The sequence below is a fragment of the Bradyrhizobium sp. AUGA SZCCT0160 genome, assembly GCF_018130105.1.
Lineage (GTDB): Bacteria > Pseudomonadota > Alphaproteobacteria > Rhizobiales > Xanthobacteraceae > Bradyrhizobium.
In genome coordinates this window covers 111,776-166,747 of sequence record NZ_JAFCMD010000015.1, presented here as the reverse complement: position 1 = coordinate 166,747, position 54,972 = coordinate 111,776, and the positions used below count along the sequence as shown (strand labels likewise).

Sequence of the window (54,972 nt, the reverse complement as noted above, 5' to 3'; positions counted from 1 at the left end):
TGGTATGCCAGAGATTTCACCACGAGGGCAGGCCGGCAAACGCAGGGGGTAGCGGCTGATTTTGCAGGGTTTCCCACTCGCTGCCCGCCTGATACACGGTCGCGATGCCCCTCAAGGTCGCCACCTTCTATCAGTTCGCCGCGCTGCCGGATTTCCGGGAACTGCGCGAGCCCCTGCGCGCGTTCTGCGCGGGCCTTGGGCTGAAAGGCAGCGTGCTGCTGGCGCATGAGGGCATCAACGGCACGATCGCCGGCGAACCTGCCGCTATCGACGCTCTGGTCGAGGAGTTGCAAGCAGGCGCCCTGCTCGGCGGCCGGCTCGACAATCTCGAACTCAAATTCTCCCAAGCCGCCACGATGCCATTTGCGCGGCTGAAGATCCGGCTCAAGAAGGAAATCGTCACGCTGGGCGACGCGATTGCCGACCCGACCCGGCAGGTCGGCACCTATGTGGAGCCGGCCGACTGGAACGCGCTGATATCAGCGCCCGATACCCTCGTGATCGACACCCGCAACGCCTTCGAGGTCGCGATGGGGACGTTCGAAGGCGCGCTCGATCCCGGCATCAGGAGTTTTGGGCAGTTCAAGGATTTTGCCGCGCGGCAGCTGGATCCCGCCAAGCACCGCAGGATCGCGATGTTCTGCACCGGCGGCATTCGCTGCGAAAAGGCCAGCGCCTATTTGCTGGCGCAAGGATTTAGCGAAGTCTATCACCTCAAGGGCGGCATTCTTCGTTACCTGGAAGGCGTGCCGAAAGAACAAAGCCGCTGGCGCGGCGAATGCTTCGTGTTCGACGAGCGCGTAGCGCTTGGGCATGGCTTGCAGGAACGGCAGATCAGCGAGGGCTCTCATGAGTGAAGCCAATGCATTTGGCGAGCGCATCGACGCGCTGGAGATGCGGCTGACGTTTCAAGACGTAACCATCGAGACGCTGAACCAGACCATTACCGAACAGTGGAAGCAGATCGACGCCCTGACGCGCCAACTCGCGGAGCTGAAGGAGCGGCTGCAGGACGCCGAAAGCAACATCACCGGTCCGGTCAACGAACGGCCGCCGCATTATTGAGACAACAAATGGAAACGGCCCCCGCCAGGGAGGCCGTTTCGTCAAACTCAACGCTGGTCAATAAAAACCAACGCTGCTTAATACCGTTCGCGCTCGATGATGACCTTGCGGTCGGGGTCGTAATCGCGCTTGCGCTTGATCACGACGGTCTCGTCGCGATCACGGTACTCACGCTCGCGGATCACCTCACGGTCGCGATAGCGGTCACGGTCGACGCGGCCGACGGTGACGCCAGCGCCTCCCGGTCCAACGCCGACACCGACGCCGACATCCTGCGCACTCACCGGCTGAACGAAGGAAATTCCGGCTACCGCGACGGCAGCCATTACAAGATGCTTGATCATCGCATGTTCCTCTCTGTGGATTTATCTCTGTGAGTTATCTGGGAGCAATTCGGGGTGATATGAATCGTTCCGGCGCAATCACGCACGCTGCAATTGCACTACGCGTGCATGCCAAACCAGATCGCGAGCGCGATCATGGCAGCCACGATCGCGGCCCAGACCACCGGCGCGGCTTGCTTCGAACTGCCGCTACGCGGCGAGTTGTTGGCGGCGTGGTTGAATTCAGTCTTCATCACATCACCCGCCAATAAGTGCTAGCGGAAAACCGCGAGTACCTTGTCCCACAGCGTTTCGTTGGCGCGATCGCCGTCATGTTTCGACGGCGCCGGTTGCGCGGCGCTGGCGGGGTCGGAGGCGGGGAAACTGCCCTCCAGCCCGGCATCGAGCTTTTCGTGCATTTCCCGATCGGCCAACAGCGCCTCACGGGGGTCATCGGCGTGCTTGTCATGCGCCGCGGGATTGAATTTCTCAGCCATGTCGTCCTCCATGGGAATACAACATCGGCGATTGGCCGCAGTTCCGCTTTGCTCATGCCGAAAAAACGTTCCAGCAAGCGGAACTTGCGCCGGATTCCGTCATATGCCGGGTGCAGCGGTTGCGATACAGGGAAATCCCGAGATTGCGCTGATATGTCCGCCCCTGAAGAGCCGCTCCCCGCCCCTTTGCTCCAAATGCCAGATGAGAATGATACCGAGTTCCGCTCGCCAGACTCCGCGAATGTGGGAGTGTCGGCGCTGCGGCCATAAGAACCCGCTTCAGAAAGCCACTAGCTTTCAGCCTGGCCGCCGCTTCCTGCGACGCCACCGAAAAACAGCGCGGACAGCTGCTTCATGACGACCCGAGCATGATCGTTGTCCAGCTCCAACTTCGCGCAAAGCAACCCTTTGACGGGAGGCAGCGGCGGCAAATAGTATTCCTTTGCGTAAACCAGGTCTGGCGGAATCATGCGTCTGGGAATTGCGGTAATGCCGATGCCCGCCCTTAGCGCCGCCAGCTTCGCATGAAAATCGGGGCTATTGAAAACAATCCTGTAGGAAAGCCCCTGCTTCACCATCGTCCGTATCATCCAATCGTCACCGGGCCATGTCAGCAGCGGGATCGGCGCACCGGGACTGAGCACAAAGTCTTTCGAACGTACCCAGAGCATCGGATCTTCGCATTCATTGATGACCAGCTCTTCGACCTCGGCCTTGATCGCCTCATTCTCATAAATGCAGGCCATGTCGATATAGCCGTCGGTCAATCCCTTCCCGATCGCCGTCGAATGATCCGTGTGGATCATGATGTTGGCCATTGATTGCTGCGTTTGATGCTTGACGAACTCCGGGACGAACAGAGTACTTAGTCCGAGCCGCAGTGGTTTCGGACCGATAGTGTTACCACCGAGCCGCAACATCTGATCGTTCGCTTCGAGAATTCGTCGCGCATGGTGCAAAGCAAGCTTGCCAAGCTCGGTGGTCGTCGTCCCATTGGCCGTCTTCACAAACAACGAGCCGCCGATCATGCTTTGCAGCCGTTTCACCTGCGAGCTTATCGCCGGCTGGCTCAATCCCAGCCGCTCACCTGCTTTGGACAGGCTTCCGGTCTCTGATATGGCGACGACGGTACGAATGATCTCGATTGGAATATGCATGTGAAAATTTTGTCGGTGCGTCAAAACGGTCCTCCACAACCGCACTAATGGCCCCCGCCCCCGGGATCAATAAGAATCAATATTGGTATTGCAGGCGGTTGTACGCCAATATGTTTACTATCCAACAGGAAAACACATTCCATGTGACCGCTAGGGTGCATATCCCGTATTTGTCCGGGCGCGTCCTTTCGATCGGGGCATCCGCCGCAGCATTGCGCGCATTGATGGACCCATAAAAAGCTGAGGTCTCACAGCAATGGATCAACCGCTCCAATTCTCAGAAGAAGTTTTATAGCGCGTGTTCACCCATCCCTGAGATGCTGAACGAAAATCAGCATCGTGAGGTACAGGTGATGCGTAAACTGGTTCGTTGCTGCCGTGGAGTATCTGCGATCGAGTTTGCGATACTGGCGCCGGTGTTTCTGTTGCTGGTATTCGGAATAGTCGTATTTGGCGCCTATCTGGCCATGGTCCACGGCGTACAGCAGCTGGCCGCCGAAGCCGCCCGTTCGTCCATTGCGGGGATGAATGATAGCGAGCGAAGGAGTCTCGCCGCGAGTTACGTCACCGCCAATGCATCGACCTATCCACTGCTTACGGCGAATGCGCTCTCCGTCAATGCCGCTGCATCGGCCGGCGACGCCAACGTATACGTCGTCACGGTAAACTATGACGCGTCGCGTAGCTTCATCTATCAATTGCCGTTCGTTCCTGCCCCGCCATCCACGATCGTCCGCTCCGCGGCGATCCCAAATGGAGGGTTCTGACTTGATAACGAAGCCGATATTCCGGCGGTTTCGCGCCGACGAGCGGGGCAACATAGCCATCATGGGCGCCGGCCTGATGGTCCTGGTGATCGGATGCACCGCGCTTGCGGTTGATCTTGGAACGATCTTCGCTGACCGGCGCAAGACCCAGAGCACCGCCGACCTCGCTGCCATTGTTGCTGCCAGCAATCTTTCCAATGCGGTGAACGCTGCGACGGCGACGGTCGTGAAAAACAACTATCCCGCAAGCTCGATGGTAAAGCTCGAACTCGGAACATACACTGCCAACAGCGCCGTTTCGCCGCAGACCCGCTTCGTGACACCGGGGGCCGGCACCGCGAATGCAGCACGCGTAACCTTGAACACCCAGACGCCGCTGTACTTTGCACGCGTCTTCACCGGCACCAACCAGTTCACGATAAAGACTTCAGCCACCGCGTCGTCGACCGCCATCGCGTCGTTTGCCATCGGCTCGAGATTGGCATCGGTGAATAACGGATTGATCAACGCCATGCTCGGCGCGACCCTCGGAACCAATCTGTCGCTATCGGTGATGGACTATGAAGCCCTCATCAGCGCTCGCATCGACGCGCTGGATTTCCTCTCCGCGTTGGCGACACGCATCAACCTGACCGGCGCCACCTACGACAGCGTGCTCACCAGCAACGTTAAAGTCGCCGACATCATCGCGGCGGCATTGACCACCCAGCAGACCGCCAATGGAGCGAACACCGCGACAGCTGCGTTATCGACGATCTCGCAAGCCGTCTCCAGCAGCACGACAAAAATCAAGCCGGGATCACTGATCGACGTCGGTCCGTATGCCAATCTCCCTACGGGACAGAAAGCCAAGGTTGGCGTCGGCGTGTCGGCGCTTGATCTGGTGTCAGCCACGGGCCAGGTCGCAAATTGGCACAAACCAGATCGCAACTTCCGTCAATCTCGGTTTGCCGGGCATCGCCAGCGCCTCCCTCACCGCGACCATCGGTGAGCGGCCGGTCGGCTCCGGATGGATTGCGCTCGGTACCAAAGGCGCCAGCGTGCATACCGCGCAGACCCGCATACTGCTGTCGGTACAATTGGTCGGCAGCGGCGCTGTTCCCGTGGTCAATTTGCCGCTGTACGTCGAAATAGCGTCCGGCACGGCCACGCTCAACGCCCTGAACTGCGGACGCCCGAATATCGACACATCGACCGTCACGCTCGGCGTAACGCCCGGAATCGTCGATGCATGGATCGGCAACGTGTCGACAGCCGAGCTGAAGAACTTCACAAGCAAGCCGAACCCGCCCGCAGCCACGCTGGTCAATCTGGGTGGAGTGACAGTCACCGGTCGCGCCCACGCCGGGATGGGCAACACGACCGCCAAGAGCGTCGACTTCAGCTACTCGGACATCCAATCCCAGGTCAAACGGACGGTGACGACCACTAACTTCACTTCGTCCCTCACATCGAGCCTGCTTGGGGATCTGTCGCTGTCCGTGAATGTGGGCCCGTTAGGACTTCCCGTTCCCGGACTCGGTTCGACGGTCAGCGGCATCCTTGGCGGTGCGACCGGTTCGATCGATCAATTGCTGGCCTCGGTGCTTGCGACGCTCGGTGTGGGTATCGGACAGGCCGACGTCTGGGTGCTTGGAATCCGCTGCGACGGAGCCGTGCTGGTAAACTAGCAATCCTCTCTGAAGGTTGAACCGGATTGGGGAATCCGGTGCTTCACGATAACCATCGATTGAATAGCGATAGCCATCAAACGCTTGGCCAAGCCTCAACTGGCGTGTATCAGGAACGGCGTCTCTTACCCGATACATGGCTGGAACCAACGTTTGACCTCCTCTCCAACAATCAAACCGTTTCTCGACGTATTGTCCGGCCACCGTCAGCCGGTGCCGCCGGTCTGGATGATGCGGCAGGCCGGGCGTTATCTGCCCGAGTATCGCGAACTGCGCGCCAAGGCCGGCGGCTTTCTCGATCTGTGCTTCACGCCGGAATACGCCGCCGAGGTGACGCTGCAGCCGATCCGCCGTTTCAACTTCGACGCCGCGATCATCTTTTCCGACATTCTCGTCATCCCCTACGCGCTCGGCCGTTCCGTACGCTTCGAGGCCGGCGAAGGCCCGCGGCTCGATCCCCTGGATACGCCGGAGCAAGTGACGAGCCTGGCCACGCAGGCCGATTTCAGCAAACTTGAACCGGTGTATGAAGCGCTGCGCCGCGTTCGCCGCGAGCTTGACCCCAACATCGCGCTGATCGGCTTCTGCGGCGCGCCGTGGACGGTGGCGACCTACATGGTCGCAGGCCAGGGCACGCCGGACCAGGCGCCGGCCCGGATGATGGCCTATCGCCATCCCCAGGCGTTTTCGAAGATCATCGACGTGCTGGTCGAGAATTCGATCCAGTATCTGCTCGGCCAGCTCAAGGCCGGCGCCGACGTGCTGCAGATTTTCGACACCTGGGCCGGCGTGCTGCCGCCGCGCGAATTCCAGCGCTGGTCGATCGAGCCGGCCAAACGCATCGTCGCGGGCGTGCGCGCGCAAGTGCCCGATGCCAAGATCATCGGCTTTCCCCGCGGCGCAGGTGCAATGCTGCCCGCTTACGTCGAGGCGACCGCCGTCAATGCCGTCAGCATCGACTGGGCGGCCGAGCCGTCATTGATCCGCGAACGCGTTCAGAACCGCGTCGCCGTGCAGGGCAATCTCGATCCGCTGGCGCTGATCGCCGGCGGTGCGGCGCTCGATCGCGCGGTCGACGACGTGCTGGCGAATTACGCCAGCGGCCGGCTGATCTTCAATCTCGGCCACGGCATCCAGCCAGAAACGCCGATCGCGCATGTCGAGCAGATGATCAAGCGGGTGAGGGCGTATAAGGGCTAGCGCGCATCCTCTAAAATCATATCCGAGGCTTTTTCGGCGATCATGATGGTCGGCGCGTTGGTATTGCCCGACATCAGGTCCGGCATGATCGAAGCATCGACCACGCGCAGGCCCTCGATGCCGCGCACGCGCAAGCGCTGATCGACCACGGCCAGCGGATCGTTGCCCATCCGGCAGGTCGAGGTCGGATGATAGACCGTGCTGCCGGTGCGGCGGCAGAAATCCAGCAACTCGTCGTCGCTCGCGACTTTCGGGCCGGGATCGACCTCGCCGACCGCAAATGGCTTGAGCGCCGGCGCCGCCAGAATCTTGCGCAATATCCTGATGCCGTCGATGAAGGCGCGGCGGTCGGTTTCGGTCGCCAGATAATTGATACGGATTTCCGGCGCCACGCTCGGGTCCGCGCTCTTGATGCGCAGCGAGCCGCGGCTTTCCGGGCGCAGCTGACAGACCGAGGCCGTAAAGCCCGACTGCGCATGCAGCTTCTCGCCCATCTTGTCGGTCGAGAACGGCAGGAAGTGAATCTGGATATCGGGCGAGGCCAAACGGGGACTGGTCTTGAAGAACGCGCCCGAGGTGCCGGCCGCGATCGTCAGCGCGCCCTTGCGGAACGCCGCATATTGCAGACCGGCCATCACTCGCCGAACCGGGTTGTTGACGATGTCGTTCAGCGTGATGGATTGGGCGCAACGCGTCACCAGCCGGACCTGCAAATGATCCTGCAGATCGTTGCCGACGCCTTGCGCGTCGAGCACCACCTCGATGCCGTGGCTCTTCAGGAGGTCCGCTGGCCCGACGCCGGAGAGCTGCAGCAATTGCGGCGAATTGTATGCGCCGCTGGAGACCAGGATTTCCTTGCGCACCCGTGCAATGCGCACGCGGCCTTCCTGCTTGTACTCGACCGCTTTGGCGCGGCGACCTTCGAACAAAATGCGCTGCGCCAGCGCCGAGGTTTCGATGTGCAGATTGCTGCGGTTCTTCGCGGGACGAAGATAGGAGAACGCCGAACTGGCGCGGCGGCCGCGCCGCGTCGTGGTCTGGAAGAATCCCGCGCCTTCCTGGGTCGCACCGTTGAAATCCGGATTGGTCGGAATGCCGACTTCGGCGGCCGCGACAACGAAAGCCTCCGACAATGGATCGTGATGCCGCCAGTCCGACACCGGCAGCGGGCCGTCCGCGCCGTGATACTTGTCGCCGCCGCGTTGTTGATTTTCGGCCTTCTTGAAATAGGGCAGCACGTCGTCATAACCCCAGCCGGCATTGCCGCGCTGGCGCCAGCGATCGTAATCCTCATGCTGGCCGCGCACATAGAGCAGACCATTGATCGAGCTCGAGCCACCCAGCACCTTGCCACGCGGCTGAAACACCTGCCGGCCGTTCAAGCCCGGCTCGGGCTCGGTCTGGTACATCCAGTTGACGGATTTTTCCTTGAACAGCTTGCCGTAGCCGAGCGGCACGTGGATCCAGAGATTGCTGTCCTTTGGTCCGGCCTCCAGCAGCAACACCGAATGCTTGCCGTTCGCGCTCAGCCGATTGGCGAGCACGCAGCCGGCCGAGCCGGCACCGACGATGACGTAATCGAATTCGGAAGCGTCGTTATTATTGTTCATTGCTTTCCCCCGCGCATTATCCGGCGCCCCTCCTCCCTATGCGACGATGTGGGACGATTGTGGGCGATGCACCATCCGGATGCATCGCCACACAGGATGCCAGCTAAGGAAAACAGGTAGCGGGGGCGTCCGATACGGTCAAGTTGCCGCGAGCTTTGAGAAATCCGGCGGGCGGCGCTCGGCGAATGCCGTGAAGGCTTCGCGCGCCTCCATCGTCTTCAACCGTTCCGCGAACCGTTCACTCTCTGCCAGTATCTGCGCCATCAACATCTCGGGATTGCGCATCAGCCGCTTGGTCGTGCTGACGGCACCGGCCGGTTGCCTGGCGAGACGTCCCGCAAGCGCCTTTGCCTCGGCATCGAGCCGGTCGAGCGGCACGACGCGGTTGGCAATGCCCCACGCAAGCGCGGAGGCAGCATTCACGGCCTCACCAAGCGCAAACATCTCAAAGGCGCGCACATAACCGATCCGAAGCGGCATCAGCAGGCTGGAGGCGGCTTCCGGCACCAGTGCCAGATTGACGAACGGCGTTGAAAGCAGCGCGTTTTCGGCCAGCACCACGAGATCGCAATGCAGCAGCATCGTGGTCCCGACGCCGACGGCGCGTCCGTGGACCGCGGCAACCAGCGGGCGGCTGGATTGTGCGAGCGATTTCAGGAAGCGGCTGACGTGGCGCTCGCCCTGCATCTGGCCGGTGGCAATTGCCGCGAACTCGCCGACGTCGTTGCCGGCAGTGAACATGTCGCCTTCGCCCCGGATCAGGACCACGCGGACGGCGGGATCGGTCTCCGCACCCTGGATCGCGTCCGCCAGCGCGCCGTACATCGCGTTTGTCAGCGCGTTCTTCTTGTCGGGTCGCGCCATCGTCAGAATCAGGATGCCGCCGTCGTTTTCGATTTTGATGTGTTCGGTCACTGCACTTCTCCTCTTGGAAACCTGGTTTGAAAACTGGTGAGCCAGCGCGCGACGATTTCGATTTCGGCGTCGGTGAATCCCTCGGCGAGGCGTGCGTTGATTTCGGCAAGCCCGGCCTTCGATTGTGCCAGTGCCACGCGCCCGACCGGCGTCAGCCAAAGCCGCCACGCGCGGCCGTCATCCGGATCGGCGCGCCGCTCGATCAGGCGAGCCGCCGTCATCCGGTCCACCAGGCCGCTGATGCCGGGCGGACCGAGGTCCAGCGCCGCACCCGCCTCGCCCATCAGGGCCCCGTCGTGTTGACCGAGGATAAAGAGCAAGCCGGATTGCGCGGCCGTCACCCCGTTCCTCTCTGTCTTCGTGGCGACCCATCGCTGCAGCCGCCGCTGCGCGACGTTGAGCAGGAAGACCAGCCGGCGGTCCGGGCGGGAGGTCACTTGCGGACGCGCTCCTGGGAATTTAGTTCGCATACGAAATATCTACCCGAAGGCCGGGAGCTTGTCACTACTGAATGTGATGTCGCACCCTCGGCACCGAGCGAGGTTCCGCGGCCGGCCTGCGCCGGCGAAGAAGGCGCCCGCTTCCACCCGGAATTCCTGCTCGACTGCGTACCAACCGGTCCCAGGGCGCGGCCCCGCCCAATGGAGCGGTCCAGGAGAGCGGCCAAGTGATTGGTTGCCCTTTGGTCCCGGCGGGAGGATGCTGTCGACCCTGGGCAAAGGGAGAGCGGCATGAGCAAGGCAGGCCTCGACAATCGCCACCGCAACCACGATGGCGAAATCAGCCACAAGCACGGCGCCACGCTGGTTGGCACGTTTCGCAAGATTTACGGACAGGGATTCGCCGCCGGTTATCCGGCAACCGAGAAGCTGAGCGACGTCTTGCTTCAGCTCAACGAGACCTCGCTGAGCCAGCTTCGCCGGGATTACGAAACCGGTCACCTCGAACACAAAATCGCGAAAACGGCGAAGTAAAACCCCGCCTCCGCGACCCTGCCCACGTTCGCCGACCGCGACGGCAGCGGCGGCGTGTCGATCGATGACCAGATGTTTTGACGCGCTTTCTTCACGCCGCTTCGCCTGAAAACGTCGACGACGATAGCAACAAGAGCAAGGATACCGTGATGAACCTGCCAACGCATTTGCTGCTGACCACCGTGGTCGGAAGCTATCCGCAGCCGGAATGGCTGGTGGACCGCGCGATGCTGTCGAAGGTGGTGCCGCGCACGCGCATGCATGCGATGTGGCGGCTGCCGCCGGAGCATCTGCAGGAAGCGCAGGACGACGCCACCATCGTGGCTGTCCGCGACATGGAGCGCGCCGGCATCGACATCGTCACCGACGGCGAAATCCGCCGCGAAAGCTATTCCAACCGGTTTGCGACCGCGCTTGAAGGCATCGACGACGAAAAACCTGACATGATCACCTCGCGCAGCGGGCAACAGACGCCGGTGCCGCGCGTGGTCGGCCCGGTGAAGCGTAAGGGCCCGGTCGAGCTCCACGACATGGAATTCCTGCGCAGGAATACCGACCGCGCGGCCAAGATCACCCTGCCCGGCCCGTTCACGATGAGCCAGCAAGCCAGGAACGAGTTCTACAAGGACGACGAAGAACTCGCGATGGCGTTTGCGGAGGCCGTCAACGCCGAAGCGCTGGACCTGCAAAAGGCCGGCGCCGACGTGATCCAGCTCGACGAGCCCTGGGTGCGCAACAATCCGGACCTCGCAAGGCGCTATGCCGTCAAGGCCATCAACCGCGCATTGGCCGGCATCACTGTGCCGACGGTCGTGCATCTGTGCTTCGGCTATGCCGCGGTCGTGCCGGGTTCGACCAAGCCGGCGGGTTATTCGTTCCTCGCCGAACTCGCCGACACCAGCGCCGAACAGATATCGATCGAGGCCGCGCAACCGAAGCTCGATCTCGGCGTACTCAAGGATCTCTCATCGAAGAAGATCATGCTGGGCGTGCTTGATCTGGGTAATCCCGAGATCGAGACCGCCGCCATCGTCGCGGATCGCATCCGCAACGGCCTCAAGCATGTCGCGGCCGAACGTCTGGTGGTGGCGCCCGATTGCGGCATGAAATACATGCCGCGCCACGTCGCATTCGGAAAGCTGAAGGCGATGTGCGATGCGGCTGCGATCGTACGCAAGGAAATCAGCTAGGGCGCTTGCCCTCGCACCTAAACCTCGGCGTAGAGTTCGATGACGTTATCCTCGGGGTCGCGGAAGAACAGCGCGCGATGGTGCCAGCTCGGTATATCCCGGGGCGGGCTCAGGATTGTCACCCCCCTGGATTGCAACGTCGCATAACAGGAATCGATCAGATGCGGCGCAACCCGGAAGGCGAGCTGGACCGCGGCCGAGCCGGGGGGAAACGGACCATCGTGCCACGCAGCCCAGGGACCGCGCGGCCTCAAGGTGAGCAGCGCGGAGCCGACCTGAAAGCTGACCCAGTTCTCACTGTCGTGAGCGAGCGGAAAGCCCATCACGTCGAGATAGAATTGCTTGGTCTCCTGCATCTTCGAACACAGCAGAATGGTGTAGTCGAGATTGCGAATGTCACCCAGACTCATGCAGCTGCCATCCTTGAAAAATCGATCTGAAATGACTGGCCACGCCGCGAGATGGCCCAACGAAAATGATAGCTCTTATGGGACTACATCGTCAAAGCAGCTTGGCGCGGACGAACAGCGCGCGCAATGCGGCGGTCGCCTGCACCGTCAGCATCGCATCTTCAGCGGCGCCTTGCAGCGTCCGGACCGCATCGGCGTGCAACGACTTGAACTCGATCCATTCGACCGAGCTGAGATTGGTGATGAACTGATAGGCCTGGCCGACGGTACCGATCGATACCGTCTTGCCGTTCAAACTGATCTTGAACGTGGCCCGCAGCGGCGTGTCGGAATTGGAGACGTTGTTCGCAGTCATGATGGCGACGTCGAACGCCGCGACGCGGTCAGTCCCTCGTTCAGGCTCGGCACCACGACGAGGCGCTTGACCTGCCCGTTTCGATAGGCCTGCAGGAACTTGTCGTATTCCTTGATCGAGACGCAGCCGTTGGAATCGCCATTGGGCCCGAGCAGATAGGAGTGCACCAGCAATCCGGTTCGTCCGAGCGTGTCGGCATCCCCCACCGGCGTCATGCGAAGCGCCGCGACACCATGAAACAGCTTCTCTCGCGGTTTCAGATCATAGACGTTCGGCGGCGTCGCCCCGACCATGCGCATGGCGACCGAGGCTGGGTTATCCATCAGGCCGCCGAGGCCTGAATGCGCCTCGAGCTTGACGCCGTTCGGCATATAAACGGTCCGCGCCGAGATGTCGTAGACGGCGGTCGTGCTGTCATAACCGAGCGCGCTGAGATCCGGCTTCTTGACGAACAAGCCGTCGCCCGGCGTTAGCGACGCCAGCGTAAAGCGCATCGGCACCATATCGGCCAGCTTCTGGAACATGGTCCGGTCGTCCGACCGCGCCGGCGGAGGCGGCGGCGGATCACCCCGTAGCGCCAGACTGGCTTCGGCCGGCCGCGACCTCGGCAGCGGAATCGCAGGTCCGGCTGGCGCTGCGGGCTGGTCGACCTGCGTGTCCGGCAATAGCTCGGCCAGCTGGCTTTCGATGTGACCGAACTCGGCGTCGAAATCCGTTCGCGCCGGACGGAAGACGGGACGCGAGGGATACCTGATCGACGACGCGTTGCGCGCCGATCCCGATCCGAACCTGTCATCGAACGAGAATGTACCGGCGCTGTTGGCGGCTTGCGGATTTCGTAGCCAGGCAACGAGATCAACATTCATCGACCAGGCGGCCAGCGCCGACGTCACCACGAGCAAGGCAGCGGCCAAGGCGGCCTTGCCGACCAATGGAAAACCGCGGCTCAAAGCAGGCCCGGTCGTGCTCGTGGTCCTGTAATCCATCCGTCCCCGGCTCGGCGCTTCGGAATCAGACCTGATTCCGCAAGGGATTCACCGAATAAGCCCAAATATAATGCAATTCAAAGTAAGGCATAATCGAGACACCGGACCGCGGCTAGGGTCATCCATCGAATTCGCCGCGACCCGGGCAATCTTGGTAAACAGCCGCCGGTTCCGGGTGTGACAATAATGGAGGCATGCTCACGGCCGGATCGTCGGGCTGGTATTCGGCGCAGGCGCCTGTTCCAGCTCGGAATGGTCCGGCAGCTTGTCCGCATGCACTGATAGCGGGGGCCCGATCCAGATCGGATCGGCAAGATGGTCGCGGCGCGGATTCGTCGTGTTCGGATGGACCAGAACGCTCAGCCTGCCATGATTGAGCATCAGCCAGGGCACCAGTTCAGGGAACACCTCTTTGGCAAAGGCCACCTGATACATCGCCTGATCGTGGGGACCGACCTTGACGTCGTGCCAGCGGCCGATTGTCACCGAAAAGCGCTCGCCAATCCAGCCGCGCAACTGCTCGGCCTCGCCTCGCGTCGCCGCCGGATCGTAATAGATGTGGGCATGGTAGCTGGCGATCTCGCTCAGGGATCGCGCAGCCCCCTTCTCCGGCAACTCGCTCATCGCGACCGCTCCGTTTCCTGCCAATCTAATACAGCAGCAACCATCGCCTCAAGCGGCGGTAGGGTCAATCGGCAGATGCTCACCTTTCCGGCAGCGGCATTTGCGCTGACTTCAGCTGCGCCGTTTGCCGCCTTCGAAGACGGTCATACCGGCGGCGGGATCGAGGTCGGTCTCGGTCGCCTCGGTGAGGCGCGCCATCATCATGTAGAAGCCGATCGTCATGATCGATTCGACGATCTCCTGCTCAGAGAAATGCGCGCGCATCCCGCTAAACACCGGCTCAGGCACACGCACATTGTCGACCACTTCCCGGCCGAAGGCCAGCAGCGCCTGCTCGGCTGCATTGAACGCGGCGGCGGCGTAATTGCCTTGTTCGAGGCAGTCGATCTGCGGCTGCGTGACGCCGACGCCGAGCGCGATCGGGACATGCTGGCGCCACTCATAGGCGCCGCCTTCCCGCTGCGCGGCCTGCAGGATCAGCAACTCGCGATTGACGTGGCTGAGCTTCTGCTTATGCAGGATGGAGTTGGCGAACCGCATCGCCGGAATGAAGTTGGTCTCGGCATGCGCCAGCATCCGGAAGATGTTGAGCTTGACCGGCATCCGGTCGAAAGCCGTGCGGATGTCGCCGCTGGTCTTCTCCGGATCGATCAGGGGTAGTCTGGCCATGTGCGTCTCCTGCGCTTGCTGTTTTTCTTTCGACGTTGATCGGGGATCAGCGAGGTCTGACGTCACGGATCGGATCGGAGCCGTCCCAGGCGGCCGCGATCTGCTTGATGTGCTCAAAGAAGCGTCCCTTTCCGCCGCTGATGTCGGAGATCTCGATCACGGTGCCGGGATGGGATTCCGTATCGAAATAGCAGAAGCGGCCCTGCTCGCCGCCGATCTGGCCCTCGTGCCCGACCTTGTAGCCCAGCGACAACGCGCGGTCGTAGAGCGCCTGATATTCCCTCGTCCAGTACGACATGTGCTGCATTCCTTCGCGCCCGGAATCTAGAAACTCCTTGTACATGGAAGGCGCGTCATTCCGTTGCTGGATCAACTCGATCTGAAGATCGCCGGAATTGGCGAGCGCGATGCTCATCTCCACGCCGGACTCGGCACCGCGGTGACGGAAATAGTCGGTCTTGACCCGGTCGATATAGAACCAGGGCCCGACGCCCATCACGTTGATCCAGTGATCCATCGCGGCGCGGATGTCGCGCACCACATATCCATTCTGGCAGACAGCGCCAAAAATGCGACTCATGTTTACCTCCGTTGCCGCGGACCTTAGTCCGCCTATTGCGGACCGCCGCGGCATCATTTCCCGTCAGCCGATCGAACGGCCGCCGTCGATCACGAGCTCGGTGCCCGTGACGTAGCGGCTCTCGTCGCTGGCGAGCCACAGAATGCCATTGGCGATATCTTCCGGCATCGCCTTGAACCCGAGCGGCACCGCGCGTTCGGTCAGCTTGTCCAGTGTCGGCCCGCGCGGCGGTCCCGAATTCGAGCCTGCCTCGGCGGTGCCGATCAGCGTATCCCAGATCGCGGTTTCGGTGATGCCGGGGTGAAGCGAGTTGACCCGCACGCCGTCCTTGGCAGCGGCGCATTCCAGCGCGACGGATTTTGTGAACAGACGGACGCCACCCTTGGTCGCGCAATAGCCGGACACGTTTGGCGAGGCCTTGATTCCCGCGATCGAGGAAACATTGATGATGCTGCCGCCACCGCCTGCGCGCATCAGCGGAAGCGCGGTCTTGACGCCGAGGAAGACGCCATCGAGGTTGACGGCAACCTGCCGGCGCCAATCGGCAAGCGACATGTCGACGACCGGACTGGAGAGACCGATCCCGGCGTTGTTGACGAGAACGTCGAGCCGGCCGAACCGCGCCTTCGTCCTTGTTATCACCGACTGCCAGTCTTCCTCGCTGGTCACGTCGTGATGGAAGTATTCCGCCTCGCATCCGGCCGACCGCAGTTCGCCCAGCAGGCGCTCGCCGTTCTCGTCCTGCAGATCGGTCGCGACGATCTTCGCGCCCTCGCGCGCCAACACGATGACCGCGCCGCGCCCGATCCCGTTGGCGGCGCCGGTCACCAGCGCGACCTTGCCTTCGACCCGCCGTTTCATGCGCTCCGCCCGTTCACGCAAAACCCTCCCGGCCCGGTCGGGCGCTGTTCTTGGAAACGTTTCCACGATTGAGCTTGATGTTTCCAGTGATGTCAATATTAATAGGAAAAGTGCTCTAAATAACGTTTCCAGGCCTACGCCGACTTTGAGCTGACCGGGATCGAATGCAAGCGAATCCGGGCGCTTGGGACGAGACAGCGGGCAAGCAGGACTGATGGCCAGAACCCAGCCGACTCCATCCCTTCGCCCGACCATTCGCGATGTCGCCGCGCAAGCCGGCGTGTCGGTCTCTAGCGTCAGCCGGGTGTTGAACCGCGAGCCGCACACGAGTCCTGAACTGCACGCCCGGATCATGCGCGTGGTTGATCGACTCGGGTTCGAGCCACATTCCGCCGCGCAGGCGCTGCGCTCGCGCGCGAGCAACACGATCGGCTGCATGGTCTCGGATATCTCCAACCCGCTCTACAGCGAGATGGTCAACGCCGCGGAAGAGGAATTGCAACGCGCCGGCTACGTCCTGATGCTCGGCGCAACCCGGCACGCCGAGGAACGCGAGACCGCTTTCATATCCGCGGTGCGCCGGCGGCGGATGGATGGATTGCTGCTGTTCGCCGGAGACAACACCCACAAGGATTTTACAAGCGCGCTGGCCACGCTCGACCTGCCCTGTGTCGGGATCGACCGTGAGGTGCCGGGCGCGCCGTCGGTGCGCGCCGATCATCGCGGCGGCGGCTTTGAGGTGACGCGCTATCTCATCGGCCTTGGCCATCGCCGTATCGCGCTGCTGACCGGGCCTGCGGCGGTGCTGCCGAGTACGGAGCGAGTAGCCGGATATCGGCAGGCGCATATTGAATCCGGACTTGATGTCGATCTCGATCTCGTGCGCCCCCAGGTGCACGGCTCGGGCATCGCCTTCAGCGACGTCTGCCAGTTGCTGCATGGTCCTGCGCCGCCCACCGCTGTTATCACGCTGGGAACGCATATGCTCGCAAGCGTGATGGACGCGTTCGCCAGCAACGGCATTCGCTATCCGAGCGACATCTCGCTGGTGTGTATCGGCGACACGGATCTGGCCCGGCACGCGACGCCGGCAATCAGCACGCTGACATGGGACTTGAGCGAAATCGGCAGGATCGCCGCAAAAACCCTGCTTGAGCGGGTGCGCGACGGCGATCAGGCCCAGGACACGAGGCCGATTTATCTGCCGACCCGATTCATCCTTCGACATTCCTGCGCCGAGCCGCGCGCCAAATGATTTGAGAATCTACCCTGCTTACCTGCCTGTTCTGGCGACCATCAAAAAAAGAAAACACCGGGAAACCCAAGGGAGTTGCGTATGAAGTTCCGCGTAATGCTGCTGACATTGCTGACGTTCGTATTGGCCATTTGTGCGGCACGAGCCGAAGATGCGTCGGACTACCCCTCCAGAAAAATCAAGATGCTGCTGCCGTTCGCGGCCGGTGGCGGCGGTGACGTGATCGGCCGGCTGCTGGCCGACAAGATGGGCAAGCGCCTGGGGCAGACCATTTTCGTCGAGAACCGCACGGGGGCGGCCGGCACCATCGGCACGCAGATGGTCGCGACCTCGCCGGCGGACGGTTACACCATCATGATCGGCGGCATGACCACCCACGTCCTTGCGCCCGCGTCCTATGCGAACCTGTCCTATGACCCGATCAAGGATTTCGCGGTCATCGGCCGCATCGGAACGTCGGCGATCCTGTTGGTGGCCTCGAAGGATTTTCCGGCGAGCGACCTGCGCGGCCTGATCGCAATGGCGAAGAAAGGCGATCAGATCCAGTACGGCACGTGGGGCGTCGGCTCGACCGGACATTTCTGCGCGGAGATCCTGTCGCAGAAGGCCGGCATCAAGCTCGAACACGTCCCGTTCAGCGGCGCGGCCAAGCTTGCCAACGATATGATCGGTGGCCACATCTCGCTCGGCACGCTGGACATGGCGACGGCGACGCCGCTGGTGAAGGACGGAAAATTAAAGGCGCTGGGCACATGCGGGGATCGCTCGCCAAGCCTGCCTGAAGTCGCAAGCTACAAGGACCAGGGGATCGATTTTGAGCGCAGCCTGTCCTGGGTCATGTACGCGCCCGCAGGCGTTCCCGACATCGCCGCGAAGAAGCTTTCAGCAGCACTGCAGGAGTCGATCGCCGAAGTGGACATGACCGAAAGGCTGCTCGCGCTCGGCGTCACCGCGGACTTCATCCCCGGAGACCGGCAGCGCGACATCAATTTGCGCGACATCGAGGCCTGGAAGGTGGTCGCCAGAGAAGCCAAAATCGAGATCAAGTGAACGCGCGGGCGATCCGGCCGAATTGCCGGCACGCCGCGCCCGAAGCTGGCTAGGTTCCCGTTCAGTTTTTCTTGCCGAACAGCACCGGAAGCTGGCGCGGGCCACGCACCGTGCCTTCCGACCAGGTGACCTTGCCGGCCGGATCGAGCTTGAAATCCGGAATCCGCTTCAGCCATTCCTCGATCGCGACCGTCATTTCCATGCGCGCGAGGTTGGAGCCGACGCAGCGGTGGATGCCGAGACCGAACGCGGCATGGCGGTTTTCCTTGCGGTCGATCACCACCTTGTCGGCATCGGGGAACATCGCGGGATCGCGGTTGGCCGCCGGGAACGACAGCAGCACCATGTTGCCCGGCTTAACCGGGCAGCCGCTGATGGTGGTCTCCTTCATCACTTCGCGCGCCATCGTGACCGGCGAATAGGCCCGCAGAAACTCCTCAATCGCGCTCGGCATCAATTCCGGCTCCGCGATCAGCCGGTCGCGGTCCGCGGGCGTATTCGCCAGATGCCACAGCGATGAGCCGATCGCGCTCCAGGTGGTGTCGATGCCGGCAATCAGCAGCAGCCGCAGCGAACCCAGCACCTGGGAATCTTCCAGCGGATTGCCGTCCTTGTCCTTGGCCTTCATCAGCGTCGAGATCAGATCGTCGGTCGGATGCGTCTTGCGATGCTCGATATGGCCGGTGAAATACGCGGTCATCTCCTGCACCGCCTGCACCAGCATGCTCTCGTTCTTGATGCTGAGCTCGAGGATCATGTGGATCCACTTGACGAACAGATCGCCATCCTTCTCGGGAATGCCGAGCATGTGCGCGATGGCGCGCACCGGAACATGCTTGGTGTAGCGCGCCGCGGCGTCGCATTGGCCGTCTTCGATGAATTCGTCGATCAGCTCGTTGCAGATGGCACGGACCCGCGGCTCCAGTTTCGTCATCGCGTCCGGCGTGAACGGCGGCAGCAGCAATTGCTTGGCGGGCTTGTGCTCGGGCGGATCTGAGGTGATCGGAGGCGCGGCGTTGCGCTGCACTTCCGGCCGCACGTCGCGCACGATGACGCGCCGCGAGGAGAAATGCTCGGTGTCGTAGGCGATCTCCTTCACCGCCTGATAGGTGGTCGGCAGATAGCAGCCGAGGAAACGCTTGGTGTGCACGACAGGGCATTCGCTGCGCAACTCGTCCCAGATCGGAAACGGATTCTCGGTCCAGCGCGGATCGGTATGATCGAAATCGTTGACCCAGTCGGTGACCGGAGGATGTTCGGGCATCATGCTGACGGAATCGGACATCGCGCAAATTCCTTTTGCTTGGTTCGTTCAGGACGAGCTTGATTTCAGGACCGGACTATCGCCGCTATTCTTCCTGCACTTCGATCGCGATTTCGGGGCAATTGGTCTGGGCGAGCCAGGCCTTGTCTTCCATGCCCGCGGGGACCGAACCGTCGCCGACTTCATGGGCATTGCCGAATTCGTCGAGCTCGAACAGTTCCGGCGCCAGCGACTTGCAGCGTGCGTGTCCCTGACATTTGTCCTGGTCGACGCGGATCTTCAGCTTTCCCGACATGCGAGCGCTCCTTCAAGCCGCGCGCGCTCGAGTGGCGCGTCGCATTTCCTCATGTTGATTTGGGCGCTGCCGGCCGCGGCCGGTCCGCCTCTTCAAGTTATATCCTATTACATTATCGTCGCGATTGTGCTGTCAAGCGGAAAGTTATAGATCATTACACTGAATGCCGCCTCGCCCCGCACGTAAAGCGCTCAACACCTATCACCATGGGGATCTCCGCGATGCCCTGGTTCAGGCCGCGCTCGGGGAAGTGGAACTCGGCGGCCCCGAAGCGATCAGCATCAGTGCGCTGGCCAAGAGGCTCGGCGTCTCGCAGCCGGCTCCCTACAAGCATTTTGCCGACCGCGAGAGCCTGCTCACGGCGGTAACGGCCGAAGCCTTCCGCCAGTTCAACGCCATCCTGCGCGAGTCGATCGGAAAACCCTCCAGGCGTTCGAAGCTGTCGCGGCTGGCGCAAGCCACATTGGATTTCGGTCTACGCCGCAACGGCGTCTACCGCCTGATGTTCGCCTCACGGATCATGGCATGCGCACCCAAGGGCAGCGAGCTGCACGTCGCCGCGATGGAAACCTTCGAGCTGCTGCTGGAATCCCTCGAAGCGCCCGCGGTCGGATTGCTGCGCGAACGCAGCGCCCTGCAAATCTGGGCCGCGCTGCACGGCGTGGTCATGCTGGCCGAACAGGGACTTCTCACCGGCCAACTTGCCAATGTCAGCCGGGAAGAACTGGTCGAAGATATCGTCGAGCAGACCAAACTGGCGCTGGCGGTGGCCATCAAGACGGCGGACAAGAACGGCCGATAAGGCTCACCCGGTCCTCATGGTGCGGCGTCCGCAAATCCGTTATCATGGGACCTGAGTAGCTGTTGCCGGAAAAGCGGCTGCCCTGGATGCGAGTGGGCCGGTGCAAGTTCGATTGAAAATGAGATTTGCGCACACCCGGCCGGCGCGAACCGGCCTGCGGCTGGCACTCGGGATATTGCTGTCGCTTTGCTGGTCCGGGCTCGCGTCTGGCAAGGACAATGGCGAGGATGAAGATGAGCCGGCCAAGCCGAAGCCGGTATTGCCGAACATCTATCTCGACTTGCGGACGATCTACACCACCCTGCCGGCAGGCACGCTCTCGATCGGCTTCAACGCGCCGCCACTATTGTCGACGCTGTCGAACCTGACATCGCTCGGGACCTTGTCCTCCCCGGCCAGCCGAAGCATCAACCTCGACATTCCCGTGACGGTCGACGTCAACGAGTGGCTGTCGGTCTATGGTGGCGTCAGCGGCGCTTCGTCCCAATCGGGCAGCCTGCCCTGGTCGTCGTTCGATATCTACGGTTTTACCGTCGGATTTCAGGCCGACCTCTATCAGCAAAACGGCGGCATGTTTCCAACGGTGACGATACAAAGCAACGCATCGCGATCGATTTCCGACGCGCCATTGGCCACGACCTCCTACAATACGATCCTCGAATTCGGCTACGCGCTGAACCCGGACGAAACGCGAGGACTGCTCGCCGGTGCGCAGTACACAAAGATCATCGTCGATTCCATATTCGCTGAAGTGAAGCCTGGCTATGTGGGCTATGTCGGCGGCTACTATCAGTGGGACAACAACTGGAAGCTGACCGGCCGCCTCGGCGTGCAATCGTTCGGCGGTGCGCAGCTTCTCAATCTCACGCCGTTCCCGGCCTTCACCCAACCGATCGTACGGCTCGATCTCGACCGCATGGACGACGACGACAACCGCCTGTTCGGCGTCACCGCGCAGATCGCCTGGACGCCGAAGCCGTCCTATCAGCTGACGGTGAGGACGCCGCTCTATGCGATCAAGAATTAAGGCGCGTTCCGGCACCCGCGGATGCCGCCCCCGGTCACACTGACACATTCACATCCAGGAGAAGACATCATGACATCCAGCGACGGCGCACGGACGCTCGAGGGCAAGGTTGCATTGGTCACCGGCGCGGGCCGCGGGCTCGGCCGCGCCTTCGCGGAAAAACTGGCTGCGATGGGCGCCGACGTCGCGATCCACGGCATGCGCGAGAACGGACCGGCCGAATATGGCGAGGGATCGACGCTGACCGCGGTCGCGGAAGATGTCGCCAAGGCGCATCGCGTGCGCACCGTTCGCGTGCTCGGTGATCTCACGCAAGGCGTCGACATCGCCCGCGTGGTCGAGACCACGACGCGCGAACTGGGGCCGATCGATATCCTTGTCCACAATGCCGGCGGCGACATCGCCGCCAAGGGCGGCAAGCCGGATCCGAACGACGCCATCACGATCAAGGAAGAGGACGTGCGCGCGGTGCTGGATCGCAACCTGCTCAGCACGATCCTGACCTGCCAGGCGGTAGCGCAGGAGATGATGCAACGGCGCCAGGGCCGCATCGTCACCGTCGGTTCGGTCGCGGCCTTCAAGGGCCGCACCAACGGCTCGATCTACGCCGTCGCCAAGGCCGGCATGACGCATTACACGCGCTGCCTCGCCGACCAGTTGCGCGCCTACGACATCAATGTGAACTGCATCGCGCCGGGCGACACCCGCACCGGCCGCTTCATGGGCACGCGCGCGGTCGACCAGAATCGTCTGGTCGAAACCGGCACGCTCGATCGCATCGCCACCGTCGATGAAGTCGCGCGCGTCGTCGAAATGTTCGCTGGCCCGATGGGGGCGTTCGTCTCAGGACAGGTGCTGCGCGTCGACGGCGCCGGGCAGTGCTGGGCGGCCTGACACCCGCTCTCTCAACTGGTCAAATTCGCCGGAATGGTAGGTGGCGCCGTCAGGCGTCACGATTTCGACGTCCCAGCAGCCGTCCGATATCAGTTCGTCGGCCTTTTTCATCGCGGCCAGCACCGACTCCCGCCGCAAGGTCACGGTTCCCGATGTATCGAGCGCGGTAATGAGAAATACCATGGGCGGCTCCTGTTTCGGATTCGCACCAGTGTGGCTGGGAATACGGCCGGGTCAAGCGGCATGAATTGGAGGCCAGGAGAAGAAAAACCTACCCCGGAACGGCAGCGGGAAAGGGGCTTCCACGTTCTGGCCGCAGATTGCATACCGCTACCCTTGCTTCCGGGCCGAACTGGGCGACATTAGGGGCTCGTTCAATGGAAGCCGTTATGAGCCCGCCCGCCTTCGATCCCTTTGGAGAACTGGTCCCGACCGCCGATTCGGCGGCCGCGCCGGAGCGTGCGCCGAGCTGGCTGAAATCGGCCGGTGTCGGGCTGTTCTGGGGGCTGGTTGGCGTCATCGTGCTGGCGCGCGCGATGTACTTCGAACCGGGCGCTTTCAGCTTCGGGCAGGCCGTGGCGTGGGCACAGGGCCTGTTCGGGTTGCTCTAGGGGCACGCGATACGCCCGCCCCGGTTGAAGCGAGAAGAAAAATACTCTCCCCGCCTCGCTAAATCGAAAATTTATTGGTGAAGCCGAGCAGGCCGGCGCATAAACTGTTCTCCAAAACGGGGGGCATGTGCCGCAACAAGACCACGAGACGGACGGGATAAGGTCGGAACCAGGCGCGCTCGGCCGCAGCCTGGCCCTCATTCCCGGCATCGCACTTTGCGGCGCGATCACCGCCGTCTCGCTTGGCGCCCAACTGGTCGAAGAGCACATATTCGCCCACCCCTATGTCGAAGCGCTCGTCATCGCGATCCTGCTCGGGATGGCGATTCGCACTGCCTGGCACCCCTCCGAGCGCTGGCGCTCCGGCATTGCCTTCAGCGCCAAACAGCTGCTCGAGGTCGCCGTCATGTTACTCGGCGCTTCCGTCAGCTTTGCCGCGATCGTGGCGTCCGGCTACCTTTTGGTCGCAGCGATCGTCGCTACCGTCATCATCATGCTGGCTGTCAGCTACGGCCTCAGCCGGATGCTCGGCCTGCCGACCAAAATGTCGATCCTGATCGCCTGCGGCAATTCGATCTGCGGCAATTCGGCAATCGCCGCGGTGGCGCCCGTGATCGGCGCCGATGGCGACGATGTCGCCTCGTCGATCTCCTTCACCGCGATCCTCGGCGTCCTGATGGTGCTGGGCCTGCCGCTCCTGATCCCGTTGCTCGCGCTGTCCGCGACGCAATACGGCATTCTGGCGGGTCTTACCGTCTATGCCGTTCCGCAGGTGCTGGCGGCGACCGTCCCCGCCGGTATCGTCGCCACGCAGATCGGCACGCTGGTGAAACTGGTGCGCGTGCTGATGCTGGGGCCGATCGTGGTCGGGCTCTCGCTCGTCGCCGCGCACCGCCGCAAGCGCCATGCCGACGCGACCAGGGCGGTTGCGATCAGCCCGTTCAAGCTGGTGCCGTGGTTCATCATCGGCTTTCTGGTGCTCGCCGCGCTGCGCTCGCTTCAGCTCGTGCCGGACATCGCGGTCGCGCCGGTGACCAAAACCGCTGGTATCCTCACCGTGCTGTCGATGGCCGCGCTCGGGCTTGGTGTCGACGTACGCGTTCTCTCAACGGTCGGCGGAAGGGTCACCGCCGCGGTCACGCTGTCGCTGCTCCTGCTGCTCGGCCTGAGCATCGGACTTGTGCATTTCTTCAGATGAGCGAGCCGTCAGTGTAGCCTACGCCGTTCTCATTCCGCCCAATTGTGCAACAGCCGATCGATATCGCCGCCTGCGGTCACAACCAGCGTCACGATGTCCTTGCATGGCCGCATCTTCTACATAGCCATCCGGCGTTTCGTCTATCAGACTCCGACGCCGACGCAGCTCGATGACGTCGTCGTTGACGCCGTCAGGCTATTTCTCGAAGGCTCAAAGTCCCTGATGCCTGAGCTTGCCGCATCCAAAAGCAAGCCCTGATCACAATGCGCGACTCGTTGGCCAAGAACCGTCGGGACTCCGCGGAAATCATACCCACTCGGCGCTGAGGATGCCGCGGTACCTGAACGGCAAACCGCGACATGATCTCTTGCCCCTTATGATTGCCCCGACGGCTGCGTCATTGCTCTTCCACTTCCTTGAACGCCTCCCGCGCGTTTCGGAAGGCATCGATTCCCGAAGGGATGCCGCAATAGACGGCGACCTGAAGCAGGATCTCCTTGATCTCGTCCTTTGTAAGCCCGTTCACGAGGGCCCCTTTTACGTGCAGCTTCAGTTCGTGGGGACGGCCCAGCGCACCGAGCATGGCCAGATTGACGATGCTGCGGGTACGACGGTCCAGACCTGGCCGCGTCCACAGAGCGCCCCAGCAAAATTCGGTCGACCATTCCGCCATCGTCCGGGTGAATTCATCGGCGCCGGCAATGGATTTGTTGACGTAATCCTCGCCGAGCACTTCCTTGCGAACCTTCAGGCCCTTGTCGAACAACTCAGTCATCGTTGGTTCCTTTCATTGTTTGAGAACTGTTTTTCAAGGCGGCGCGGCTCAGCCGCGCGCCCCCATCAGGCTTGAGGCGTCCGCAAGCTCGTCGAGACGCCAGACACCATCGATGATGCGATCTATATCCCAATCAGTCCTGCCCAGCCGCGCGCAATCGCGCAGTTTCGCCTCGATATCCCGATCCGACAGCGGATCGGCAAGACTACCCTTCGCTTGCATCACGATCTCGGTGAGCGTCTCACCCGACGTCAAACGGATGATGACACGCGCAGCACCATCCGGAAGCGAAGCGTCAAGCTCAGCCCGCACCTTCTGGCGCAGGGATACGATGTCGGGCCGAAATACGGTCGCGTCCGCGAACTCGGTGACGCCGGCCGCCCCCACCAACAGCGCGCAGGCGGCGCAGTGCTGGATGCTGACCCGCGCGTCGCGTTCGTTGCCAACCGGCCGGTCGCCGCGCGCGAGCAGAAGGGCTGAGCCCTGCACCGTAATGGAGGTGATATCATCGATGCGCCCGCCCAGCTTCGCCCGCAAATTGAAGCAGGCGTCGATCACGGCGTGAAACACGATACCCGCCGGATAGGGCTTGTAGGAGTTCTTCGCGATCTCCCATGTCTTGCCGAGGCTGCCGGTCAATCGCCCAAGATCAGGCTCGTCTCCCATGGCGCGGGCCCAACCGAGCGGTCCCTCAATGGCGCGGGGCGATGCGGAATAGCCTTCGGCCGCAAGCAATGCTGCGAACAGGCCGTTGCGCGCCGCGTTGCCGACGCTGACATTCTTGGCGGCGCTCGGGAGATTCTCGATGATTCCGGCCGACTGGCTGGCGGCAATTCCGATCGCATTTGAAATCTGGTCCGCCGGAAGCCCGAGCAGCTTGGCGCAGGCTGCGGCCGCACCGAATACCCCGCAGGTCGAGGTGATGTGCCAGCCGCGCGCATAATGGCCGGGGGACACCGCGTTGCCGATGCGGCATTCGACCTCCACGCCGAGAATGAATGCCGTGAGCACAGCCTGCCCGGAAAATCCCCGCGCTTGCGCCAATGCCAGGACCGGTGCTGCAACAGGTGCCGCCGGATGAATGATGGTGTCCAGATGGGTATCGTCAAAATCGAGCAGATTGGCCGAAACCGCGTTGACGAACGACGCAGCCAGCGCATCGAGCCGTTCCGGACGACCGATGACCGCGGATGTCGCGGCGCCGCTGAACGGCAACAACGTGCGCAACGCGGCAGTGACGGCGGGATCATTCGCCGACCCGAGCGCGGTCGCGAAGAAGTTCAGGATCGAGCGTTTCGCTTCGTGACTTTGCGCGGCGACATCCACCCACACCGTGCCGGCAACGAAATCGGCGAATGTCGTGCCGGCGCCTTGCGCTTCATCTTGCCGCACTGAGTGAATTCCTCGGTCCTTGTTTTTCCGACCCTATTCCGGCGCGACATCGCCTGTCGACAAGAATCTTATGCTTGACAGATTGACTGACAATCTGGAAATTTGGCGAAACGCGACCGGGGAACCCCCGGCGCGGCAAGAACAAGAATGCGCCCCGGCTTGCGGCGCGACAGGGAGCGAACCATGGCAGCGGAAACAATCGGCTTTGTCGGAACGGGCCGCATGGGCGGACCGATGGCCGGGCGCCTGCTCGACGCCGGCTACTCGCTGTGCATTTACGATTCGCAGAGCGAGGCGACCAAGGCGCTGGTTGCGCGCGGCGCACGGCTTGCGAAATCACCCGCCGAAGTCGCATCGAGCGCGGATATCGTGCTTTGCAGTCTGCCTACCCCTGATATCGTCAAGGCGGTTGCGCTGGGGCCCGATGGAATCGTTGCCGGAAACCGCGCCACGGTGCTGATCGACCTGTCCACCACCGGACCCGGCGCCGCCAAATTGATAGCGAAGGGATTTGAAGCGAGGAACCTGACCCTGGTCGATGCGCCTGTCAGCGGCGGCATCAAGGGCGCGGTGAACGGCACGCTCGCGGTCATGGTGTCCTGCCCGAAGGCGACCTATGACCGGGTTGAGCCGATCCTGAAACATTTCGGAAAGCTGTTTTACACCGGCGACAAGCCGGGCACCGCACAAACCGCGAAACTCGCTAACAATCTGATGGCGGCTGCGGCTCTGGTGATTACCTCCGAAGCGGTGGCGATGGGCGTCAAGGGCGGCGTCAACGCCAAGGTGCTGATCGACATCATCAACGCCAGCAGCGGGCGCAACAGCGCCTCCGAAGACAAATTCCCCCGCGCCGTGCTTCCCGGCACCTTCGATTTCGGATTCACCACCGGCCTCTCCTACAAGGACGTCCGGCTTTGCGTCGATGAAGCCGAAGCCATGGGCGTTCCGATGGTCTGCGGCTCGGTCGTCAGGCAGATGCTCGCGATTACCAATGCCAAGTATGGCGCGTCATCCGACTTCACCTCGATCGCCAAAGTGCTTGAGGAATGGGCCGGCGTCGAAATGCGCGGCTAGACCGAAGCCACCGGCGCGAGGGGCGATGGCCATGACGATCGGATCGAGCGGACCAGGCGAGGTTTCGTTGGCGCGAGCGCTGACGCGCACCGCGCTTGCCGTCGCCCCCGACCGTTTCGACGCTGAGGTCATCGCCAAGGCAAAAATCTGCCTCCTCGATTTTCTCTCCTGCGCATTCGAGGCGCGCAATCACCCGTGGAGCCGCCAGGCGATCGGTATCGCGCGCGAGGTCGGAGACGGCGCAACTGTCATCGGCACCCACACTCGCGCCTCGCCTGGCGACGCGGCCTTCGCCAACGCGACCATGGGCCACGGCCTGGTGCGCGAGGACATGCACGCCGCCAGCATCTGCCACCATGGCGTGGTGATCTGGCCGACGTTGCTCGCATTGTCGGAACGAACGCCGCTATCAGGCGCGACATTGCTTGCTGCTGCAATCATCGGCTATGAGACCGGCGCGCAGATCGGCCGCGCGCTCTTTACCTCCGATCTCGCCCGCCTCTACCGGCCGACCGGTCTTGTGACGCCACTCGGCGCAGCGTTAGCGGGAAGCTATGCCCTTGGCCTTACCGAAAATGCCGCAACCAGCGCCATTGCCATTGCCGCCAACACATCGGCCGGCCTGAACGAATGGCCGCGCGCCGGCGGCTCCGAAATGTATTTCCACCCGGGCTTTGCAGCGCGTAACGCGATTGCGGCGATCGAATTGGCGGAGGCCGGCGCCCTCGCTTCGGAAACGATTCTCGAGGGCGAAGCCGGATTGTTCGCCGCCTTCGGCCGCCGGCCCGCCCCCGACGATATCCGTTTGTTCAACGGCGCCGTGCCGGAAATCATGGCCGTCTACAACAAGCCGGCTCCCGCCTGCAATTTCGCGCAAACCGCAGCCCAGGCTGCCCTGCGCGCCGCGCGCGAATTCGGATCAACGGACGACATCGCGACCGTTGCCATTCGCGTCCCCGAAGCCGCGGCCCGTTACCCGGGCTGCGATTCGAAGGGGCCCTTTCACAACGCGCTGCAGGCCAAGATGAGCATTCCCTTCAGCGTCGCCGCCGTGCTGGCGCGCGGCGCGCTTGAAGAAGAAAACTACGCTGACATCGACGATCCCAGGACACTCCGCCTCGTCGAGCGGACCGAGCTGCAAAGCGCGCCTGATCTTTCCGCCGCATTTCCCGCGAACCAGGGCGCCGAGATCCTTGTTGGCCTGCGTAATGGAAAGATCATCCACCACCGCCTCGACAACGTGATCGCGGCCACACCGGACGAAATCCGCAGCCGCTTTCGGCGTGCTGCTTCCGGCGTCATCGGCGACAAGCCCGCGCTGTATCTGGAAGAGCTGGTGAGCAACTGCACATCGCTTCCGGACAGCCGCCTCATCGCCGCCCGGTGTCGGCTTGAACCGTCCGGGCAGCGACTGCGGCCGGCATCATGATCGATAACGACAAACTGAAACTGGGGAGCAAAATGTTCAAACCGGAAATGGCCAAAACAGCCACAGCGATGGCCGGCACGAAACACCGATCCTCCCTCCGCACGAGAGGTTTTCAGTGACCCAGGCCCTGGAAGGCTTCCTGCAAGCACTGTCTGCCGGACTCCTGATCGGCGCGGTCTACGGCCTGATGTGCGTCGGGCTCGGGCTGATCTTCGGCGTCATGCGGGTGATCAATTTCGCCCAGGGCGATTTCATGATGCTCGGCATGTATGCCGCGTTCTATTTCTTCACCGCGTTCGGCGTGCAGGCGGCATTCGGCAACACTTTCGGGCCATTCGTCGCGATCCTGCTGGCCGGCCCGGTGCTGGCCGTGTTCGGCTACTTCGTCCATCTTACCCTGATATCGCGCGTATCAGGCATGCGCACCTCCTCGCTCGAGGGCGACGGTCACTATGCCCAGCTCATTCTGACGCTCGGAATCGCACTGATCCTGCAGAATGGCGGCCTGCTCGTGTTCGGCTCCGTACTGGCCTCGATCCGGACGCCGCTGTCGAGTTCGGCGTGGGAGCTTGGACCGATGCTTTATGACGTCAGCGTCTTCATCAACAAGGCGCGCGGGATAGATGCCGTCGTTTCGCTGGTGACGATGCTGCTGCTGACGCTAATGATCACGCGGTCGCGGATCGGAAAATCGCTGCGCGCCGCCGCCGACAACCCTACCGCGGCGACCTATATGGGCATCGACGTCGACCGCGCGCACCGCATCGCCTTCGCGCTCGGCACCGGAATCACCGCGATTGCTGGCGGCCTGCTCGCCACCAACTATCCATTCCATCCCTTCGTCGGTGTCGAATACGTCATCGTCATGTATGCCGGCGTCGTGCTCGGCGGCATGGGCAGCCTCATCGGCGCCTTCTGGGGCGGCATGACGATTGGCCTCGTGCAGCAGATGTCGACGCTGATCCTGCCGACGCAATTGCAGAACGCCGCGATCTTCGTCGTGTTCCTGCTGATCATCTTCTTTCGTCCGCAAGGCTTCTTCGGACGCATGGTCGAGAGGACATGACCATGCACGGATGGCGTTCACTGCTGCCTATCCTCGTCTTCACCGCGCTCTATGCCGCGGTGTCGCTGAGCGTGACCAATTCCTATTACCAGCTGGTGATGACGCTGGTTCCTGTCTGGGCGATCTTCGGGCTGTCGTGGAATCTGCTGAGCGGATACACCGGGCTGATCTCGTTCGGTCATGCCGCCTTCTTCGGAGTCGGCGCCTATACCGTCGTGCTCTGCCAGATCCATTTCGACCTGTCGCCGTGGGTGACGATCCCCATCGCGGCCGTTCTCGGCGGTATCGCCGGACTGCTGATCGGCTTTCCGACCTTCCGCCTGCAGGGGCACTACTTCGCATTGGCGATGCTGGCCTACCCGCTTGCCATTCTGTACGTGTTCGAATGGCTCGGCCTGCAGGAAGTCACGCTGCCCATCAAGCGCGACAATCCGATCGCCTATATGCAGTTCGCCGATCACCGTCTCTACACGTTGCTGGCGCTGGCGATGATGCTCGGCACCATCCTGCTGACACGGGCGATCGAACGGTCGCGCTTCGGCATGGCGCTGCTTGCGATCAAGCAAAATGAGGCGGCCGCGGAAGCCGCCGGGATCAACACGCTGGCCTGGAAGCTCCGTGCCGTCACGCTCAGCGGCGCCATCGCCGGGGCTGTCGGCGGGTTCTACGCTGTCGTGTTGCTGGTGGTTACCCCGCAATCCGTGTTCGGCATGCTGGTATCGGCACAGGCGCTGACGGTCGCCATGTTCGGCGGTGTTGGAACAGTCTGGGGTCCGGTGATCGGATCGGTGATCCTGATCCCGCTCGCCGAAACACTCAATGCCGAAGCGGGCTCGCGCTTTCCCGGCATTCAGGGGGTCATTTACGGCCTCGCGATCATCTGCGTCATCCTGCTCGCCCCTGAGGGTCTGTTCTGGAAAGTGCGTGACTCCCTGCGCAAGCGGTCGGCGCCATCGGCTGCGGCGAAGCCGAGCGCGCCGGATGTTTCGGTCGCGACTGCCGCCCCCGCCGCACCGGCGCCAGCGCGCGCCAAACGACCCGCCGGGACAGGCGATGTCGTCCTCGAAGTCCGTAACCTGTCGCGTTCCTTTGGCGGGTTGAAGGCCGTGCAGGATGTCAGCTTCAAGCTGCGACAAAACGAGATCCTCGGAATTATCGGTCCCAACGGAGCCGGCAAGACCACGCTGTTCAACCTGCTCAACGGATTCCTGCGGCCGGGTACCGGCGAGATTCTGCTCGACGGACGCGAGATGTCCGGCCGCAAGCCGCACGAACTCTGCGAGGCCGGCATCGGCCGCACCTTCCAGATCATGCGCCCGTTCCTGCGCATGTCGATTTCGGACAATGTCGTGGTCGGGGCCTATGTGCGCGCCAAGACCGATGCCGAGGCCAGAAAGCTGGCGGCCGATGCGATTGCCCGCGTCGGACTGTCTGAGATCGCCGAGCGCATCGCGGGCGAACTCACGACCAAGGAATTGCGGCTGATGGAACTCGCTCGCGCGCTGGCCGGACAGCCACGCATCCTGCTGCTCGACGAGACGCTCGCAGGCCTCGGACATGACGAAGCCAACGAGGTCGTGGCGGTGATTCAGCGGCTTGCGCGCGACGGCATGACGATCGCGATTATCGAACACACGATGCAGGCGATGGTACGCCTGGTCGACAGTTTCCTGGTGCTCGACCACGGCGCCGTGATCGTCGAGGGCGAACCCGAAGCGGTCACGCGCGACAGCCGCGTCATCGAGGCTTATCTCGGCAAAAAATGGGTGGCCCATGCTCCGAATTGAAGGGCTGACCGCCGGCTATTCCGCGATTCCCGTGTTGAACGGCGTCTCGATCAAGGTCGACGAAGGCCAGTTCGTCGCGATCGTCGGGCCGAACGGCGCCGGCAAGACCACACTGTTCAAGACGATCTCCGGTATCGTGCAGCCGAGCGCGGGAACGATCACGTTCGAAGATCACGACCTGCTGGCGATCCGGCCGTCGCAACGCGCGCATCTCGGCATCGCCCACGTCCCGGAAGGCCGTCAGGTCTTTCCTTCGCTCACGGTGATGGAAAACCTCGAAATGGGCGCGATGACCGAGGCCGGCCAGCGCGACTGGAAACTCAACATCGAGCGCATCTTCGAATGGCTGCCGATCCTGGCCGAGCGCCGCGGCCAGTTCGCGGGCACGCTCTCCGGCGGACAACAGCAGATGCTGGCGATCGGCCGCGGGCTCGCGGGCTCGCCCAAACTCCTGATGCTGGATGAACCCTCGATGGGCCTTGCGCCCACCATCGCCGATTTCATCTTCGAACGGCTGATCGAAATCCGCCGGCAATCGAACCTGACCATCCTGCTGGTCGAACAGCGCGTGGCGGAGGCGCTTGAATCCGCCGACCACGGCTACGTGCTCGAAGCCGGCCGCGTCGCGCTCGAAGGCAACAACGAAACCTTGCGGGCGGACGACCGCATCCGCAAGGCCTATCTCGGCATGTAACCAACAACAACAACAACAACAACAACATTGGAAGGACGAAAATGGGCCAGGACAAGATTGAGGACAACGCAGCCGACAACATCTCGAAGACGTCGCTGACGCGGCGAACCGTGCTGTCAGGCGCGGCGGCGATCGGCCTGTCGACGATGGCGCGCGCGCAAGCGCCGGCCGAGGTCAAGGTTGGCCTGATCGTGCCGCTATCCGGCATCTATACCCGCCCGGGCCAGGTGATGCGCATGGGCGCCGAGATGGGCATCGAGCACATCAACGCGCAAGGCGGCATCAAATCGCTCGGCGGCGCGAAGATGAAGCTCGTCGTGATCGATTGCGGCGACACCACCGAAAAGGCCAAGAACGCGGCACAGCGCATGGTGGCGCAGGAGCCCGATCTGGTTGCGGCGACCGGCTCCTATCTCAGCTCCTTTACACTGGCGGTGACTGAAGTCACCGAACGCGCCGAACTGCCTGTCCTGACGCTGTCTTATTCGGACTTGCTGACCGATCGCGGGTTCAAGTTTATTTTCCAGACCGCCGCGCCCGCCAGTGTGCAATCGCAACTCGGTCTGCCCGAACTGATGAAGCTCGCAGAAAAGGCCGCCGGCAAGCGGCCGAAGACGGTCGCCATGCTGATGGACAATACGGCAACCTCGGTCGCAACCGCCAAAGCGCTGAAGGAGAAACTGTTCGCGCAGGAAGGCCTTCAGCTCGTGGTCGAGGAAGTCTGGACGCCGCCGCTCTCCGACGCCACGCCGCTGATCCAGAAGGTCAGGTCGGCGAGGCCCGACCTGCTGCTATTCATGCCGAACGCGGTCTCCGACGCAAAGCTCGGCCTGGAGAAGATCAACGAGTTCGGCCTCGGACAGGGCAAGATTCCGACCGTGTCCTTCAGCATCACCATTGCCGAGCCGGACATGCTGCAAAGCGTCACCCCGGAAGTCGTCCAGGGCATCATGACGATCGTCGCCAATTGGGGTTGCAAGGGACACGAGGACATCATCGCCGAGCTCAAGGCCAAGTACAAGGAGCCCTGGGCGACTCAGAACGTCATCTCGACCTACGGCGACATGTGGCTGATGAAGGCCGCGCTTGAAAAGGCCGGCAAGGCCAACCGCCTCGCCGTCGCCGATGCGTTCCGCACCCTGGATGGCGGGCCCGCGAAATACTATCCCGGCGGCCAGTTGAAGTTCGACGAAAAGGGCCGCCGTGTCGGTGCCGGCGTCGTCATCGTGCAGTGGCAGAACGGCGTACCCGTCACCGTGTTCCCTTCCGACCTCGCTCAAGCGTCCCCGTTCTGGCCGAAGAAGTCCTGACCATCATGTCGTCAACAAAGATTTCAGGGAGGAATTGTCATGACAAGGAATACCCGATCTGCACTGACACGGCGTAGTTTACTCGCCGGCGCATCCGCCGGTCTGATCTCGTCTCGCGCGTGGGCACAGCAAGCATCCGAAGTGAAGGTCGGATTGCTGGTGCCGATCTCTGGCCTTTATGCGCGCCCCGGAGCCGTGATGCGCCACGGCGCCGAGATGGGGGTCGAGCACATCAATGCGCAGGGCGGCATCAAGTCGCTGGGCGGCGCCAAGCTCAAGCTGGTCGTGCTCGATTCCGGCGACACCACCGAGAAGGCCAAGAACGCCGCGCAGCGGATGGTCGCCCAGGAAACCGACATGGTGGCTGCGAGCGGAGCCTATTTGAGTTCGTTCACGCTGGCCGTCACAGAGGTCACGGAGCGGGCCAACCTTCCGGTCCTCACCCTCTCCTACTCCGACCTGATTACCGACCGCGGCTTCAAGTATGTGTTCCAGACCTCGGCGACAGCGGGATCGCAGGCAAGACAGGCGTTGCCGCAGATCGTGAAGCTTGCGGAAACTGCTTCCGGCAAGAAACCGAAAACGGTCGCGATCATCACCGACAACACCGCAGCGTCGGTATCTTCCGCAAAGGCGATGCGCGACGGCCTGCTCGCCGAAAACGGCCTGCAGCTGATCGTCGATGAAACCTTCACGCCACCGCTCGCCGACGCGACCCCGCTGGTTCAAAAAATCCGGTCAGCGAAACCTGATCTTCTGTTCTTCCTGCCGACGGTGATTTCCGACGCCAAGCTGCTGCTCGAGAAGATGAATGAGTTCGGCCTCGGACAAGGCAAGATTCCGACCATCTCGTTCGGCATCGCAATCGCCGAACCCGACATGCTGCAGACCGTCAGCCCGGAATTGCTGCAGGGCCTGCTCACCTGCGTCGCCAGCTGGGGCGCCAAGGGTCACGAAGCACTGATCGCCGAACTCAAGACCCGCTACAAGGAGCCATGGATGACGCAGAACGCGATCTCCACCTATGGCGACATGTGGGTGATCAAGGACGCGCTCGAGAAAGCCGGTAAGGCTGACCGCGTTGCGGTCGCCGACGCGCTGCGCACCATGGATGCCGGCCCTTCGAAATATTACCCGCTCGGCGAAATCAAGTTCGACGCGAAGGGTCGCCGCGTCGGCGCCGGCATGACGATCGTGCAGTGGCAAACCGGCGTACCGGTCACGGTATTCCCGCCGCAACTGGCGCTGTCGCAGCCATTCTGGCCGAAAAACTAGCTCAAGATTGGATACCGACATGGACAAGGCAACATACGATCGAGGCCTCCAGATCCGAAAGGACGTTCTGGGGAGCGAGTTCGTCGACAAGGCGATCGCATCGGCCGATGATTTCAACCGGCCGATGCAGGACCTCACGACGGAATATTGCTGGGGCTATGTCTGGGGCCGCGACGGCCTCACGCACAAGACCCGCAGCTTCCTCAACCTTGCGATGCTGTGCGCGCTCAACCGGCCGCAGGAACTCAAAACCCATGTGCGGGGCGCCCTGACCAACGGCGCCACGCGCGAGGAGATACGCGAGGTGTTCATGCAGGTCGCGATCTATTGCGGCGTGCCGGCCGGCGTGGACGCTTTCCGTAACGCCAAGGAAGTGTTTGCCGAACTGGACAAGAAGTAACCGAGGAACTTAAGGCGATGCTAAAGGGCAACTGGGCTCTCGTGACCGGGGCGACGGCGGGCTTGGGTCTCGCCGTGGCCGAAAGCCTGGCGGGCGCGGGGGCCAGCATTGTCCTGCACGACCTGACCGAACCGGCGCAGACGCGGGATCGTCTGCGCGCGCAGTTTGGCGTCGAGGTAGTCAGCATCGCAGCCGACCTGGCACAGCGCACCGCCATAGAATCGATGATGGCCAGCCTGCTCGGACGTGTCGGCGCGGTCGATATCCTGGTGAACAATGCGGTGGTACGGCATTTTTCACCGGTCGAGAACTTCCCGCCGGAACGATGGGACGAAGCTCTCGCCGTCAATCTATCGGCCCCGTTCCACCTGATCCGGCTTGCATTGCCCGGCATGAAGCAACGGAAATGGGGCCGCATCATCAACATGGCATCGATCTATTCGACGCGTGCGGTCGCGGACCGCATCGATTATGTGACCACCAAGACGGCCATCGTCGGCATGACCCGTGCGGTCGCAATCGAAACGTCAAAGAGCGGAATTACCTGCAACGCACTGTGTCCGGGCACGCTGCCGACGCCGGCCATTCAGGGAAAGATCGCAGCCATCGCGGCCAGCGAAGGCCGCAGCATCGACGAGACCACCAGTGACTACCTTGCGAGCCGGCAGCCGAGCGGGCGGTTTGTCGCCATGGAAGGCGTCGGCGCGATGGCGGCCTTCCTGTGCAGTCCGGCCGCGCAGGATATCACGGGGGCTACCCTGCCGATCGATGGAGGCTGGTCCATCGCATGAACATCATCGGCTGTCCCACCCAGGAGATCTGCAATGGCTGAAGCATCGAGCCGAAATGCCGTGGTGACCGGCGCCGCCGGTGGCATGGGTCGTGCGATCACGAAAGCGCTGGTCGAAAGCGGGCGGCGGGTCGTGCTCGCCGACCGCGATCCGGCCTCGCTTCGTGCGTTCGCCGCTGAGATGGGCGACAACACATTCCCGATCGAACTCGATATTACCGACACCAAGGCCGTGGACCGCCTGCCCGACCTCATCCCGGATGCCTTCAAACCGATCGACATCCTCGTCAACAACGCCGGCCACGACATCGGCGGCCGGACCCGCTTCGATGTAGGCTCAGCGGACGATTGGTCCGGGATCATCCAGACCAATCTGATCGGCCTGATGCGGGTGACCCGCAGCCTGCTGCCGGAGATGGTCAGGCGTAACGCCGGCAACATCGTCAACATCAGCTCGATCAACGCCGTACGCATCGTCCCTGATATGGCCGCCTACAGCGCCAGCAAGGCGGGCGTGCACATGTTTACTGAAACGCTCCGCGGAGAGCTTGCCGAAACGGCGATCCGGGTCACCGAAATGCAGCCCGGCCTGACCAGGACCAACATCATCCTCACCCGCTACCGCGGCGACCGGGAGAAGGAAAAGGACTACTTTGAGCAGTTCAAGATGGCGCTCGAACCGGCCGACATTGCCCGGTCGATCGTATTTGCGCTGGATCAGCCGCCGCATGTTCAGATTGCGGAGATGATGATTCTGCCCGTAAATCGCTATTGAACCAATGCCGGTGCGAAGGCGGAAGACAATGGACAAACGCGGTGAATTGCAATCCACGCTCCGGATCGAGGACGTTCCGACCGTCCGGTCGATGGTCGCCCAGAAGCTGCGCGAGGCGATCATGTCCGGAAAGCTGAAGCCAGGCCAGCGCCTGGTCGAACGGGAGCTTTGCGAGATGACCGGCGTAAGCCGGCCATCCATTCGCGAAGCGCTCCGGTTGCTGGAAGCCGATGGTCTCGTCAATACCGTCCCTCACCGCGGCCCTGTCGTCAGCACCATCAGCCTCGAGGAGGCAAAGCAGCTCTACGCCGCCCGCGCCGTCCTCGAAGGATTTGCCGGACGCGAATGCGCGCGCCTGCACGACCCCGCCGTCGTCCGCCGGATCGGGGACGCTCTCACCAAGCTGAAAGCGGCGTTCGCCGATTCCGACCTGATCACGGCCCTCGAAGCCAAGACGGAGTTTTATGCGGCGCTGATCGGCGGCTGTCAGAACGCGTTCATCGAACGAATGCTCAGGCCGCTGCACGACCGGATCACGCTGTTGCGGATTACCTCGATGTCGCAGCCAAAGCGCATCAACAAGAGTCTGCGCGAGGTAACCGCGATCTGGCGCGCCATCCAGAGCGGCGATCCCGACCTCGCCGAGAAATGCTGCGTCGATCACATCAACGCGGCGGCCGTGGCCGCGCTCAGCATGATCGAACAATCATCCGCGTCGAACGAGAAGGCGACCGCGGATGAATGACCCAACGCTATTTCGACCAAGCCGTTTCAAGGGGCCACAAGGCCGATAGGAAGCTGTCATGAATCTTGTAAGACGCGTTCTTCTGATGCTGTTGCTGTCGCCCGTACTGCCGGCATTCGCCCAGGAATTCCCGAGCCGGCCGATCACGCTGGTCGTTCCCTTCTCGGCCGGCGGGCCCGGCGACGTCATTGCACGCCTGCTCGGGACATCGATGAGCGCGACGCTGAAGCAGTCGCTCGTCATTGAAAACGTCGTCGGCGCCGGTGGTACCCTTGGAACCAATCGCGTCGCCAAAGCCTCGCCTGACGGTTACACCCTGCTGCTGATGCATGTCGGCCAAGCCACAGCGCCGGCGCTCTACGCCAAGCTGCCGTTCGACCCCGTTGGCGACTTTGCGCCGATCGGTCTCGTCACCGACGTGCCGATGATCCTGGTGGCGCGTGCGAATTTTCCGGCCAGGGACCTCAAGGAACTCGTCGCGCATGTGCGCGCCCAGGGCGACAAGGTCACCTATGGCAATGTCGGCCTCGGCTCCGCGTCACACCTGTGCGGGTTGATGTTCATGAACGCCATCGAAGCCAAGCTCACACCGATCTACTACAAGGGCGGCGGCCCCGCGCTGAACGATATCATCGCCGGTCACATCGACGTCTACTGCGATCCGGCCACCGGACCGACACCCTATATTCAGGCCGGCACCATCCCCGGTTACGCCATCACCAGCAAGAAGCGCGTGCCGACCTTGCCGAGTGTGCCGACGTCGGCGGAAGCGGGGGTGCCGAAGTTCGACGTCACGACTTGGTACGGGCTGTATGCGCCACGCAATACGCCCAAGCCGATCGTTGATGCGCTCGTCGACGCGCTGCAAAAGGCGCTGAAGGACCCGCCCCTGGTCAACCGCTTCGCCGAACTCAGCATGGCGCCGGTCGAGCAGGAACGCGCGACGCCCGCAGCGCTCGAAGCCCTTCTCAAGAGCGAGATCGACAGATGGGGCCGAATTATCAAGGATGCCGGCATTACGCCGCAGTAAAGCGGACTCGGCTCGCGGCAATGGCCGAGGCCGGTTTAGCAGCAGGTGGATCACCGGAGTCGTGTAGAGCGTGAGGAGCTGGGAGACCAGCAGCCCGCCTAGGCTAGTGATGCCGAGCGGCCGCCGTAATTCGGTACCGGGGACGGTAGCGACGATTAACGGTATCGGCGCAAGCGAACGCCATTCGGCCACGGTGCCCAAACCATGTGACACAGGGCACGCCGTACAAGCCGGCGAAGCGTCCGATCCATTGAATTCGTTGAAGATTTTCGGGAGTTGGTACCCCGGCAGCTATTGGTAGCGAGAGAGGGACTCGAACCCCCGACCCCAGGATTATGATTCCCGTGCTCTAACCAGCTGAGCTACCTCGCCACGGTTCATCGTCACGGCCCAATATACCGCAGTCGCGAACGCGCGGCATATAAGGAGTCGGTCGCCGACCTGTCAAGCAACCCCGTCCGGTTCGAAAACTGCCTGCAAACGGCGCTATTTGGGCCGGATCGACTGATCGCCGCCGGGGCTGCCGGGCGGCGGAATCACCGGCGTTTTGCCGCCACCGGGCGTCGGCGCGTGGATTTCGGGATCAATGCCGGCGGGCGGGCACAGCACGCCATCGGAGCGCGCCAGCCTTTCGCCGAGCGGTTCGGCCCGCTGGCCGGTGGTGGTGCCTTCCGGCGCTGCCGCGCCGGAATGCGGCATGGGTTGCATCGGCGCGCAATTGGCGGTCCGAGCTGCCGATGGCGGCGCGGTCGGAGCCGGGGGAGTGGCCGGACTCGGCGGGGCCTGCGCCGCCGCCATGCCGGAGGCCGCCATCAGAACACACGACAGAAAGAGCGAGCGTTTCATTGCCATGCAGGGAAAACGGTCCGCAGCCGCGGAGGTTCCCGGCTGATTTCACGACTTGCGGAAGCGGATCAGCGAAAAATGCCCCATCGGCGGCATCGGCCGCCGTTCGGTCAGGCTGACGCCGCCATGTTTGGCAGCCCAGTTGGTCAATCGTTCCCAGGGGAATTCCGGCCGCCAGCCGAGCCGCCGCGCCAGCGGTGCGAAGGCAAGTTCAAAGACGCGCCGCGGGCCGCTTTCGGCGCCGATGTGATTGACCAGGATGAGTTCGCCGCCGGGCTTCAGCACGCGGATGAAATCATCCAGCGTGCGTTCGGGATCCGGCACCGCGGTGATGACATATTGCGCCACCACGGCGTCGAAGAACGAATCCTTGAACGCCAGATTCTTGGCATCCATCACCGCGAGCGTTTCGACATTGGAGAGGCCGAGCGCGCGAACCCGCTGTTGCGCCCGGCGCAGCATCGGTTCGGAAATATCGACGCCGCACAATTTGGTGCTGCGCGAATAATCCGATAGCGACAATCCGGTGCCGACGCCGACGTCGAGAATGCGCCCGCCGATCTTGTCGGCTTCCGCGATCGTCGATTGACGCCCGTGCTCGAACACCTTGCCGAACACGAGATCGTAGACCGGCGCCCAGCGCCCATAAGCCTTTTCGACCCCCTCGCGGTCGATGTCCGCAGTCATTCCCTTAAGCCCCCGCCCTTGTGCCCCGCATTTTTAGCCGCGCATCACCTCGGCAAGCGGCGGTGAAGTTGCCGCCTGTGCCCCTGCCCTCGCCGAGGCGTTCCGCGCGGTCGCACTTCTGATGAATCCGCCGCCGAGCACGCGCGCCTGCCCCGAGAGCGCGTCGTAAAACACGCAGGCCTGGCCCGGCGAAACGCCCTCTTCGCCGGCGACGAGTTCGACTTCATAGCCGCCATCGACCGCACGCAGCCAGGCCGGCTGCGGCGGGCGCGTCGAGCGCACGCGCACGAACATCTCGATGCCTGCGCCGATCACGCGCTCCAGCGCGCCGCCGCCGATCCAGTTGACGTCGCGCAGCTGGATGCGGTCCATCCGCAGCGCCTCGCGCGGCCCCACCACGACGCGGCGGCTGGCGGCATCGAGCTTGACGACATAGAGCGGCGCGGCTGACGCGATGCCCAGTCCCTTGCGCTGGCCGACAGTGAAATGAACGATGCCCTGATGCTGGCCGATGATTTGGCCGTCGAGATCGACGATGTCGCCGGGCTCGATCGCGCCGGGCTTGAGGCGGCCGATGATGTCGGTGTAGCGCCCGGTCGGGACGAAGCAAATGTCCTGGCTGTCCTGCTTGTCGGCGACCTCGAGGCCAAAGCGCCGAGCCAGTTCGCGCGCCTGCGGCTTGGTCATGTCGCCGAGCGGAAAGCGCAGATAGTCGAGCTGCTCGGGCGTGGTCGCGAACAGGAAGTAGCTCTGGTCACGGTCGGCGTCGGCGGCGCACACCAGCGCCCGCGATCCATCCACGAGGCGGCGCGAGGCGACATAATGTCCGGTCGCCAGCGCGCTGGCGCCAAGCTCGCGCGCGGTCGACAGCAGGTCGCGAAACTTGACCGAGCGGTTGCACTCGATGCACGGCACCGGCGTTTCGCCGAGCGCGTAGCTGTCGGCGAAATTTTCGATCACCGACTCGCGAAAACGGCTTTCGTAATCGAGCACGTAATGCGGAATGCCGATCCGCTCGGCGACATTGCGGGCGTCGTGGATGTCACGGCCGGCGCAGCAGGCGCCCTTGCGATGGGTGGCCGCGCCATGGTCGTAGAGCTGCAGCGTGATGCCGACCACGTCGTAGCCCTCGGACTTCAGCAAGGCAGCCGTCACCGAGGAATCGACGCCGCCAGACATGGCGACCACGATCCGTGTGTCCTGGGGGCGGCCTTCGAGGTCCAGACTGTTCGGCATGGCAGGTCAATCGGCTTCAATCGCGAGGCAGCGCCGCGCGGCAAGAGTTCAAAAAAGCCTTTTACATATAAGGCCTTAAGGCCCGGTCCGGCCCTTTTTGGCCGGACCGGAAGCCCGCTCTTTAATATAGGCCGTATTCCCGGGAGGCAATCAGCCGGACCGGGTTTTGGGCCGGCAATAGACGGCAAATCTTGCCGCCGGGCAGAAAAGGGGGGCGGCCCAGGGCCTCCGCGGCCGACCCGGCATCACCATAAAACATTGAAATAACAAGATATTTTCCTACAATCCAGCGTGGCCCGGTCCTTGCTCAGAGGTAGCCAAGGTTTCAGCGCGAGGGTCGCCCGTGGTTAGTGTCACGTCAGAAGTATTGGCAAACGTGTCTTTTCAAGGCGCGACGGCGAGGTCGGGGCGATCGGATTCCGACCAGGCGGCCGGAAACGACAGCTTTGCCGCGTTGGTCGACAGCAACAAGGCCGCTGCCAACAGCGACCACCGCCCCCAGGACACCGCGCCGCGCCGCGCTGACGATTCTCAAGGCCCGGCGGACCACCGGGCGCGCGACAACACCGCCGCATCGGACAAGGCAGCTTCGGACAAAGCGGCATCCGACAAGGCCGCACGCAGCGACGCGCGCCAGGACTCCACGAGCCGCGATGCCGGCAGCAATGCCCGCGACAACGCCGAGGCCGACACGAAGGCTGACGCAACCCGCTCCAAGACGAAATCGGATTCCCCCAAGTGCGACGCGTCGAAACCGGACGAGACCAAGGCGGAAGGCAAGCCCGCTTCCGGCGAAGGCGCTGCGGCCGCCGATCAGACCGAAGCAAAACAGGATACGGCAGCGCTGGTAACAGCCAGCGCTGTTGCCACCGTGATTCCCGTCGCGACGGCAACAGTGGAAGCCTCGAGCGCAAAAGCTCCGACCGATTCCGCGACGGCGCCGCTTGCGATCGCCGCAGCCGCCATTGCTGCTACCGCCTCGCTCAGCGGCGCTCCGGCGGCCGATGCCGGCGCAAATCCGGCTGCGACCGCCAACGCCGCCAAGACAGCGGGCGCGAAGATCGATGCCCAGACCGAGGTCAGCGTCGCCGTCACCGCGCAGGCCACCTCCGCCGACACCACGGTCACAGGCATTGCATTGGCTGCATCCGCAGCTGCGACGGCTGCCGGTGTGTCGAAAACCGCAACGCAAGCCAAGACGACGGTCGTCACGAAAGAAGCCACTGCGACATCAGGCGAGTCCGACAAGGCTGCCGGCACGATCGCCGCTCCCGCAGCTCCGGCACCCGGCACCATCGTTCCCGCCACCGCACCGCAGGCGGAGGTCGCCGGCCAAGCGAAAGCCGAGAACGGCGTCATCGACGCCGCTAAGGCTGACGTCTCAGGCAACGGCGCGCCGGCACCATCGGCCAATGCGGCCGCCCATGCGCATCCGGTCACGGCCGACGTCAGCCAGACGCTGATGAACGCATCGAACAACGGCTTGCAGGCCGCAGGCGCGATCCAGACGCAGCAGCCGACATCTTCCACCACGCCGGCCCCGGCACCCCAGATCAACGTCGCGGTCGGGACATCAGCGGCGGTGCCGCTCAGCGGGCTTGCGATGGAAATCGCGGCGTCCGCCAGGAGCGGCAAGAGCCGTTTCGAAATCCGGCTCGATCCGGCCGAGCTCGGCCGCATCGACGTCCGTATCGATGTCGATCGCAACGGCCACGTCACCTCGCATCTGACGGTGGAGCGGCCGGAGACGCTGTCGATGCTGCGCCAGGACGCCAACCAGCTGCAGCGCGCGCTCGACAATGCCGGGCTTTCGACCGGCAATGGCGGGCTGCAATTCAGCCTGCGCGATCAATCCTCGCAGGGCCAGAACGACGGCAACCAGTCCAATCCCAATGCCCATCGGCTGGTCGTCAGCGAAGAGGACAGCATTCCGGCGGCGGTTGCCGGCCGCAACTATGGCCGCATGCTCGGAGCGAGCGGCGGCGTGGACATCAGGGTTTAACGGAGAGCGTTATGGGCATAGAAGCAACCATGCCGACACCGATCGTGTCGGCGGCCGGAACCGGCAGTTCGACCTCCACGAGCTCGACGTCCTCGACGGCGACGACGGGGATCGCGGACAATTTCCAGACCTTTCTGACGCTGCTGACGACGCAGCTGCAGAACCAGAACCCGATGGATCCGCTCGACACCAACCAGTTCACTCAGCAACTGGTGCAGTTCGCCGGCGTCGAGCAGCAGCTGCGGTCCAACGAGCAGTTGAAGTCGCTGATCGAAATCGAAAAGAGCGCCCAGGCGACGCAGGCGCTGGTCTATGTCGGCAACACGGTTGCGGTCGACGGCAGCAAGGCGCAGTTCGACAAGTCGGCGACCTGGAATTTCCAGTCGGAGAAAGACACCACGGCATCGATCACGATCACCAGTTCGACGGGACTGACGGCCTATTCCGGCAGCTATGCGCTGAAGCAGGGCGGCTCCAGTTTCGTCTGGGACGGCAAGGGCAATGACGGCGCGCAGTGGCCGGCCGGCACCTACACCCTCACCGCAACAGGCAAGGACAGTGCAGGCAACAACGTCTCGATCTCCACCGAAGTCCAGGGCGTCGTCGATTCAGTCGATCTCAGCGCCTCCCCGCCGCTGCTGTCGATCGGCGGGCAGAGCTACACCACCGACAAGATCAAGCGCGTGGTGCGCCCGTCGACCGCGAGCTAGCGCTGCGGGCTGACGGGTCGCGCTCTCGTCCTCGCCGTCCCGGCCTTCCGCGTGAACGTCCGCAACCCTCTCCGCGTCATTGCGAGCGAAGCGAAGCAATCCATCTCACGACTTGCTGAGGTATGGATCGCTTCGCTCGCAATGACGCGGTCAGACTTTGGATTCAAATTTCAAACAGCCCTTGCCGTCATCGCCCGGCTTGACCGGGCGATCCAGTACGCCGCGGCTTCTCGATTCTTCGCTGACGTCTCTGGAATACTGGGTCACCCGCCTTCGCGGGTGACGACAACTGAATATGCCTTCGCATTCTCGCGACGCATTGCGCCCGAGCTTTGCCAGAAATTCCTTGCCCTCGAAAATAGAGGGCGCAGGGAAGACCGGGTGCGCGCTGCACCCGCGGTCCCGTGTGCGGATTGCACAAAACAACATGCACACGAGCATACAGGGCAGCGGTGAACACCCGGCCTTCCCTGCGCAATGGCTTTACGGCTTATGCCGCGCTCTCCCCGGAGACGAGTTCTTGGTTGACTCCGTCACCACCGGTTCAGCTTGCGCTTAGCCGACGGCTTGACGCCAGCAACGGGCGCCAGGACCACACGGTTTTGCCGTACGCTTATCCACGCCGTCGTCGAGGCGTAAACCAGCGTCCACCGCAACCCGCCCAACGTCCGTGACGACGGCCGACGCCCTCTGAGTGGGACGGGATGGGCAAACATATGCACCTGATTTTCCTTCCGGTAAACAGAAATATTTTTTATTTGAGGGCTTGACACGATTTCCGTAAATCGGAAGTGATTTGCCCGTCGGGTTGATTTGTCGCACGCGCGCAGCGAGATTTCGCTTGCGCACGAGGCGACGCAGCAACGGTAGGGCGGATTGGAGCCAACGGGTCCGCGCAAAGCGGACCCGTTGGGCGTAATCCGCCGATCAGAACCAGCAACCCGCCCAATCACCGTCGCTCGCCGAAATCACCGTCCACCTCGCCGTCACCAGCCCAATCTTCCGGAAACAACCCCGCGCGCACGTCGCGATGAAACGAGGAATACGGCCAATCGCACACGCGCGTGACGAGGCCTTGCCTGAGCGGATTGATGTAGCAATATTCGACATGGCGCGCATAGTCGGACTCGTCGCGGATCAAATGCTCCCAGAACCGCCGCTGCCAGATGCCGCGTTCGTGGCGTGCGACGCGCCCAGCACTGAGCCGCTCCTGTTTCGGCAGCGCTCGCGCGAACCGCGTCTTGATCAGACGCCAGCGCGTGGAGAAATCATGATCGCCCGGCGGCAGTTGCCAGACCGCATGCAGATGATCGGGCAGCACGACGAAGGCATCGATGGTGAAGGAATGGTCGCGGCGGGTTATGGCGACGGCCTCGCGCAGCATCGCGATATGATCGGCGAGCAGGGTTTTCCGCCGCTCCAGCAGGTTGACGGTGAAGAACCAGCAGCCGCCCGGAACGACGATAATTCGGCATGAGAAGCAGGATAGCACATGCTATAGTTGTGGCACGCCCAAGATGGCGGATTACGCCTTCCACTTTCGCTCGTGGAGCTACCGCCGATGTAGTCGGCTCCAATCCGCCCTACCGGCCCTTTTCTGCGTTCGAGCCGCAGCGCATTATGAACAGTCTGGGCCATAGCCGAGTGTTCGACGCTATTGTCATACTCGTTTTCCTCGTACCAACCGGCTCATTCGCATGGCTCTTCGGCGCCGTTGCAGGTATCGCATTTTTCTTGTTGGGACGTGCGCTGCAACCCGCATCAGTTTGACGTTTTTCAAGCGAAGCATGCCCTCGGACTTGTTCCGGCGGTGGAATTCAGTTCGCGTCAAGAAAGCGTAATCCGCCGCACCGGTTACATCGCCAACGGGGTCAGTGCTATCCCGCGCCCCATATCGAATGATGGTCGCGCTTGCGCAATTGGCGAGCGGAGACTTTGGCGAACAGCGACCACTTGGAGCGGTTGGCTGAGATGACTACGGACTGGCGCTGAATGGCGGATTAGCCTTGCACCTTCGCTCGTGGAGCTACCGCCGATGTGGTCGGCTCCGGCTGCAATCCCTCGTCCGCCCAGACGCCTCCCCAGCCCCAGTTCCAGCCATTTCCAACGAGATTCGTATTGAAGCCTTGGGCTTAGGCAAATTTTAAGTCGCACGGCGTAGGTTGTCAGGGTGAGTTCAGTGGTTGAGAGTTTGTGAGTACGCCATGACAGAACCCCATCGCCCGAGGGTAAAATACGTCATCGGGCCTGACGGAAGTCCATTAACAATTGCGGACCTGCCCGCGCCCGGCACCAAACGGTGGGTGATCCGCCGCAAGGCCGAAGTCGTTGCCGCGGTTCGCGGCGGCCTGCTCTCCCTCGAGGAGGCTTGCAGCCGCTACACGCTGACGGTGGACGAGTTCCTGTCCTGGCAGTTCTCCATCGACCAGCATGGCCTGGCAGGCTTGCGGACCACCCGCATCCAGCAATACCGGCAATAAACGCTCCCAAACCGGAAGATTTGATGAAAACCGGCTTCGTTTTGCGAAGCTGGTTTTTTTCATGCCCAAACTTCTTCACCGACTTTAACGGTCGTTAACCATATGGAAACCATCCCCTAGGCAATAATTGCCCAGTCGGTCCCCGGGTACGAATCTGGGCCGAACCCCTGGGGGCGGTTGGTGCAAAGTCTCGTTGCTTTCCTGAAAGGCCTTGGCGCGTCGCGGCTGATGGCGATGGTCGCCGTGACCGCCGCCCTGATCGGCTTCTTCGCGTTCGTCATCATGCGCGTCACGACGCCGCAGATGACCACCCTCTTCACCGACCTCTCGGCGGAAGACTCCTCCAGCATCATCAAGGACCTGGAACGCCAGGCGATCCCCTTCGAAATGCGCAACGAAGGCGCCGTGATCATGGTGCCGAAGGACAAGGTGACGCGGCTGCGGATGAAGCTGGCCGAAGGCGGCCTGCCCAAGGGCGGCGGCGTCGGCTACGAGATTTTCGACAAATCCGACGCGCTCGGCACCACCAGCTTCGTCCAGAACATCAATCATCTGCGCGCGCTGGAGGGTGAACTCTCCCGCACCATCCGCGCCATCGACCGCATTCAGGCCGCGAGGGTCCACCTGGTGCTGCCGGAACGGCCGCTGTTCTCCCGCGAAATCCCCGAGCCGTCGGCGTCCATCGTGGTCCGGGTGCGCGGCAGCCTCGAGCCCCAGCAGATCCGCGCCATCCGCCACGTGGTGGCGTCCGCCGTCAACGGCCTGAAGCCGCAGCGGGTGTCGATCGTCGACGAGGGCGGCCGGCTGCTCGCCGACGGCGCCAGCAGCAATCCCGAGGGCGCGAGCGGCGACGAGCGCCGCACCGCCTTCGAGAAACGGATGCGCAACGAGGTCGAGGCGATCGTCTCCTCGGTGGTCGGCCAGGGCCGCGCCCGCGTCCAGCTCACCGCCGATTTCGACTACAACAAGGTCACCCAGACCTCGGACAAGTTCGACCCCGAAGGCCGCGTGCTGCGCTCCAGCCAGTCCCGCGAGGAATCCTCGGCGACCGCCGGAGACAGCGGCCAGGTCACGGTCAACAACGAACTGCCCGGCAACCAGGCCAATGCCGGCGTCGCGGCGCGCGACCAGAGCAAGAAGAGCGAAGAAACCAACAATTACGAGATTTCCCGCGTCACCAAGACCGAAGTCACCGAGGCCGGCCGGGTCAACAAGATCTCGGTCGCGGTGCTGGTCGACGGCGCCTACACCAAGAACGAAAAAGGCGAGATGGTCTATCAGGACCGCAGCAAGGAAATGCTCGACCGCATCGCTACCCTGGTTCGCTCGGCGATCGGCTTCGACCAGAAGCGCGGCGACCAGGTCGAGGTCGTCAACCTGCGCTTTGCCGAAGCCCCAACCGTGCCCCCGGTCGCCGAGCCGACCGGCCTGCTCGGCATGTTCCAGTTCACCAAGGATGACGTCATGTACGTCATCGAGCTCGGCGTCATGATGCTGCTCGGCCTCGTGGTGCTGTTCATGGTGATCCGCCCGCTGGTCAAGCGCATCCTGGCCGCCGAAGTCGTTCCCGCGCTGGCCGGCGGCGCCGCTGTGCCGGCGCTGGCCGACGGCACCGCCGAAAGCGCGCCGGGCCAGGTCCTGCTTCCCGCCGGCGGCGCCGCCGCGCTGATCGACGTCGCCCAGGTTCAGGGCCAGGTCCACGCCCAGGCCGTGCACCGGGTCGGAGAACTCGCCGAACGAAATCCGAACGAGACCGCCTCCATTGTTCGTCAATGGCTCACCGAACCTGTCGAGTAAGCTGACATGGCCGTACCGCAAACCACCAACGCCAACGACATCACCACCGTCATCTCGGCGCTGGCGAGCCGTCAGGCGACAAGGCCGAAGGGCAAGCCGCTGACCGGCCCGAAGCGGGCCGCCATCCTGATGCTGGCGCTCGGCGAACAATATGGCGGCAAGGTCTGGGCGCTGCTCGACGACGACGAGGTGCGCGAATTGTCGATCCACATGTCGACGCTCGGCACCGTCGAGGCCGACGTGGTCGAAGACCTGCTGCTCGAATTCGTCTCGCGGATGTCGGCCTCCGGCGCCCTGATGGGCACCTTCGACGCCACCGAACGGCTGCTGCAGCAATACCTGCCGAGCGAGCGCGTCAGCGGCATCATGGACGAAATCCGCGGCCCCGCCGGCCGCAACATGTGGGAGAAACTCTCCAACGTGCAGGAAGAGGTGCTCGCCAACTATCTAAAGAACGAATACCCGCAGACCATCGCGGTGGTGCTGTCGAAACTGAAGCCGGAGCATGCCGCCCGCGTGCTGGCGATCCTGCCCGAGGATCTCGCGCTCGACGTGGTCGGACGCATGCTGAAGATGGAAGCGGTGCAGAAGGAAGTCATCGAGCGCGTCGAACAGACGCTGCGGACCGAATTCATGTCGAACCTGTCGCAGACCCGCCGCCGCGACGCCCACGAGGTGATGGCCGAAATCTTCAACAATTTCGACCGCCAGACCGAAACCCGCTTCATCACCTCGCTGGAAGAGGAAAACCGCGAATCCGCCGAGCGCATCAAGGCGCTGATGTTCACCTTCGACGACCTGATCAAGCTCGACTCCGCCTCGGCGCAGACGCTGATGCGCAACATCGACAAGGACAAGCTCGGCATTGCGCTGAAGAGCGCCAATGAAGAGGTCCGCAGCTTCTTCCTCGGCAACATGTCGTCCCGCGCCGGCAAGATGCTGCTGGACGACATGGCCGCGATGGGACCGGTGCGGCTGCGCGACGTCGACGAGGCGCAGGCGCTGCTCGTCAACCTCGCCAAGGACATGGCCGCCAAGGGTGAAATCACCTTGACCAAGAACCGCGCCGACGACGAGCTGGTGTACTGATGGCCGCGCCCGCAAAATTCCTGTTCGACATGGACTTCGGCGCGCCGGACAAGACGCGCGAGCGCCCTGCCACGCCGGCCGAGATCGCGCAGAAGATCGCCGCGGCCGAAGCCCGCGCCTATCGCGACGGCTACGAGGCCGCGCAGCGCGAGGCCAGAGCCGAAAGCGACCGCCGCGCCGCGCTGGCGCTGGAGGAGATCGGCATTGCGATCAAGGGCATCGCCTCGCGCTTTGGCGGCATCGAAGCGCGGATGGAGACCGAGGCGGTCGACGTCGCGGTCGCGGTGGCCCGCAAGCTGTGCTCCGAACTGATCGCCGCCGAGCCGCTCGGCGAGATCACGGCACTGGTGAGCGACTGCTTCTCGCACCTGGTCGCGACGCCGCACCTCGTGGTCCGCATCAACGACTCATTATACGAGGCTGCCCGCGAAAAGATCGAGCGGCAGGCCACGCAGAGCGGCTTCGAGGGCCGGCTGGTGATCCTGGCCGAGCCTGACATTGCAACCGGCGACTGCCGGATCGAATGGGCCGACGGCGGCGTGGTGCTGGAGCGCGCCGCCATCGAAGCCAAGATCAACGAACTTGTCGGGCGCTACATGGCGTCCCGCGATCAGGCTGGAAGGCCGTGAGGACTGAACCATGAGCGACACCGACACCCAGGTCCCGCTGCAAGACCTCAACGCGTCAGACGCGGAGGCCGCGGACGATCTGGCCTACAATGAAGACGAACAGGCCTCGCGCATCGCGGCTGACCTCGAGGCCGTGTTCGACGTGCCGGTGCAGGTCTCAGCGGTGCTGGGGCGCTCCAAGATGGACGTCGGCGAGCTTTTGAAGCTTGGCCCCGGCACCGTGCTCGAACTCGACCGCCGGGTCGGCGAAGCGATCGACATCTACGTCAACAACCGGCTGGTGGCGCGCGGCGAAGTCGTGCTGGTGGAAGACAAGCTCGGCGTCACCATGACGGAAATCATCAAGGCGGAACGCACCTAAAACAACAGCACGCGCATAAGCGGCGCGAACAGACGAACAGGAGACTATGATGCGGCTTCTCATCGTTGGCACATTGAAGGGCCAGCTCACCACGGCCACCAAGATCGCGATGGACAACGGCGCTTCGGTGACCCACGCCGAGACGGTCGAACAGGCGATGGCGGTGCTGCGCGGCGGCAAGGGGGCCGACCTGATGCTGGTCGACGTCGCGCTCGATATCCGCGATCTGGTGATGCGGCTCGAGGCCGAACACATCCATGTGCCGATCGTGGCCTGCGGCATCTCCAACGACGCCCGCGCCGCGGTCGCCGCGATCCACGCCGGCGCCAAGGAATACATCCCGCTGCCGCCCGATCCGGAACTGATCGCCGCCGTGCTCGCCGCCGTCGCCAACGATTCCCGCGACCTGATCTATCGCGACGAGGCCATGGGCAAAGTCGTCAAGCTGGCACAGCAGATCGCGGGCTCCGACGCCTCGGTCATGATCACCGGTGAATCCGGCACCGGCAAGGAAGTGCTGGCGCGCTACGTCCACACCCGCTCGGCCCGCGCCAAGCGGCCGTTCATCTCGATCAACTGCGCGGCGATCCCCGAGCACCTGCTTGAATCCGAACTGTTCGGCCATGAAAAGGGCGCCTTCACCGGCGCGGTGGCGCGGCGGATCGGCAAGTTCGAGGAAGCCACCGGCGGCACGCTGCTGCTCGACGAAATCTCCGAGATGGACGTACGACTGCAATCGAAATTGCTGCGCGCGATCCAGGAGCGCGTGATCGACCGCGTCGGCGGCACCAAGCCGGTCCCGGTCGATATCCGCATCATCGCGACCTCGAACCGCAACCTGGCCGACGCCGTCCGCGAAGGCACCTTCCGCGAGGACCTGCTGTTCCGCCTCAACGTCGTCAATCTGAAGATCCCGGCGCTGCGCGACCGGCCGGCTGATATCATCGAACTGGCGCACCATTTTGCGAAGAAATATTCCGAAGCCAACGGCGTGCCGCTACGCCCGATCTCCAGCGACGCGCGGCGGGTGCTGACCGCCAACCGCTGGCAGGGCAACGTCCGCGAGCTGGAAAACACCATGCACCGCTCGGTGCTGATGGCACAAGGCGACGAGATCGGCGCCGATGCGATCCTGACCCCGGACGGCGACCGGCTCGACCTTGCCAAGACCGCGCCGGCGGTGGCCCACGCCACCTTCGCCGCCGAGCAGGTCACGCGTGCGCTGGTCGGCCGCACGGTTGCCGACGTCGAGCGCGACCTGATCCTCGAGACGCTCAAGCATTGCCTCGGCAACCGCACCCACGCGGCGAACATCCTCGGCATCTCGATCCGCACGCTGCGCAACAAGCTGAACGAATATGCCGACGGCGGAATACCGATCACGCCGGCCGGCGCCGGCGACTATCAGCGCTTTGCGGCGGCGGGCTAGCCGAAACGCTCTCACCGTCATTGCGAGCAAAGCGAAGCAATCCATCGTGCCGCAACGGAAGTATGGATTGCTTCGTCGCTTCCGCTCCCTTGCGCACACGCTTTGCGTTTGTCGCCGGCAATGACGTCAGAATTACCGGGTCCCGCGCCGAATAACTCGGTGCGTCCGGGTTGCGGAAGATGCGGATGGGGGCGCCGGGCTGCAGATCGCGGCCGCTGAAGACCGCATAGGCGTAAAGCGCGAGATAGCCGATCGCCAGAGCGCCGACGCCGTAGAAAGCCCAGACCGCGATACGCTTCATCGGGTCACCACACCGCATTGGGCCAGGCACGCGACGTCGCGCCGGCAAAACCACAGCGGCAAAACAGTTTTGGGAAGCCTGCGTTCCAACGTGCGCTCTCATTCCCGGGGCGGAAGCGGGCCTTTTAGTCCGTGCGCCCGCTGAACGCCACGGCAACAAACGCCCTACCCGCGCCCGTCACCGGATTTTCACATATTCCGGAGCCTGATTCCATTTGCCGAGTGGGACGCAGTCGACCAACTCCGATTCATTCGTACCCCTTCCGGGCCTCAGAATCACGATTCCCGAAGGGGTCGGCACGTCAGCCCTGGTCATCCTGAATTTGCCCTTTCCTTATGCACAAGGGAACAACAACGCCGGCGCAACCGTCGGCATCACCGTGAATGGTGCGCTTTCGTCGGTCCTGGCGGGGTTCACCTACAATGAACAGATATCGGGGAGCGCCCGGGTGCCGACCACATTGGTAGTCAGCGTGCCGCTAGCGGCTGCGGCGCAGACCATTGTCGGGGTTTGGTCCGGCGTGCGCGGCAGCACCGTCATCATCGACACACCGGCAACGCTCAGCGCGATCCTGGACTAGATTTCCCGCATCAGTAGCGAGCGGCTCGCGGTGGGGGCAGGCTGACTTCGGCCAGCCGCACTGCGTCCTCGTCCTGATCGATCGCCACATACTGGCCCTGCCAATAGGCCAGCGCCGCAGTTCGGCTCGATAGCTGCAGGTCCAGCACGCGGCCGATCACAATCGCATGGGAATGCCGCTCGACGATTTCCTCCACCTCACACTCGATCGCGGCGAGCGCGCCCACCAGCAGCGGCACGCCCGAAGCGCGCGTCGTCCACTGGGCGCCGGCAAACCGTTCGGCGCCCTTGAGCCCGTCCTTGCCGGCAAACCGCTCGGCGACGTCGATTTGGTCCGACGTCAGGATATTGACGCCGAAGAAGCCGTACCGCTGCACCAGCGGCCATGAGGACGCGTTCCGGTTGACGCTGACGATCAGTGCCGGCGGATCGACCGACAGTGACGACACCGAGGTCACCGTCATCCCCGAAATGTCCCTGCCTCGCCCGGCCGTGACGACGCTCACCCCGCCCGTCAACTGGCGCATGGCGCCACGAAAATCGCCTGGCGAAACCGCGCGGGAAACTTCTTGAGAAATCTCTTGGGAAACCTGACGGTCGATCGCGATATGCCGGACAACGGAGTTCATGATGGCCTCACAGGTCGGAAGTGTCCTCGGTGCCTTGCAGCAGGTTCTTCAGGATCGAGCCTTCCAGCGCAGCGAGCTCCGCCGAACCCCGACGCCTTGGGCGCGGGATATTGACGTCGATGTCATGCGCGATACGGCCGTCCTCGATCACCAGAACGCGGTCGGCCAGTGCCACCGCTTCGGCGACGTCATGCGTCACCAGGATCGCGGTGAATCCCTGATCCTGCCAGACCCGCTCCAGCAGCCGCTGCATCGAGATTCGCGTCAACGCATCAAGCGCGCCGAGCGGTTCGTCGAAGGCCAGCACGCGCGGGCGGCTGACCAGGGCCCGCGCCAGCGCCACGCGCTGTTTTTGTCCGCCGGAAAGCACCGCCGGCCATTGCGCCCGTTTGTCGTCAAGGCCGACTTCGACCAGCGCGCTGTCGGCGCGCGCTTGCGCGTCGGGCGAGGTTCTTTCGCGGCCGAGGCCGACCTCGACGTTCGACAGCACCCGGGCCCAGGGCAGCAACCGCGGCTCCTGAAACATCACGCGGACGTCTTCCGCGCGGGTTTCCTCGCCAAAGCTGATGGTACCCGCGGTAATCGTTTCAAGCCCCGCGATCAGCCGCAGCAGCGTACTCTTGCCGCACCCGCTGCGGCCCACGATGGCGACGGACTGCCCTGCCGGAATGTGCAGATCGATGCCGCGAAGCACCTCGTTGTCGCCGAACGATTTGCGCAATCCCCGGATTGTCAGCGAAAGCCCACGCAACAGGGCGTCGGCATCCCGCCGCAACAGCCGCGCCTGCTTGACAAAATCGGGCTGGTCCACGGCTTCGGCATCCGCGGGGCGAAAACGAAGAGCTTCCTGCATTTCAATCCTCAAAAGTTTCTGCCTCAATGTTTCTGGAAGGCCGGATGCCAGGACAGCGTCAGCCGCTCCAGCGCGCGTGAAGCGCTGTCGGCGAGTTTGCCAAGCAGCGCGTAGATCAGGATGGAGAGCACCACGACGTCGATCAGCATGAACTCGCGCGCCTGCATCGCCATGTAGCCGAGGCCCGACGACGCCGCGATGGTTTCCGCCACGATCAGGGTCAGCCACATGATGCCGAGCGCAAAGCGCAGGCCGACGAAGATCGATGGCAACGCACCCGGAAAGATCACCCGGCGGAACAATTCGCCGTCGGTCATGCCGTAGATGCGGCCCATCTCGATCAGCTGCGGATCGACGGTGCGGATGCCGTGCAGCGTGTTGAGGTAGATCGGAAAGAACACGCCGAGCGCGACCAGGAACAGCTTTGCGGACTCATCGATCCCGAACCACAGGATGACGAGCGGGATCAGCGCCAGATGCGGAATGTTGCGCACCATCTGCAACGTCGTGTCGGTCAATTTGCTCGAGAGCTGCGACAGGCCATTGGCGA

Annotated in this window: 62 protein-coding genes, 1 tRNA gene and 1 pseudogene (1 of these 64 running past the window's edge); 36 read left to right on the top strand and 28 right to left on the bottom strand. The window is 63.1% G+C overall.

The window, feature by feature from the left end:
• The first annotated feature begins 104 nt into the window (after window positions 1-104).
• Window positions 105-857: a rhodanese-related sulfurtransferase gene (locus tag JQ558_RS23600; protein WP_212209177.1), complete on the top strand. Its 753-nt coding sequence runs from the start codon at window positions 105-107 to the stop codon at window positions 855-857.
• Window positions 850-1,065: a SlyX family protein gene (locus tag JQ558_RS23595; protein ID WP_212273834.1), complete on the top strand. Its 216-nt coding sequence runs from the start codon at window positions 850-852 to the stop codon at window positions 1,063-1,065. Before JQ558_RS23600 ends, JQ558_RS23595 begins: the two co-directional genes overlap by 8 nt.
• A gap of 77 nt (window positions 1,066-1,142) precedes the next feature.
• Here JQ558_RS23595 and JQ558_RS23590 read toward each other — a convergent pair whose 3' ends face one another.
• The 4 genes from JQ558_RS23590 to JQ558_RS23580 all read right to left on the bottom strand — a co-directional run bounded on the left by JQ558_RS23590 (window position 1,143) and on the right by JQ558_RS23580 (window position 3,042).
• Entirely contained in the window at window positions 1,143-1,409 is a 267-nt protein-coding gene (locus tag JQ558_RS23590) for a hypothetical protein (protein ID WP_192738391.1), read from the bottom strand.
• 98 nt (window positions 1,410-1,507) lie between these two features.
• Window positions 1,508-1,642 (bottom strand): hypothetical protein, encoded by a 135-nt coding sequence (locus tag JQ558_RS37920; RefSeq protein ID WP_283813718.1) that lies wholly within the window; start codon window positions 1,640-1,642, stop codon window positions 1,508-1,510.
• A gap of 21 nt (window positions 1,643-1,663) precedes the next feature.
• Window positions 1,664-1,885, bottom strand: coding sequence for a hypothetical protein (locus JQ558_RS23585; protein ID WP_212209175.1), 222 nt, complete (start codon window positions 1,883-1,885; stop codon window positions 1,664-1,666).
• Between the two features lie 290 nt (window positions 1,886-2,175).
• Window positions 2,176-3,042 carry a LysR family transcriptional regulator gene (locus JQ558_RS23580; protein WP_212209174.1) on the bottom strand — a complete coding sequence of 289 codons (867 nt, stop codon included), beginning with the start codon at window positions 3,040-3,042 and terminating at the stop codon, window positions 2,176-2,178.
• A 353-nt stretch (window positions 3,043-3,395) separates the two neighbouring features.
• On the opposite strand from JQ558_RS23580, the gene JQ558_RS23575 reads away from it, so the two are divergent.
• The 4 genes from JQ558_RS23575 to hemE all read left to right on the top strand — a co-directional run bounded on the left by JQ558_RS23575 (window position 3,396) and on the right by hemE (window position 6,679).
• Entirely contained in the window at window positions 3,396-3,809 is a 414-nt protein-coding gene (locus JQ558_RS23575) for a TadE/TadG family type IV pilus assembly protein (protein WP_212295373.1), read from the top strand.
• Between the two features lie 61 nt (window positions 3,810-3,870).
• Window positions 3,871-4,800, top strand: a complete 930-nt coding sequence (locus tag JQ558_RS38180; protein ID WP_312015018.1) for a TadG family pilus assembly protein — start codon at window positions 3,871-3,873, stop codon at window positions 4,798-4,800.
• A complete protein-coding gene (locus JQ558_RS38175; protein ID WP_312015017.1) occupies window positions 4,757-5,479 on the top strand; it encodes a hypothetical protein in 723 nt (240 codons plus the stop codon). Before JQ558_RS38180 ends, JQ558_RS38175 begins: the two co-directional genes overlap by 44 nt.
• A 153-nt stretch (window positions 5,480-5,632) precedes the next feature.
• On the top strand, window positions 5,633-6,679 hold the full coding sequence (hemE, locus tag JQ558_RS23565; protein ID WP_212209172.1) for a uroporphyrinogen decarboxylase: 1,047 nt from the start codon (window positions 5,633-5,635) through the stop codon (window positions 6,677-6,679).
• Here the strand turns inward: hemE and JQ558_RS23560 are convergent.
• The 3 genes from JQ558_RS23560 to JQ558_RS23550 all read right to left on the bottom strand — a co-directional run bounded on the left by JQ558_RS23560 (window position 6,676) and on the right by JQ558_RS23550 (window position 9,674).
• A complete protein-coding gene (locus JQ558_RS23560; protein WP_212295354.1) occupies window positions 6,676-8,289 on the bottom strand; it encodes a GMC family oxidoreductase in 1,614 nt (537 codons plus the stop codon). The genes hemE and JQ558_RS23560 overlap by 4 nt on opposite strands.
• A 138-nt stretch (window positions 8,290-8,427) precedes the next feature.
• Window positions 8,428-9,204: an enoyl-CoA hydratase gene (locus tag JQ558_RS23555; RefSeq protein ID WP_212295353.1), complete on the bottom strand. Its 777-nt coding sequence runs from the start codon at window positions 9,202-9,204 to the stop codon at window positions 8,428-8,430.
• Window positions 9,201-9,674 (bottom strand): MarR family winged helix-turn-helix transcriptional regulator, encoded by a 474-nt coding sequence (locus JQ558_RS23550; RefSeq protein ID WP_212209169.1) that lies wholly within the window; start codon window positions 9,672-9,674, stop codon window positions 9,201-9,203. Before JQ558_RS23550 ends, JQ558_RS23555 begins: the two co-directional genes overlap by 4 nt.
• A 261-nt stretch (window positions 9,675-9,935) precedes the next feature.
• Here JQ558_RS23550 and JQ558_RS23545 point away from each other — a divergent pair, with 261 nt between their 5' ends.
• Window positions 9,936-10,178: a hypothetical protein gene (locus JQ558_RS23545; protein ID WP_212295352.1), complete on the top strand. Its 243-nt coding sequence runs from the start codon at window positions 9,936-9,938 to the stop codon at window positions 10,176-10,178.
• A gap of 149 nt (window positions 10,179-10,327) precedes the next feature.
• Window positions 10,328-11,368, top strand: a complete 1,041-nt coding sequence (locus tag JQ558_RS23540) for a 5-methyltetrahydropteroyltriglutamate--homocysteine methyltransferase (protein ID WP_212295351.1) — start codon at window positions 10,328-10,330, stop codon at window positions 11,366-11,368.
• A 17-nt stretch (window positions 11,369-11,385) separates the two neighbouring features.
• Here the strand turns inward: JQ558_RS23540 and JQ558_RS23535 are convergent, their stop codons facing one another.
• From JQ558_RS23535 to JQ558_RS23505, 7 genes are all read right to left on the bottom strand, one after another.
• Complete coding sequence (locus tag JQ558_RS23535; protein WP_212209166.1) at window positions 11,386-11,778, bottom strand: VOC family protein; 393 nt, start codon at window positions 11,776-11,778, stop codon at window positions 11,386-11,388.
• 91 nt (window positions 11,779-11,869) lie between these two features.
• Window positions 11,870-12,133: a hypothetical protein gene (locus tag JQ558_RS23530; RefSeq protein ID WP_212209165.1), complete on the bottom strand. Its 264-nt coding sequence runs from the start codon at window positions 12,131-12,133 to the stop codon at window positions 11,870-11,872.
• Entirely contained in the window at window positions 12,130-13,119 is a 990-nt protein-coding gene (locus JQ558_RS23525; protein WP_249142595.1) for a DUF2778 domain-containing protein, read from the bottom strand. Before JQ558_RS23525 ends, JQ558_RS23530 begins: the two co-directional genes overlap by 4 nt.
• 198 nt (window positions 13,120-13,317) lie before the next feature.
• Entirely contained in the window at window positions 13,318-13,743 is a 426-nt protein-coding gene (locus tag JQ558_RS23520; protein WP_212273844.1) for a DOPA 4,5-dioxygenase family protein, read from the bottom strand.
• 111 nt (window positions 13,744-13,854) lie between these two features.
• Window positions 13,855-14,412 (bottom strand): carboxymuconolactone decarboxylase family protein, encoded by a 558-nt coding sequence (locus JQ558_RS23515; RefSeq protein ID WP_212295350.1) that lies wholly within the window; start codon window positions 14,410-14,412, stop codon window positions 13,855-13,857.
• A 46-nt stretch (window positions 14,413-14,458) separates the two neighbouring features.
• On the bottom strand, window positions 14,459-14,992 hold the full coding sequence (locus JQ558_RS23510) for a VOC family protein (protein WP_212295349.1): 534 nt from the start codon (window positions 14,990-14,992) through the stop codon (window positions 14,459-14,461).
• 63 nt (window positions 14,993-15,055) lie between these two features.
• On the bottom strand, window positions 15,056-15,853 hold the full coding sequence (locus JQ558_RS23505; RefSeq protein WP_212295348.1) for an SDR family NAD(P)-dependent oxidoreductase: 798 nt from the start codon (window positions 15,851-15,853) through the stop codon (window positions 15,056-15,058).
• A 214-nt stretch (window positions 15,854-16,067) separates the two neighbouring features.
• On the opposite strand from JQ558_RS23505, the gene JQ558_RS23500 reads away from it, so the two are divergent.
• Both JQ558_RS23500 and JQ558_RS23495 read left to right on the top strand, forming a co-directional pair.
• A complete protein-coding gene (locus tag JQ558_RS23500) occupies window positions 16,068-17,108 on the top strand; it encodes a LacI family DNA-binding transcriptional regulator (protein ID WP_212295347.1) in 1,041 nt (346 codons plus the stop codon).
• Between the two features lie 81 nt (window positions 17,109-17,189).
• Window positions 17,190-18,158 carry a tripartite tricarboxylate transporter substrate binding protein gene (locus JQ558_RS23495; RefSeq protein ID WP_212295346.1) on the top strand — a complete coding sequence of 323 codons (969 nt, stop codon included), beginning with the start codon at window positions 17,190-17,192 and terminating at the stop codon, window positions 18,156-18,158.
• 61 nt (window positions 18,159-18,219) lie between these two features.
• On the opposite strand, the gene JQ558_RS23490 is transcribed toward JQ558_RS23495, so the two are convergent.
• Both JQ558_RS23490 and JQ558_RS23485 read right to left on the bottom strand, forming a co-directional pair.
• Window positions 18,220-19,443, bottom strand: coding sequence for a cytochrome P450 (locus tag JQ558_RS23490; RefSeq protein WP_212295345.1), 1,224 nt, complete (start codon window positions 19,441-19,443; stop codon window positions 18,220-18,222).
• A gap of 64 nt (window positions 19,444-19,507) precedes the next feature.
• Entirely contained in the window at window positions 19,508-19,717 is a 210-nt protein-coding gene (locus JQ558_RS23485) for a ferredoxin (RefSeq protein WP_211997681.1), read from the bottom strand.
• Window positions 19,718-19,880: 163 nt separating this feature from the next.
• Here JQ558_RS23485 and JQ558_RS23480 point away from each other — a divergent pair, with 163 nt between their 5' ends.
• From JQ558_RS23480 to JQ558_RS23470, 3 genes are all read left to right on the top strand, one after another.
• Window positions 19,881-20,519 carry a TetR/AcrR family transcriptional regulator gene (locus JQ558_RS23480; RefSeq protein WP_212295344.1) on the top strand — a complete coding sequence of 213 codons (639 nt, stop codon included), beginning with the start codon at window positions 19,881-19,883 and terminating at the stop codon, window positions 20,517-20,519.
• Window positions 20,520-20,637: 118 nt separating this feature from the next.
• Entirely contained in the window at window positions 20,638-21,546 is a 909-nt protein-coding gene (locus JQ558_RS23475) for a hypothetical protein (protein WP_212295343.1), read from the top strand.
• A 69-nt stretch (window positions 21,547-21,615) separates the two neighbouring features.
• Window positions 21,616-22,440, top strand: a complete 825-nt coding sequence (locus tag JQ558_RS23470; protein ID WP_212295342.1) for an SDR family NAD(P)-dependent oxidoreductase — start codon at window positions 21,616-21,618, stop codon at window positions 22,438-22,440.
• On the opposite strand, the gene JQ558_RS23465 is transcribed toward JQ558_RS23470, so the two are convergent.
• Window positions 22,390-22,623 carry a hypothetical protein gene (locus JQ558_RS23465; protein WP_192740622.1) on the bottom strand — a complete coding sequence of 78 codons (234 nt, stop codon included), beginning with the start codon at window positions 22,621-22,623 and terminating at the stop codon, window positions 22,390-22,392. The two genes, JQ558_RS23470 and JQ558_RS23465, sit on opposite strands and share 51 nt — an antisense overlap.
• A 206-nt stretch (window positions 22,624-22,829) precedes the next feature.
• Between JQ558_RS23465 and JQ558_RS23460 the strand changes: the two genes are divergently transcribed.
• On the top strand, window positions 22,830-23,051 hold the full coding sequence (locus tag JQ558_RS23460) for a hypothetical protein (protein ID WP_212295341.1): 222 nt from the start codon (window positions 22,830-22,832) through the stop codon (window positions 23,049-23,051).
• Between the two features lie 127 nt (window positions 23,052-23,178).
• Complete coding sequence (locus JQ558_RS23455; protein WP_409410566.1) at window positions 23,179-24,249, top strand: YeiH family protein; 1,071 nt, start codon at window positions 23,179-23,181, stop codon at window positions 24,247-24,249.
• 397 nt (window positions 24,250-24,646) lie between these two features.
• On the opposite strand, the gene JQ558_RS23450 is transcribed toward JQ558_RS23455, so the two are convergent.
• A complete protein-coding gene (locus JQ558_RS23450) occupies window positions 24,647-25,024 on the bottom strand; it encodes a carboxymuconolactone decarboxylase family protein (RefSeq protein ID WP_192734580.1) in 378 nt (125 codons plus the stop codon).
• A gap of 48 nt (window positions 25,025-25,072) precedes the next feature.
• Window positions 25,073-26,416, bottom strand: coding sequence for an MmgE/PrpD family protein (locus JQ558_RS38170; RefSeq protein ID WP_212295340.1), 1,344 nt, complete (start codon window positions 26,414-26,416; stop codon window positions 25,073-25,075).
• A gap of 147 nt (window positions 26,417-26,563) precedes the next feature.
• On the opposite strand from JQ558_RS38170, the gene JQ558_RS23440 reads away from it, so the two are divergent.
• From JQ558_RS23440 to JQ558_RS23385, 12 genes are all read left to right on the top strand, one after another.
• On the top strand, window positions 26,564-27,493 hold the full coding sequence (locus JQ558_RS23440; protein WP_283813850.1) for an NAD(P)-dependent oxidoreductase: 930 nt from the start codon (window positions 26,564-26,566) through the stop codon (window positions 27,491-27,493).
• 31 nt (window positions 27,494-27,524) lie between these two features.
• Entirely contained in the window at window positions 27,525-28,922 is a 1,398-nt protein-coding gene (locus JQ558_RS23435; RefSeq protein WP_212295339.1) for an MmgE/PrpD family protein, read from the top strand.
• 127 nt (window positions 28,923-29,049) lie between these two features.
• Window positions 29,050-29,988 (top strand): branched-chain amino acid ABC transporter permease, encoded by a 939-nt coding sequence (locus JQ558_RS23430; protein ID WP_212295370.1) that lies wholly within the window; start codon window positions 29,050-29,052, stop codon window positions 29,986-29,988.
• Window positions 29,985-31,775 (top strand): ABC transporter permease subunit, encoded by a 1,791-nt coding sequence (locus tag JQ558_RS23425; protein WP_212295338.1) that lies wholly within the window; start codon window positions 29,985-29,987, stop codon window positions 31,773-31,775. Before JQ558_RS23430 ends, JQ558_RS23425 begins: the two co-directional genes overlap by 4 nt.
• Window positions 31,762-32,469 carry an ABC transporter ATP-binding protein gene (locus JQ558_RS23420; RefSeq protein ID WP_212209149.1) on the top strand — a complete coding sequence of 236 codons (708 nt, stop codon included), beginning with the start codon at window positions 31,762-31,764 and terminating at the stop codon, window positions 32,467-32,469. The genes JQ558_RS23425 and JQ558_RS23420 overlap by 14 nt, the downstream gene beginning before the upstream one ends.
• Window positions 32,470-32,510: 41 nt before the next feature.
• Window positions 32,511-33,779, top strand: coding sequence for an ABC transporter substrate-binding protein (locus JQ558_RS23415; RefSeq protein WP_212295337.1), 1,269 nt, complete (start codon window positions 32,511-32,513; stop codon window positions 33,777-33,779).
• A gap of 39 nt (window positions 33,780-33,818) precedes the next feature.
• Window positions 33,819-35,054 carry an ABC transporter substrate-binding protein gene (locus JQ558_RS23410; RefSeq protein WP_212295336.1) on the top strand — a complete coding sequence of 412 codons (1,236 nt, stop codon included), beginning with the start codon at window positions 33,819-33,821 and terminating at the stop codon, window positions 35,052-35,054.
• A gap of 19 nt (window positions 35,055-35,073) precedes the next feature.
• Window positions 35,074-35,454, top strand: a complete 381-nt coding sequence (locus tag JQ558_RS23405) for a carboxymuconolactone decarboxylase family protein (protein ID WP_212209146.1) — start codon at window positions 35,074-35,076, stop codon at window positions 35,452-35,454.
• Between the two features lie 17 nt (window positions 35,455-35,471).
• Window positions 35,472-36,245, top strand: a complete 774-nt coding sequence (locus tag JQ558_RS23400; RefSeq protein WP_212295335.1) for a 3-hydroxybutyrate dehydrogenase — start codon at window positions 35,472-35,474, stop codon at window positions 36,243-36,245.
• A gap of 33 nt (window positions 36,246-36,278) precedes the next feature.
• Complete coding sequence (locus tag JQ558_RS23395) at window positions 36,279-37,019, top strand: SDR family oxidoreductase (protein ID WP_212295334.1); 741 nt, start codon at window positions 36,279-36,281, stop codon at window positions 37,017-37,019.
• Between the two features lie 28 nt (window positions 37,020-37,047).
• Window positions 37,048-37,764 (top strand): GntR family transcriptional regulator, encoded by a 717-nt coding sequence (locus JQ558_RS23390; RefSeq protein WP_192734570.1) that lies wholly within the window; start codon window positions 37,048-37,050, stop codon window positions 37,762-37,764.
• Window positions 37,765-37,822: 58 nt separating this feature from the next.
• Window positions 37,823-38,794 carry a tripartite tricarboxylate transporter substrate-binding protein gene (locus tag JQ558_RS23385; protein WP_212295333.1) on the top strand — a complete coding sequence of 324 codons (972 nt, stop codon included), beginning with the start codon at window positions 37,823-37,825 and terminating at the stop codon, window positions 38,792-38,794.
• Window positions 38,795-38,797: 3 nt separating this feature from the next.
• Here the strand turns inward: JQ558_RS23385 and JQ558_RS37360 are convergent.
• The 5 genes and pseudogenes from JQ558_RS37360 to mnmA form a co-directional block, all read right to left on the bottom strand.
• Window positions 38,798-38,965: pseudogene (locus JQ558_RS37360) on the bottom strand (efflux RND transporter permease subunit); the annotation flags it as partial.
• A gap of 124 nt (window positions 38,966-39,089) precedes the next feature.
• Window positions 39,090-39,166, bottom strand: a tRNA-Met gene (locus JQ558_RS23375).
• A gap of 114 nt (window positions 39,167-39,280) precedes the next feature.
• Window positions 39,281-39,646 (bottom strand): hypothetical protein, encoded by a 366-nt coding sequence (locus JQ558_RS23370; protein WP_212273862.1) that lies wholly within the window; start codon window positions 39,644-39,646, stop codon window positions 39,281-39,283.
• Window positions 39,647-39,688: 42 nt separating this feature from the next.
• On the bottom strand, window positions 39,689-40,327 hold the full coding sequence (locus JQ558_RS23365; RefSeq protein ID WP_192737539.1) for a class I SAM-dependent methyltransferase: 639 nt from the start codon (window positions 40,325-40,327) through the stop codon (window positions 39,689-39,691).
• A gap of 33 nt (window positions 40,328-40,360) precedes the next feature.
• Window positions 40,361-41,563 (bottom strand): tRNA 2-thiouridine(34) synthase MnmA, encoded by a 1,203-nt coding sequence (gene mnmA, locus JQ558_RS23360; protein WP_212295332.1) that lies wholly within the window; start codon window positions 41,561-41,563, stop codon window positions 40,361-40,363.
• A gap of 376 nt (window positions 41,564-41,939) precedes the next feature.
• Between mnmA and JQ558_RS38165 the strand changes: the two genes are divergently transcribed.
• Both JQ558_RS38165 and JQ558_RS23350 read left to right on the top strand, forming a co-directional pair.
• Window positions 41,940-43,565, top strand: coding sequence for a flagellar hook-length control protein FliK (locus JQ558_RS38165; protein ID WP_212295331.1), 1,626 nt, complete (start codon window positions 41,940-41,942; stop codon window positions 43,563-43,565).
• A gap of 11 nt (window positions 43,566-43,576) precedes the next feature.
• A complete protein-coding gene (locus JQ558_RS23350; protein ID WP_212209139.1) occupies window positions 43,577-44,275 on the top strand; it encodes a flagellar hook assembly protein FlgD in 699 nt (232 codons plus the stop codon).
• Between the two features lie 949 nt (window positions 44,276-45,224).
• Here JQ558_RS23350 and JQ558_RS23345 read toward each other — a convergent pair.
• The gene (locus tag JQ558_RS23345; protein ID WP_312015015.1) at window positions 45,225-45,767 is read right to left on the bottom strand and encodes an REP-associated tyrosine transposase; all 543 of its coding nucleotides are present in this window, start codon (window positions 45,765-45,767) and stop codon (window positions 45,225-45,227) included.
• Between the two features lie 712 nt (window positions 45,768-46,479).
• Between JQ558_RS23345 and JQ558_RS23340 the strand changes: the two genes are divergently transcribed.
• The 7 genes from JQ558_RS23340 to JQ558_RS23310 all read left to right on the top strand — a co-directional run bounded on the left by JQ558_RS23340 (window position 46,480) and on the right by JQ558_RS23310 (window position 52,941).
• Window positions 46,480-46,755, top strand: a complete 276-nt coding sequence (locus JQ558_RS23340; RefSeq protein ID WP_002714638.1) for a DUF1153 domain-containing protein — start codon at window positions 46,480-46,482, stop codon at window positions 46,753-46,755.
• A gap of 180 nt (window positions 46,756-46,935) precedes the next feature.
• A complete protein-coding gene (gene fliF / locus JQ558_RS23335; RefSeq protein ID WP_212295330.1) occupies window positions 46,936-48,552 on the top strand; it encodes a flagellar basal-body MS-ring/collar protein FliF in 1,617 nt (538 codons plus the stop codon).
• 6 nt (window positions 48,553-48,558) lie between these two features.
• Window positions 48,559-49,641, top strand: a complete 1,083-nt coding sequence (gene fliG, locus JQ558_RS23330; RefSeq protein ID WP_212207304.1) for a flagellar motor switch protein FliG — start codon at window positions 48,559-48,561, stop codon at window positions 49,639-49,641.
• Window positions 49,641-50,270, top strand: a complete 630-nt coding sequence (locus tag JQ558_RS23325; protein ID WP_212207303.1) for a FliH/SctL family protein — start codon at window positions 49,641-49,643, stop codon at window positions 50,268-50,270. Before fliG ends, JQ558_RS23325 begins: the two co-directional genes overlap by 1 nt.
• Window positions 50,271-50,280: 10 nt before the next feature.
• Window positions 50,281-50,631: a flagellar motor switch protein FliN gene (gene fliN / locus JQ558_RS23320; protein WP_212207302.1), complete on the top strand. Its 351-nt coding sequence runs from the start codon at window positions 50,281-50,283 to the stop codon at window positions 50,629-50,631.
• A 49-nt stretch (window positions 50,632-50,680) separates the two neighbouring features.
• Window positions 50,681-52,060, top strand: coding sequence for a sigma-54-dependent Fis family transcriptional regulator (locus JQ558_RS23315; protein WP_212295329.1), 1,380 nt, complete (start codon window positions 50,681-50,683; stop codon window positions 52,058-52,060).
• Between the two features lie 515 nt (window positions 52,061-52,575).
• Entirely contained in the window at window positions 52,576-52,941 is a 366-nt protein-coding gene (locus JQ558_RS23310) for a hypothetical protein (RefSeq protein ID WP_212273869.1), read from the top strand.
• 10 nt (window positions 52,942-52,951) lie between these two features.
• Here the strand turns inward: JQ558_RS23310 and JQ558_RS23305 are convergent, their stop codons facing one another.
• The 3 genes in view from JQ558_RS23305 to JQ558_RS23295 are tightly spaced (at most 23 nt apart) and all read right to left on the bottom strand, a layout consistent with a single transcriptional unit that may run on beyond the window.
• Window positions 52,952-53,569 carry a flavin reductase family protein gene (locus JQ558_RS23305; protein WP_212273870.1) on the bottom strand — a complete coding sequence of 206 codons (618 nt, stop codon included), beginning with the start codon at window positions 53,567-53,569 and terminating at the stop codon, window positions 52,952-52,954.
• Between the two features lie 7 nt (window positions 53,570-53,576).
• Complete coding sequence (locus JQ558_RS23300; RefSeq protein ID WP_212207299.1) at window positions 53,577-54,422, bottom strand: ATP-binding cassette domain-containing protein; 846 nt, start codon at window positions 54,420-54,422, stop codon at window positions 53,577-53,579.
• Between the two features lie 23 nt (window positions 54,423-54,445).
• On the bottom strand, window positions 54,446-54,972 hold the 3' portion of the coding sequence (locus JQ558_RS23295; RefSeq protein ID WP_212273871.1) for an ABC transporter permease subunit. 280 nt of this gene lie beyond the right edge of the window; 527 of the gene's 807 nt are visible here — the last part of the coding sequence; its start codon lies beyond the right edge, outside the window; the stop codon is at window positions 54,446-54,448.

Bases quoted from the DNA above. Each gene is read 5' to 3' on its own strand.
- JQ558_RS23435 (WP_212295339.1), top strand. From the start codon at position 27,525: ATGACGATCGGATCGAGCGGACCAGGCGAGGTTTCGTTGGCGCGAGCG.
- JQ558_RS23525 (WP_249142595.1), bottom strand. From the start codon at position 13,119: ATGGATTACAGGACCACGAGCACGACCGGGCCTGCTTTGAGCCGCGGT.
- JQ558_RS23500 (WP_212295347.1), top strand. From the start codon at position 16,068: ATGGCCAGAACCCAGCCGACTCCATCCCTTCGCCCGACCATTCGCGAT.
- JQ558_RS23395 (WP_212295334.1), top strand. From the start codon at position 36,279: ATGGCTGAAGCATCGAGCCGAAATGCCGTGGTGACCGGCGCCGCCGGT.
- JQ558_RS23450 (WP_192734580.1), bottom strand. From the start codon at position 25,024: ATGACTGAGTTGTTCGACAAGGGCCTGAAGGTTCGCAAGGAAGTGCTC.
- JQ558_RS23595 (WP_212273834.1), top strand. From the start codon at position 850: ATGAGTGAAGCCAATGCATTTGGCGAGCGCATCGACGCGCTGGAGATG.
- JQ558_RS23340 (WP_002714638.1), top strand. From the start codon at position 46,480: ATGACAGAACCCCATCGCCCGAGGGTAAAATACGTCATCGGGCCTGAC.
- JQ558_RS23420 (WP_212209149.1), top strand. From the start codon at position 31,762: ATGCTCCGAATTGAAGGGCTGACCGCCGGCTATTCCGCGATTCCCGTG.
- JQ558_RS23540 (WP_212295351.1), top strand. From the start codon at position 10,328: ATGAACCTGCCAACGCATTTGCTGCTGACCACCGTGGTCGGAAGCTAT.
- JQ558_RS23560 (WP_212295354.1), bottom strand. From the start codon at position 8,289: ATGAACAATAATAACGACGCTTCCGAATTCGATTACGTCATCGTCGGT.
- JQ558_RS23600 (WP_212209177.1), top strand. From the start codon at position 105: ATGCCCCTCAAGGTCGCCACCTTCTATCAGTTCGCCGCGCTGCCGGAT.
- JQ558_RS23505 (WP_212295348.1), bottom strand. From the start codon at position 15,853: ATGAAACGGCGGGTCGAAGGCAAGGTCGCGCTGGTGACCGGCGCCGCC.
- JQ558_RS37920 (WP_283813718.1), bottom strand. From the start codon at position 1,642: ATGAAGACTGAATTCAACCACGCCGCCAACAACTCGCCGCGTAGCGGC.
- JQ558_RS23390 (WP_192734570.1), top strand. From the start codon at position 37,048: ATGGACAAACGCGGTGAATTGCAATCCACGCTCCGGATCGAGGACGTT.
- JQ558_RS23510 (WP_212295349.1), bottom strand. From the start codon at position 14,992: ATGAGTCGCATTTTTGGCGCTGTCTGCCAGAATGGATATGTGGTGCGC.
- fliN (WP_212207302.1), top strand. From the start codon at position 50,281: ATGAGCGACACCGACACCCAGGTCCCGCTGCAAGACCTCAACGCGTCA.
- JQ558_RS23545 (WP_212295352.1), top strand. From the start codon at position 9,936: ATGAGCAAGGCAGGCCTCGACAATCGCCACCGCAACCACGATGGCGAA.
- JQ558_RS23410 (WP_212295336.1), top strand. From the start codon at position 33,819: ATGACAAGGAATACCCGATCTGCACTGACACGGCGTAGTTTACTCGCC.
- JQ558_RS23530 (WP_212209165.1), bottom strand. From the start codon at position 12,133: ATGACTGCGAACAACGTCTCCAATTCCGACACGCCGCTGCGGGCCACG.
- JQ558_RS23300 (WP_212207299.1), bottom strand. From the start codon at position 54,422: ATGCAGGAAGCTCTTCGTTTTCGCCCCGCGGATGCCGAAGCCGTGGAC.
- JQ558_RS23315 (WP_212295329.1), top strand. From the start codon at position 50,681: ATGCGGCTTCTCATCGTTGGCACATTGAAGGGCCAGCTCACCACGGCC.
- JQ558_RS23585 (WP_212209175.1), bottom strand. From the start codon at position 1,885: ATGGCTGAGAAATTCAATCCCGCGGCGCATGACAAGCACGCCGATGAC.
- JQ558_RS23575 (WP_212295373.1), top strand. From the start codon at position 3,396: ATGCGTAAACTGGTTCGTTGCTGCCGTGGAGTATCTGCGATCGAGTTT.
- JQ558_RS23495 (WP_212295346.1), top strand. From the start codon at position 17,190: ATGAAGTTCCGCGTAATGCTGCTGACATTGCTGACGTTCGTATTGGCC.
- JQ558_RS23440 (WP_283813850.1), top strand. From the start codon at position 26,564: ATGCGCCCCGGCTTGCGGCGCGACAGGGAGCGAACCATGGCAGCGGAA.
- JQ558_RS23415 (WP_212295337.1), top strand. From the start codon at position 32,511: ATGGGCCAGGACAAGATTGAGGACAACGCAGCCGACAACATCTCGAAG.
- JQ558_RS23590 (WP_192738391.1), bottom strand. From the start codon at position 1,409: ATGATCAAGCATCTTGTAATGGCTGCCGTCGCGGTAGCCGGAATTTCC.
- JQ558_RS23400 (WP_212295335.1), top strand. From the start codon at position 35,472: ATGCTAAAGGGCAACTGGGCTCTCGTGACCGGGGCGACGGCGGGCTTG.
- JQ558_RS23520 (WP_212273844.1), bottom strand. From the start codon at position 13,743: ATGAGCGAGTTGCCGGAGAAGGGGGCTGCGCGATCCCTGAGCGAGATC.
- JQ558_RS23350 (WP_212209139.1), top strand. From the start codon at position 43,577: ATGGGCATAGAAGCAACCATGCCGACACCGATCGTGTCGGCGGCCGGA.
- JQ558_RS23385 (WP_212295333.1), top strand. From the start codon at position 37,823: ATGAATCTTGTAAGACGCGTTCTTCTGATGCTGTTGCTGTCGCCCGTA.
- JQ558_RS23305 (WP_212273870.1), bottom strand. From the start codon at position 53,569: ATGAACTCCGTTGTCCGGCATATCGCGATCGACCGTCAGGTTTCCCAA.
- JQ558_RS23325 (WP_212207303.1), top strand. From the start codon at position 49,641: ATGGCCGCGCCCGCAAAATTCCTGTTCGACATGGACTTCGGCGCGCCG.
- JQ558_RS23405 (WP_212209146.1), top strand. From the start codon at position 35,074: ATGGACAAGGCAACATACGATCGAGGCCTCCAGATCCGAAAGGACGTT.
- JQ558_RS23490 (WP_212295345.1), bottom strand. From the start codon at position 19,443: ATGTCCGATTCCGTCAGCATGATGCCCGAACATCCTCCGGTCACCGAC.
- JQ558_RS23485 (WP_211997681.1), bottom strand. From the start codon at position 19,717: ATGTCGGGAAAGCTGAAGATCCGCGTCGACCAGGACAAATGTCAGGGA.
- fliG (WP_212207304.1), top strand. From the start codon at position 48,559: ATGGCCGTACCGCAAACCACCAACGCCAACGACATCACCACCGTCATC.
- JQ558_RS23580 (WP_212209174.1), bottom strand. From the start codon at position 3,042: ATGCATATTCCAATCGAGATCATTCGTACCGTCGTCGCCATATCAGAG.
- JQ558_RS38180 (WP_312015018.1), top strand. From the start codon at position 3,871: ATGGGCGCCGGCCTGATGGTCCTGGTGATCGGATGCACCGCGCTTGCG.
- JQ558_RS23365 (WP_192737539.1), bottom strand. From the start codon at position 40,327: ATGACTGCGGACATCGACCGCGAGGGGGTCGAAAAGGCTTATGGGCGC.
- JQ558_RS23535 (WP_212209166.1), bottom strand. From the start codon at position 11,778: ATGAGTCTGGGTGACATTCGCAATCTCGACTACACCATTCTGCTGTGT.
- JQ558_RS23460 (WP_212295341.1), top strand. From the start codon at position 22,830: ATGAGCCCGCCCGCCTTCGATCCCTTTGGAGAACTGGTCCCGACCGCC.
- JQ558_RS23480 (WP_212295344.1), top strand. From the start codon at position 19,881: ATGCCGCCTCGCCCCGCACGTAAAGCGCTCAACACCTATCACCATGGG.
- JQ558_RS23475 (WP_212295343.1), top strand. From the start codon at position 20,638: ATGAGATTTGCGCACACCCGGCCGGCGCGAACCGGCCTGCGGCTGGCA.
- JQ558_RS23550 (WP_212209169.1), bottom strand. From the start codon at position 9,674: ATGCGAACTAAATTCCCAGGAGCGCGTCCGCAAGTGACCTCCCGCCCG.
- JQ558_RS23465 (WP_192740622.1), bottom strand. From the start codon at position 22,623: ATGGTATTTCTCATTACCGCGCTCGATACATCGGGAACCGTGACCTTG.
- mnmA (WP_212295332.1), bottom strand. From the start codon at position 41,563: ATGCCGAACAGTCTGGACCTCGAAGGCCGCCCCCAGGACACACGGATC.
- JQ558_RS23470 (WP_212295342.1), top strand. From the start codon at position 21,616: ATGACATCCAGCGACGGCGCACGGACGCTCGAGGGCAAGGTTGCATTG.
- JQ558_RS23370 (WP_212273862.1), bottom strand. From the start codon at position 39,646: ATGGCAATGAAACGCTCGCTCTTTCTGTCGTGTGTTCTGATGGCGGCC.
- JQ558_RS23425 (WP_212295338.1), top strand. From the start codon at position 29,985: ATGACCATGCACGGATGGCGTTCACTGCTGCCTATCCTCGTCTTCACC.
- JQ558_RS23515 (WP_212295350.1), bottom strand. From the start codon at position 14,412: ATGGCCAGACTACCCCTGATCGATCCGGAGAAGACCAGCGGCGACATC.